Below are 56,010 nucleotides of genomic sequence, written 5' to 3' on the forward strand. Positions count from 1 at the left end.
CTATATTCATCAGGCTCGTGTCGTGCCCGTGGGATCGGTCCAGCCGCCCACCGGATGGCACAATCCCGGGCCGGCGGCTGGGCTTTCGTCCCAGGGCCGGCCCGGCAAAATTCCGTCAGGTTAAATCTTTGTCATGCGTGAAAGAGAAGTGGGCGCAACCCCGTTGTGTAGGTGATCGGGACATTGCAGCAAGTCCGGATCGAACTGCCCCCCATCGCTGCATTGGAAAGACCTTCGACATGCGTTTTCTCACCTCGTTCGCCGTCGCCGCGCTGATGCTCTCGGTTGCCGCCCCGCTCGCCGCCCAGGCTCAGACCGCCGATGCCGCCGCCCCGACGGCGGTCAAGACCCATCACTCGGTTCATCGGGTCAGCCACAAGGCCAAGAAGCACACCGCCAAGGTCCATAAGACCGCGCATCACACCCACCGCGCTGCCAAGACGCCGGTCAAGCAGTCCTGATCGACCGAGCCCTGGGGGCCGGCTCGCCCGGCCCTCATCGTCTTTGCCGCCCTTACGAAAGCGCCGCCCCGCATGATGGGCGCAACGATGGCCATGGCCTCGTGCTAAAGTCCGCCGCCGTTACTTCGAAAGCTGCGGGAGGCATTCCTCGATGTCGGGCTCGTCGCATACCCTCCGAACGTCTCTGTCGGTTCGCTCGACCGACAGCCGCCGGACCGAGGTGATCGAGGGCGAGCGGACCGATTGGCGGTTCCGGCCGCATTTCCATGCCGGCGACGAGATCGTGCGCGTCTTGGCCGGTCGCGCCCGGCTACACCTGCCCACGTCTTTCCAAGACGTCGAGGCCGGCGAGACGGTCATTGTCCCCGCCCGCACGATCCACCGCTTCGAACCATTGGACCAGGATGGTTGGGCGTTTTCGTCCGAATTCCAGTCGCCCCTCGCTTCCGTAGTGCCGCCGCCCCCTGCCGGAACCCGCGAAGCCCTGGGCGCCAGGGCGCGGAAACTGCTGGCCGGCCGGGAGTCCCTGCAAACCGACGTCGAGGCGATCGCCGAGGCCTGCGCCGTCTCCGCCGGCTATCTGTCGCGCGCGTTCCGCCGCGAGACCGGCACCAGCCTGCATAATTTCCACGTCCTGCTGGCGCTGCACAAGGCCAAGGACCTGCTCAAGGACCACGCCCCGGTCGTCGAGGCGGCACTCGACGCCGGCTTCTATGACCAGGCTCATCTGACGCGCGAATTCGTGCGGACGCTCGGCATGACGCCGGGCACGTTTCGCTCCGCCTGGGCGGCCGCATAGGTTCGATCCATCCAAGACCGCCGGCGCGCGATGGGGTCATCATTGCGGCATGTCGAACCCGACCCCTCGCTCTACTCCCGTCGCCGATCGCCGACCCTATCGGCTGGGCGGCTGCGGATCACCGCCGCGGCGGCGAGGCCGGGCCGTTCTGTCTGCCGGCGGGGCGCGCTGCGTTTCTCGCGGAACGGTAGCGAGACCGCCCTGGCGCCGGGGGATTTCCTCGATCTCGAGCGAGCTTGGCCCACGGCTTCGAAAACCCCAGATCGATACCGGCCGAAGCGCTGGCGCTCGAACGCTTCATCGAAGCGGCCGGCGAACCCGGCTCCGCCGAGGCTGCCGTCCGTTCCGTCTAGAATTTCGGCCATGAAGAGCGTCGCCGACGCCCATGGCATCACCTAAGCCGCAAGGAAGCGACCATGAAATCCAGGATCACCGAGGAAACCCTCGCCAATATGCGCGACTGGCGGCACACGTTGCACGCCATGCCGGAACTCGCTTATCACGAGACGAAGACTGCCGATTTCATCGCGGCCCGTCTGATCGAGATGGGCCTGCGCGTCGAGCGCGGCCTCGCCGGCACTGGCGTCGTCGGCATCCTGGAAGGAAAAGGCACCTCGGACCGGGCGATCGGCCTGCGCTGCGAACTCGACGCTCTGCCGATCGAGGAGGCGAACGGCTTCGGCCATGTGTCGCGCCACGACGGCCGGATGCATGCCTGTGGCCATGACGGCCATATGGCGATGGTCCTAGGTGCCGCCGACCACCTGTCCCGCAACCGCGACTTCACCGGCAAGGTCGTCTTCGTGTTCCAGCCCGCCGAGGAGAACGAGGGCGGCGGCCGCCGGATGGTCGACGCCGGCCTGTTCGAGCAATATCCCGTGCAGTCGATCTACGCGGTCCATAACTGGCCGGGCCTGGCCGAGGGGCGGATCGCGGTCCAGCCGGGTCCGATGATGGCGCGATTCGATACATTCGATTTCATCGTGCGCGGCCAGGGCGGCCACGCGGCCCTGCCCCACCACCTGCAGGACCCGACCGTCGCGGCCGGCCACCTGATTGCTGCGATCCAGACCGTGGTGGCCCGCAACATCGATCCGTTCGAGCAGGGCGTCGTGTCGGTCACCTTCATGAACGGCGGCCAGGTCCATAATGTCGTCCCGGACGTCATCACGGTCGGCGGCACGGTGCGCACCTTCGACGACGCGGTGCAGGACCGGATCGAGAGCCGGCTGAAGGCGATCGCATCCGGCCTGGGCGCCGCCCTCGACGTCTCGATCGAGCTGGTCTACGACCGGCGGATGCCGACCACGATCAACACGGTCCGCGAGGCCGAACTGGCCCAGCGCGCCGCCCAGGCCGCGTTCGGCGCCGGGACGGTCGACACGCAGTTCCGCCCGTCGATGGGATCGGAGGATTTCTCGGTGATGCTGCAGAACCGGCCGGGCGCCTATGCCTGGATCGGCGCCGGGCCGCTCGTCTCCGGGACCGGGCTGCACCAGGCGTCCTACGACTTCAACGATCGGATCCTCGGCATCGGCGCGGCCTACTACGACGCGATCGTGTCCGAAGAACTCGGCGGCTGAGGGCGGCGCATGATCGTCCTGACCGGCCGGCAAGGCGCCCGGACCGAGAGCGGCGAGCGCCGCCTGCTCATGTTCGGCTCGAACGACTATCTGGGCTTGGCCGGAGATCCCGCAGTCGTGCACGGTGGGATCGCGGCGCTGGAGCGATACGGCACCGGGCTGGCGATGAACCAGCCGTTCGCGACGACGCCGCTCCACGAGGCGCTGCGCGAACGGATCGCGGATTTCACCGGCACGGAGGCGGCATTGCTGTTCGGCTCCTGCACGACGGCGAACATCGCCTTGTTGACCACGCTCGCCGGCACCCTCGACGCCGTCGTCCTGTCCGACGCCGACAACCACGCCAGCATCATCGACGGCTGCCGCCTCGCCCGGGGGCGAACGATCGTCTATCGGACACGCGATCTGGTCGACCTGCGCGACCAGGTGGCCGCGACCCGGGCCAGCCCCAACCGGACCGTCGTTTCCGACGGCGTGTTCTCGGTCGAGGGCGATGTGGCGGACGGGGCCGAATTGGCCCGGATCGCCCGGCAAGCCGGCGCATCGCTCGTCCTCGACGATTCCCATGCCGCCGGTGTGATCGGCGCACGCGGACGGGGCACTGCCGAAGCCTGCGGCCTCGATGCGCGCACCGATGTCGCCGCCGTCACCGGCACCTTCGCCAAGGCCTTTGGGGCGGGCGGCGGCGGCTATGTCGCCGGCTCGGCAACATTCATGGCGGAGGTCAAGCGCGCCGCCCGCTTCTACATCTTCTCGACCGGCATGCATGTGGCCGCCGTCGGCGCCGCCCTGATCGGCGTCGACCGCGCCACGACGGACATCGAACGCCTGGAACGCCTGCGGGCGAACGTGCTGCGTCTGCGCACCCGATTGATCGCGAGCGGATTCACCTTGCTGGGCGGCGGTGCCTCGCCCATCACGCCGATCCTGATCGGTGACGAGGAACAGGCCCGGCGTCTGTCCCTGTGCCTTGCCCAACGCGGCCTCGTGGCCCCGGTCATGACTTTCCCGATCGTGCCGCAGGGCGCCGCCCGCCTGCGCCTGCAGCCATCAGCCTGCCATGACGAGGCGGACATCGACCTCGCCTGCGAAATCTTGGCGGAAGAGGCGACGGCGGTCGGGCTGTTCGCCTAGAGATCGAGCGCCATGTACATCGTGCCCGGGACCGGGTTTTCGTAATACGGCGCGATCTCGCGAAAGCCGAGCGCCGCATAGAGCTTCTGTGCCGACCGCATCGGGGCGAGCGTGTCGAGCAGCAGGCGGGCATATCCCGCGTCCCTGGCGGCGGAAATGATCGCCTGCGCCAGGCGTCGGCCCAGATCGTGGCCGCGGGCCGCGGGCCTGACGTAAAGGCGCTTCATCTCGCACTGGCCCGCTTGCGCGAGGGGCCGCAACGCCACGCAGGCGACCGGGTGCCGGGCCGCGTCCCTGGCAAGCAGGATCGTCCCGCCGGGTGCAGCGTATTTCCCGGGCAGCCCGGCGAGTTCGGCATTCACGTCCTGGAACGACAGGTCGATGCCCAGGCTCTCGACATATTCGGCGAAGAGGCCGCGCACCGCGTCCGCGTCGCCCGGAAAGCGGGCGGGGGCGATGCTCATGGTCGAGGGGCTGCTCATGGACCTGGTTCCATACGGGTGGTGTTCTGCCGAGCGACGATAGCGGACCGGGACGGCGCGCGCTTGGACAGTTCTGACCTGAGAACGCCGGTCAGGCGGGTACGCGCGCCACGATATGGTACAGCACCAGGGTCAGCATGCCCTGCCCGTCCTGGTTCGTGACGGCATAGCGGATCTGGACCGTGCCGCGGTCCGGCCGCCGTTCCGAGGGCGTGATGCTGACGATGGTCCAATCCAGACTGAGCACGTCGCCGGGCCGCACCGGCCGCAGCCATTTGACGTCGGTCATGCCGCTGCCGCCCAGGTTGCATCCGACCAGGATGCCGGTGCGCACCGACAGGCCGAAGATCGCCGATATCGTGTGGATGCCGCTCGCGACCAACTGGCCGAACATCGAACTTGCCGCCGCCTCATCGTCCAGATGGAACGGCTGCGGATCGAAATCCGTCGCGAAGCCGATGATGTCGGCCCGCTCGAGCACGACGCTGCCCAGTTCGAAGCGCTGGCCGACGGCGAGTTCCTCGAGGCCGGCGATCCGGGGTATCGGTTCCGGGGGTAGGGTGAAGATCATCGTTTATCGCCTCGCTACGTCGTTTCCGGGCGTTCGGGCCGCGCTTCGACCCGCCACAATCCCGTCAGATTGCCCCCCTAAGGTCCTGTTCCGCAACGGCGCAACCGCCGATGCCGCCCCATCCTGCTCCGGAGCCTTCGATCATGCCTCTGCGTTTTCTCCAGGTCGCCGCCCTGCTGGCGCTCGCCCTCGCCGGCTGCGATCAGACACCGCTGAACAGCAGAAGCGGCACCGGCAGCGCTCCACCCATGGCTGCGGCGGCCCCCGCGGCGATGAAACGGGCGGAGGTGCCGAACGGGCCGAAGCTCGCCTACCATCATTGGCTGGAATTCGAAATGCCGGCACCCGGCGTGGCCGCGCGCTACGAGCGGGCGCGCGACAAGTGCCTGGCCGAGGCGGCTCAAGGCTGCATCCTGGTCAATGCGTCGATCGATGCCGGCGACGTGCGCAACGGTCGCCCGCCCCATGCCAGCCTGGCGATGCGGGTGCCGCACGACGCCGTCGAGGCGGTCGAGCAAGGGATACTGCAACCGATCGCGGGCGAAGCGCCGGGGACGACCAAGCTGCGCGCCCGCAACACCACGGCCGACGACCTGACCGCCGCGATCCAGGACGTCGACCGCCGGTTGGCCCAACTGACCGACTATCGCGACCGGCTGACGGCGCTGGCCAAGCGCGCCGACGCCAAGGTCGAGGACCTGATCAAGGTCGAGCAGGAACTGTCGAACACGCAGAATGAGATCGAATCGATCACGGCCCAACAGAAGCACCTGAACGAGCAGGTCTCGACCGAGTTGCTGACCATCACCCTGTCGGCCGAGGCCGCGGTCGAAAGCATGACCGGCCCGATCGGCCAGGTCTGGCGCAACGCCGGCCTGCTGCTGGGCCAGAACACGGCCGCCGCCCTGCGCTTCGCCATCGGGGCCATACCCTGGCTGGTCGTGATTGCGATTGCCGTCCTGCTGCTGGCCCTGCTGCGCGTTCTGTTCCGGCGCAAGCGGCGGGCTTAGGGCCAATAACCGTCATCCCGCGCAGGCGAACGCGGCTTTAGCCGGGTTCCTGCCTGCGCGGGATGACGATGAGGTTACGGCGCCGTCGCGGTCACGATCCAGATCGCGGCGGGCAGCGGCACGCGGTTGCCGTCGACGTAGGGAGCCAGAGCCTCGCGCACCGAGCCGGCCGCGGCCGTGCGCAGGGCGCCGGAGGCGCCGTCGAGCGCGCGGCTGGTGGCACCGATGTCGAGCGTATAGGCGACCGCCGCGTCGAGCCCGCCGCCCGACGCCAGGTCGAGGTCGAGATCAATCGGCTCGAGCGCCACGCCGGTGAAGCCGGCGCCGGCCAGGATGCGCCTGACCCGCTCCGGATCGCCGAACGAAAACGGCCCCGGATCTTCCGGCCCCGGCTTCGGCAGGCGCGGCACATGCAGGTAGGCGGCCTGCAGCGGCACCATCATCCAGGAATTTTCGGAGGGCACGCGCCAGCAGGCGAACACGAGGCGGCCGCCCGGCTTCAGGCCTTGGCGCATGTTGGCGAAGGCCGCGGTCGGATCGCCGAAGAACATGACGCCGAAGCGCGAGAACAGCAGGTCGGCTGCGGTGGCTGTGAAGGGATGCCGGGCCGCGTCGGCGCAGACCAGCGAGACGCCCGCCCGGCCGGCCAACCGCTCGCGCGCCCGTCCCAACATCGGCTCGGACACGTCGGCGGCGAGGATGGTGCCGCCCGGCGCCACCTGGTCGGCGAGCACCAGGGTCGTGGCGCCGCAGCCGCAGCCGATGTCGATCACCCGCTCGCCCGGTTGGGCAGCCGCGCGGGCCAGCACGACCTCGGCCACGGGCGCAAGCACCCGGTCGGTCAATTCCTGGCGCTGGACCCAATGGTCGCCGCCGGCGCCATTCCAATAGGCGATCTGGTCGGAATGCAGGTCGGGAGCGGCCTCATTCATGCAAAGTCTCCTTCGGTTGCGCCAGCCCGCCGATCCCGAGCCGGCGATCGGCCTCGCCCTGGATCACTTCGAGCAGCTCCGGCCTGGACGCGGCGATCGCACGGAAATCGGCGATGTCGAGCACCAGCAGCCGGCATTGGGTGATGGTCACGACCGTGGCGGTGCGCGGCCCGCCGGTCAACAGCGCGATCTCGCCGAAGAACTGGCCCGGCCCCATCAGGTGCGGCTTGGGCTTCACCAGCGCCTCGACCTCGCCCTGCACGATGAAATACATGCAGTCGCCCGGCTGGCCGCGCCGGGCCAACACGGTCCGCGCCGGCACCTCGCGCGGACGCAGCATGTTGGCGAGATCGGCGATCGTGCCCGGCCCGACATCATGCAGGAACGGCACCTGGGCGACCAAATCCCAGTTGCGCAGAAAGTCGCGCCGGCGCAATTCGTTGGAAAAACCGGTTGCGAGAATGCCGGCGAGCAGCCCGAACACGGTGATGCCGCAGATCATGACGAAGCCCGCGAGCAGGCGGCCGAACGGGGTCGTGGGCACCGAGTCGCCATAGCCGGTCGTGGTCAGCGTCGTGACCGCCCACCACAGCGCCATGGACAGGCTGCCGAAGCGCTCCGGCTGGACCAGGCGTTCGGTATGATAGGCCAGCACCGCCGCCAGCAGCATGACCAGCACGAAGATCAGGAACACGCCCAGCACCGGTTGGCGTTCGCGCGCCAGCACGCGCCACAGCATGTCGAGGCCGGTGGTGTAGCGCGCGAAGCGCGAGATCCAGAACACGGCCAGCAGCGGCGCGCCGCTTGGCGTCCAGGCGGCGAAGACAAGGCCGACCGCCAGCGGCAGCACGCTGCCGAGGTCGATCACGCCGTTGCGCGATTGGATCCATTCGAGCCGGATCTGCCAGAGCGTGCGGTCCTTGAGATCGCGGTTGGCCGGCGCCACCCAGACCCGTGCCAGATAGTCGAGTACGAACCAGCCCCAGATCGCGGCGATGGCATAGAGGCAGCCCGCCGCCACGAACGGCGGCAAATCGGGCTGGGTCGCCGCCACGGCCGACCCGATCCCGACCAGCACCAGCAGCGCATCGAACACCCGGTAGACGAGCGTCGAGCGCGACAGCGCCTGCTCGTCGATCAATTGGCAGATCAGGGTTTCGAGGGCCTTCATCGATACTCCGAAGGTCGGGTGAGCAAATTCGAGGATGGCGCACCCGGCGCACCGGCGGCAAGGCCGGCCATTCCGGGACGGCGGCGAGGAAACCACAGTGTCCGGGATTCTCCTGTGACCAGCGTCATCGCAGATCGCACGCGGCGATGCGAGAGTATAGATGGTGGCGGGGGCGAACTTTTGCGGACGGGGAGTACGGGGGCGATGGGGCAGAAGGCATACGGCTGGGGCTGGCGCCTCGCGCTGGCCCTTTCGCTCGTCGTCGTGACGGTATTGACGGTCACGCCGGCCCGCGCCGACGAGGACGAGCCCGAATCGGTCGGCCCCTATCCCGGCACCGTGTCCCAGCAGACCGGCTATCCGTTGGGCGATGCGGTCCGCCGGCTGGAGAAGGCGGTCCGTTCGAACGGGCTAACCCTGGTTGCGACGGTCAATTCCGGCGGCCGCGGCGCTACCGGCGCCACCGTCATCCTGGTGTCGAGCAGCGACTATTGGGGCCGCATCCTGAAGGCCAACCAGTTGGCCGGCATGGAAATGCCGATCCGGCTCTATGTCGCCGACAACGGCAACAAGACCGCCGCCGTGATCTATCGCACGCCGAGCTCGATCTTCGCGCTTTACGACAGTCCCGAACTCGACCGCCTGTCCGGGGAGCTCGACCAGGTCTTCGCCAAGGTCGTCGACGACGCGATCGGCGAATAGCCGTCGTGAGCACGCCCGACCGCTACGACATCTGCGTCATCGGCAACGGCGCCGCCGGGCTGGCGGTCGCGACCGGCGCGGCCTTGCTGGGCGTGCACGTCGCCCTGGTCGCGACCAGCCATCCGGAAGACGACGGCGCGCTCGATCTCGTCACTGTGGCGCTGTCCGCCGCGGTCCGCGTGCCCGGCACGGAATTCGCCGCCGCCAAGCGCCATGTCGACACCGTTCTGGCAGCCGCGGCACCGGCCAACAGTCCCGAACGGCTGCAGGCGCTGGGTATCGCCCTGATCGACGGCCCCGCCCGCTTCACCGGGCCAGACCGGATCGCCGTCGGAACCAGGACCATCACCGCCCGGCGTTTCGTGATCGCCAACGCCGGCCGGATCCCGGTTCCGGCGATCCCGGGGCTAGACCGGGCACCGTTCCTGACGCGCCGGACACTGGCCGCCCTCGACCGGCAACCGGAACATCTGGCGATCGTCGGCGGCGGGGCCGAGGCGCTGGAACTGGCGCAGGCCTATCGTCGGCTCGGCAGCATGGTCACCCTGATCGGCGATGGCCCGGTACTGGACGGGGAAGATCCCGAACTGGTCGATCTCCTGCTGCTGCGCCTTCGGGCCGACGGCGTGCGGCTGCTGGACCGGATCGATGCCGTCACGGAGGATCATCGCCTCGCTGCCGGGGCAGAGATGATCCGGCCGACCCATCTCGTGCTCGCGACCGGGCGCCGGCCCGATCTGGATAATCTCGGGCTCGACGCGGCCGGCGTGAGGACGGGACCGGACGGCATCGCGGTAGACGACCGGCTGCGCACGCGCAACCGGCGCATCCATGCGTTGGGCGATGCCATCGCACCGCAGGACCATGCCCAAGGCGCCGGTGCCCAGGCCGGCGTGGTCTTGCGCAATATCCTGTTCCGGCAAGGTGCCCGCTGGGACGACGGCGCAGTGCCGCGCGTTGTCCAGACCGATCCGGGCCTGGCCCAGGTCGGCCTGACCGAACCGCAGGCGCGCGGCGCGCGTGTCCCGGTCACCATCCTGCGCTGGCCGTTTCATGACAATGACCGCGCTCGCGCCGAGGGCAAGCCGCACGGCCTGGTCAAGATCGTGACCGGCCCCCGAGGCCGGATCCTCGGCGCCGGCATCGTCGGACCGCACGCCGAAGAGCTGATCCAAACCTGGCAGCTGGCGATCGCGCAGAAGTTGAAGATCGGTACGATGACCGGATTGATCGCGTCCTATCCGTCCCTGGGCGACGCATCCAAGCGTGCGGCGGCCACGTTCTTTGCGCCGAAGCTGCTCGGCAGCAGCACCAGGCGACTGGTTCGCTGGCTGGCTCTCTTCGGCTGATCGATCGATTTCATTCGATTGCACTTGTTCTTAACAAGGCGGCCGGGGCGCTTTGACTCGTTTTTTGTTTACCGCTGTCGGACGCAATCCTTAGACTAATACGCGTAGCAATCGAGTATCCTGCCGATACGGCTACCAGATCGGGAAATAAGCCGTTGCGAGCGACCTGCTCACGGCTCGGGGACGGCGTCCAGCATGCGTGGCAATCCGAAAAGCCTGTTCCTGCCCTCGACCTTCGAAGAGCGCGGAACCGCTGCCCCGTTCACTACGCCCAGCCTGGTGCTGAGCCGGGTGCGGCCGGACGAGCGCCACGGTCTGGTGCTGCTGATGCCCAACCTGGGCGGCGCGGATGGTGCCTATGTCGTGCCCTGGGCCGCCGTCGGCGACGTCATCACCATGTCGGTGCACGACCGCGCGCTGCACGAGGAAGTACTCTCGACGCGCGCAGTGACGCCGGCCTCGATGCGTGTCGCCTCGCTCAAGATCGCCCGCACCGGCCTGGCCGGGCCGAAGGCGGCGCATTCGGCCGAACTGCTGCTCGAAGTCGAGGAAGGGCACTATGTCGAAACGCACTTCCTGCTGATCCTGTCCCTGCTGGGATCGCTGGGCATGAGTTCGCGCCAATTGCTGACGCTGAAGCCCGACACCGACGATTGGAAGGCCCTGGTGCGCTCCATGCTGCACCAAGCCGGCGAAAGCCTGCGGGTCGATACCAACCTGGTCTATGAACGGATCGGTGATCTGGGCCGCATCCTGTCGCCGATCGGCCTCGCCGTCTCGCGCCAGGGAGGCCGCCTGCGCCGGCTGCTGAGCGAACTATCGCGCTTTCGCGACACGCTGGCCGAGTGGAGCGCCAACGACCAGTCGGAGATGTCGCCCTATGCCGCATTCGCTGCCGAAGTGGCGGAATTGACGGCCGGTGTCGCCGCCACGACGTTCGTCAGCCTCGACCGGGCGGTCGGCGACATCTCGGTCGTGATCAGCCAGTGGGAAAAGCAGATGCCGCTTGCCGAGCGCGCCGCCGCCCGCCTGTCCTGGCTGCTCGACGGCTGGGACTATATCCTTGCCATGTGGTCGGCCGTCGAAGACGCCGGCCGACCGGAACAGCGCGAAGGCGTCTCGCAGATCATGCGTGTCCTGCCGCTCATCCCGCGCGGCGAGACCGAGTGGGACGAGAACGAGGTCGAACGGCGCCACGAATTGTTCCAGCGCAAGCGGATCCGCGCAATGATGGACTGGCGCACCGGCCAGTACGACGTCGAGATGGTCAACCGCTACGAGACGGTCAAGGTGCAGGTGACGGACGTTGCCGCCGGCCTCGCCCGGAAGACGCTCTGAACCGTCCCGCCGGAGCCTCGGCGTGTGCGAACGATGTGACCAGCGTCCCCGGAATCAAGTCTACTCACCGCATGTTGAATGCTTTTCCGAGCCATGTTAATTCCTGTTAAAAGCTTGTTGCTCCCCTGTACTCAAGCGAAAACGCCGAGGTCGGCCCTCCTCTCGAAGCGGGACTAAAGTCCATGCGACATTTGTTGGTGATCGAGGACGAAGACTTCTCTCGATCTTTGCTTGCGGCCTATCTCGAGACCGGGGGCTTCATCGTTTCTGGGGTTGGATCCGGCGAGCGGGGATTGGCGGCGATCGACAGCGGCAAGATCGACGTGGTCCTGCTCGACCTTGGCCTGCCCGACCTCGACGGCATCGAGGTGCTGAAACGCATTCGGGCACGAACTGCCATTCCCGTCCTGATCATTTCGAACCGGGAACGGGTCGAGGATCGGCTGGCGGCACTCGAGGCCGGTGCCGACGATTTCCTGGTGAAGCCCTTCGACCCGCGCGAGTTGACGGCCCGGCTCAAGGTCGTGCTACGCCGGTCGGGCAGCAGCACCCAGCGGTCCGAGGGCGACGGCGAAGCGTTGCGGGAACTGCGCTTCGAGGGCTGGACGCTGCGGTTCTCGACCCGCGACCTGATCTCGCCGGACCAGGTCGCCGTCCCGCTCACCCCGTCCGAGTTCAACCTGCTGGCCGCCCTCGCTTCGGCGCCGCTGCGCGTGCTGTCGCGCGAGAAGCTGCTGGACGCGATCGCCCGGAAAGAAGACGCGCCGATCGACCGGACGATCGACGTGCTGGTCAGCCGCCTTCGGCGCAAGCTCGAGGCCGACTCGCGCCGGCCGCAATTCATCGTGACCGTGCCGGGTTTCGGCTACCGCTTCGCGACGCCGGTCACCGAAGCGATGTCGGCGACCGGCGTCCGCTGAGACGTTAGGCGACGTCAGGACCGCGCCGCCGTGCGGCTGCCGCCGATGGCGAGGATGACGGCCCCGGACGCCAGCATCGCGCCATAGACGCAGACCGCGGTCCAGCCACCGAAGCGCCAGGCCGCCGTGGCACCGGCAGAGCCGAGGGCGCCGCCGATGAACATGATGGTCATGAAGATCGTGTTGAGCCGGCTACGCGCCTGCGGATGCAGCGCATAGATCAGGTGCTGGTTGGATACGAGCGCGCTTTGCATGCCGAGGTCGAACAGCACGACGCCCACGACGAGGCCGGCGAGCGCGCTCCACAGGCCGAACAACAGCCACGATGCGAGGGCCAGGCCGGCTGCCAGCAGGATGATCCGGTGCGGGCCACGGCGATCGGCCAGGCGGCCAGCGAGCGGCGCCGCGAACACGCCCACGGCGCCCACCACGCCGAACAGGCCCGCGACGTCGGCGCCCAGGTGGAACGCCGGTTCCTCCAGATGCAGCGCTAGGATGGTCCAGAAGGCGGTGAAGGACCCGAACAGCGCCGCCTGCATTACCGACGCGCGCCGCAACACCGGCTCCGTGCGCCAGAGATGAGCCAGGGAACGCAGGGCCGCGCCGTAGCGCAAATCGGTGTGCGGCACGCTGCGCGGCAGGGCGGCCGCCATCATGCCGGCGGCCGCGAGTGCCAGCGGCATCCCGACCCAGAAGGTCGTCCGCCACCCGAAATGGGTGCCGAGGAAACCTGCGAGCGTGCGGCTGAACAGGATGCCGCACAGCAGCCCGCTCATGACCGTGCCGATCGTGCTGCCGCGCGTTTCCGCTGTGGCAAGCGAGGCGGCGAAGGGGACGATCTGCTGGGCGACGGTGGCACTGCAACCGACGAGCAGCGACGCCAGGATGAGGATGCCGGCCGAAGGCGCCAGCGCCGCCACGACGAGCGCTGCCGCCAGCGCCAGGAACTGCAGGACGATCAACCGGCGACGATCCACGAGGTCGCCGATCGGCACCAGCAGGAACAGGCCGGTCGCATAGCCGAGTTGGGTCGCGGTCGGGATGAACCCGGTCAGATGCGATCCCGGAAAATCGCGCTCGATGATGCCGAGCAACGGCTGGTTGTAATAGATGTTCGCCACGGCGAGGCCGCAGGCGATCGCCATCGCAAAGGTCAGGCCGCGGCCCAGGACCGGGCCGGTGGCAGCGGGGAAAAGGACTTGGGCTTCGCTCATTCTTCGTGCCCTTTCGCACAGGAGAGCCGGAACGCCGACCGTATCTGGCCTCTTAGCGATAAATGCGGTAGTGATGGGTTTCGAGATTTCGGTATATCGAAAGTCGATATAATGGACACCAACGCCGTCGCCGTGCTGGTCAATGCCGCGAGTGCCGGCAGCCTGTCGGCCGCGGCCCGGCGGCTGGGGATCACGCCCATGATCGCGACCCGCCGCTTGGCGGCGCTCGAACGCGATCTGGGCGTGCGCCTGATGCACCGTACCACCCGCTCGGTCTCGCTGACGCCGGAGGGCGAGGCGTTCCTGCCGTTCGCCCAGGCGCTGGTCGAGGGCGAGGCGGCCGGCCGGGCGAACCTCAGGCCCGCGGCCACCGGAGTGTCCGGCCTGCTGCGCGTGACCGCCTCCGCCGCGTTCGGTCGCAAGATCGTGGCGCCGATCGTTCCGGGCCTGCTGCGTGACAATCCCGACCTGCGCATCGACCTGGAACTGACCGACAGCATCGTGGATATCGTGGCGAGCGGCGCCGACCTGGCGCTGCGTATCGGTCGCCTGCGCGACAGCAGCCTGATCGCGCGGCGACTGGCGCCCAACCCGCGCGTGCTGTGCGCCGCGCCCGCCTACCTCGCCGGACGGGGTGCGCCGACCACGATCGAGGAACTGGCCCGCCATGAATGCCTGGCCCTGACCGGCGCCACCCACTGGCCGTTCGAGATCGACGGCAAGGAGCGCCGGGTGCGCATCACCGGCCGCTTCACCGCCAGCAACATCGAGGGCCTGCGATCGGCCTGCCTGGGCGGCGCCGGGATCGGGCTGTTCGCTGCCTGGAACGTCCAGGACGAATTCCGGGCGGGAACGCTGGTGCCGGTACCGCTGGTCGGCGCCGCCCCCGAGGAGCATTCGATCTGGGCGGTCTATCCCACGGCCCGGCTCGTGCTGCCCAAGCTCAGGCTGTTCGTATCGACCCTGGAGACGGTGTTGGCCTGCCTGTAGCGCCAAACCGGGCGACGCGTCGGGTAATGCCTGACGCGTTAATCGGCCGCGCGCCGGTCCCGCGCGATCACCGCCAAGGTCTCGCCCAGCACAGCGTCGGCAGTGGCGATCGCCTGCGGCAGATGCGGGATCAGGGACGATAATTCCTGGTCGAGCCCATCGCGGGCGGCCGATTCCATCTTCTCGGCCAGCACGCACAAGGCATCGAGCCGGGCCGATGCGGCGAGACCGGCCAATCGATGCGCGGCGGCGGCGATCCGCGCTGCATCGCCCAGCGCGATCGCCGCCGCCAGGGCAGCGTCCGACTGGGCCAACGAGCCGCGCGCCGTTTCCAGAAGGCGCGCAGCGACGTCCGGCCCCAGATCCTCGACCAGCCGGGAGAGTCCGGTCGGCGGGGACTCCGGAAAGACCGTGTCGCCGACACCGAGCATGGGCACGAGCGCCTGGAGCAACTGCTCGATCACCACCGGCTTGATCACCACCCCGTCCATGCCGGCGTCGCGGCAGATGGCGAGATCTTCCGGTCGCGCATTGGCGGTGACGCCCAGGACCGGCACCCGGGGCCCGCAGCCACCCTGACTACGCAGACGACGCGTCGTCTCGATACCGTCGAGATCGGGCATCCGCACGTCCATGAGCACGGCATCGACGTCCATGCGGTTCAGGATGTCGAGCGCGCCTTCGCCCCCGGCGGCCTCGACCACGACCGCACCGCGGGCCCGCAACAGTTCGCCCAGCAGGAACCGATTGGCCGGTTCGTCGTCGACCACCAGGATGCGCCGTCCGGCGACATCGGCCATGGCGGTCGCCGATGGCGGCGACATCGCACGATCGAGCGCCACCGGCAGGGCAACCCAGAAGCAGCTGCCTTCGCCCAACCGGCTGGCGACCCCGACGTCGCCGCCCGACAGCCGGGCCAGACGGCGGCAGATCGCGAGCCCCAGGCCGGTGCCGCCGAAGCGCCGCCTGATCGACGGGTCGGCCTGGACGAAGGGCTCGAAGACGATCGCCTGCTGCTCCGGTCCGAGACCGATGCCGGTATCGACGATCTCGAGCCGCAGCATCGGCCCGGCCCCCGCTGTCGCCGGCCGCAGCCCGCCGCGCACGACGATGCCGCCGCGCTCGGTGAATTTCACAGCATTGCCGATCAGGTTGAGCAGGATCTGCCGCAGACGGCTTTCATCGCCGACCAGCGTGTCCGGCAGCGCACCATCGAGCATGGCGACCAGGTCGAGCGCCTTGGCGCCGGCGTCCGGCAGGACCAGCGCCACCACGTCCTCGACGATCTGGCGCGGCCGGAACCGGGTCACCGTCGGCTCGGCCTGGCCGGCATCGACGCCGGCGAAATCCAGGATGTCGTCGATCGTGACCTGCAACGTGCGGCCGGCGACGGCGATGATGTCGACACAGCGCCGCTGCATCCGGTCGAGCGCCGTGTCGGACAACAGGCGAATGGCACCGATGGTCGTATGGATCGGCGTGCGCAATTCGTGGCTGATGGTCGACAGGAAATCGGACTTGGCCCGGCTCGCCGCGTCCGCTTGCGCCAGCGCCGCGCGCAGATCGTCGGCCTGCCCCGCCAGGCGCGCGGCGAGCCCTTCGTTCTTGAGGCGCAACGCGAAGGCATGGGCATAGACCCGCCCGATATTGGCGCCTTGCACGGCCAACGCCAGGGCCAGCACCGCCGTCGTCACTGCCATGCCCGTCTGGAAGGCACCCCCGTCCATCGACAGTCGGATCGACAGCAGCGGCAGGCATGGCGCCAACGAACAGAAATAGGCGGTCGGGAAGGTCGAGAGCACGCCGGCACCCGCCGTGTTGAGCACGCAGATCGCCAGGATCAGTATCGCTTGCGGTTCGATCTCGCCCGGTACGAAGAACAGGAACGCGCTGAGTCCCCAGACCGCCCCGGTCGCGAACGAGCCCAGGACGGCGGCCGCTTTCCACGGGCGCGTCGCCGTCCCGAGGTCCCTGCGGTAAAAGCGCGAGGTCAGCAGCAGGCGGGCGCCGAGGATCACGAGTTGGATCGCCAGCCACGCCCAGACCGTCGTCCGGTCGAGCCGCCCGCCGATCGACCAGATCACCAGGAACGCGGCGATCAGATTTCCGCTGAGCACGGTCGGCAAGGCGGCGAAATAGGCCGTGAGCTGGGCCGCCACCAACGCCGCGGCGTCGACAGCCGCTTCATCCCTCCCGGCCGGTTCGGCAACCCGCGGCATCGTCTCTCCCCTGGTGTGGAACTCGCTGAATGATCGTACGATAGTATGGGGGATCCTCGGCAAACGAGCGATCGTTCCGGTGATGGTTCGGGAACGTTACTTTTACGTTTGGCCGTCATAGTGGCGAGTACAATGTTCAACAAGCCCGCCGCGCCGCGGGAAATCCGGTGCTTCCATTGATTGCGGCCTGATGCGACGCACGGGCAGAGAGGACAATTTGCGCATGCCGTTGGTTCGCCTGCCCCGGACAACCATCGCTCTTTGCGCCGTCGCTCTCGCCGCCCTGGCCGTCATCGTGCTGTCGGGCTGGTTCGCCGTCGAATCCCGCACCATCGCGCTCGCCAATGCCGGCATCGCCGAGCGCAACCTGGCCCGCGCGCTGACCCAGAACGCCGATCGCGCCATCGAGGGCACCAACATCGTGCTGCGCACGAGCGTCGACCTGGTGGAGCAGGCCGGCCTCAAGACCTTCAGCGAAGACACGCTCCATGCGTTCCTGCAGGAACGGTCGGACGGGCTGCTCGCGATCAAGTCGCTGATCGTCACCGACGCCGACGGCCATCTGCTGGCCGATTCGGAAGCCTACAACGTCACGGCCGTATCGGTCGCCGACCGCGACTTCTTCAGGGCGCACCGGGATACGGTCCTCAACGATTATTTCGTAGGTGCTCCGGCCCATTCCCGGCTCGACGGCCAATGGACCTTCGCCATCAGCCGCCGCATCAACAACCCCGACGGCAGTTTTGCGGGCATCGTCGTCGCCGACGTCGACCTCAGCTATTTCAAGCTGTTCTACGACACGATCGACGTCGGCACCGCCGGCCGCATCGCGCTCATGCGCGCCGACGGCACGATACTGACCGAAAAGCCCTACGAGGCCGGCGCGACCGGCTCGCACTATGTCGACGATCCGGACTATCAGGCCCATGTGGCCGCGGTCGAATTCAACACGTTCCGCGCGGCCGGGCCGGACGAGGTCGAGCGGCTGGTGACCTACCATCGGTCCGAGGATGGCCGTTTCGTCATCGCGGTGGCCCTGCCGGTGGCGAGCGTGCTGGCGGACTGGCAGCGCGACACTGCCCGCAACATGGAGATCGCCGGCACGGTCGGCCTGGTCATCCTGCTGCTGGGCATCGCGCTGTGGCGGCAGTATCGCCGATCGGAAGCGGCGACGCGCGAGGCGGCGGCCGCGGCGGCCGTGACTCTCGAAAAGAACGCCATCCTGACCACGATCCTGCAGAACCTGCCGGACGGCATCCGGGTGCTGGACCGCGACTTGAAGCTGGTTGCCTGGAACGACGTCGTGTTCGACGTGCTGGCGCTGGACCGCGACACGGTGCTGACGGCAGCGGATCCCAGCCGGACGATGCGGCGCCTGATCGCCCAGCGGGGCGCGGTCGAACCCATCGATGCCAACCGGGTGAACGAGCGGCTGATCCGCGAGGAAACCCGCATCCGGGCCGGCAAGCCGATCCGGTTCGAGCGCCAGCAGGTCGACGGCAGCTGGATCGAGGTGCGCGCCCATCCCATGCCGGACGGCGGTGAGGTCGCGATCGTGCGCGACATCAGCGAGCGCAAGCAGCGCGAGATGGAGGTCGAGGAGGCACGGCGGCGGCTCGAACGGCAAGCGATGGATTTGATCGCGGCATCCGGCGAGCTGACCATCGCGCGCGCCGAGGCCGAAGCCGCGCGCGCCCATGCCGAGGCCGCGAACCAGGCGAAGTCCGAGTTCCTCGCCAACATGAGCCACGAGATCCGCACGCCGATGAACGGCGTGCTGGGCATGGCGAGCCTGCTGCTGTCGAGCGGCCTCGACCTCGAGCAGCAATCTTTCGCCGAGGCGATCCAGGCATCGGGTGAGAACCTGCTGGCCATCATCAACGACATTCTCGACATCTCGAAGCTGGAAGCCGGCCGGGTCGAGCTCGACGCCATCGACTTCAATCTGGAAGCGCTGGTCGAAGGCGTGGTCGAGATCGTGGCGCCCAGGGCGACCGAAAAGCGATTGCAGCTGGGCGCGCTGGTCCATCCAACGGCCAAGGGCGATTTCCGCGGCGACCCGAACCGGCTGCGCCAGGTGCTGACCAACCTGGTCGGCAACGCGGTCAAATTCACCGAGGCCGGCAGTGTCACGATCGAGGTCGCGACCGTCGCGGTCGACGACGACGCCTGCATCATCCGCCTGGAAGTGAGCGACACCGGCATCGGGATTTCCGAGGACGCGCGCGCCCACCTGTTCCAGAAATTCAGCCAGGCCGACACGTCGATCACCCGCCGGTTCGGCGGCACCGGCCTTGGCCTCGCAATCTCCCAGCAACTGGTCGAGCTGATGGGCGGCTCGATCGATATGACGAGCGGGCCGAACGGCTCGACCTTCTGGTTTACCGTCCGGCTCGATCGCGCCCAGGCGCCGGTCGAACAGCGCACGGCGCCGACCGTGCCGCTCGACGGCAAGCGCGTGCTCGTGGTCGACGACCTGGCGCTCAACCGACGCATCTTCCGCGGCCAGCTCGAAGGCTGGGGCCTGACCGTGATGGAAGCGGAGGACGGATTTGCGGCGCTCGCGATGATCGAGCGTGCCGGTGCCGCCCGCATCTCGTTCGATTTCGTCGTGGCCGACCAGCATATGCCCGGCATGCTCGGCGAGGAGTTGGCCGAACGGATCCGCGCCCGGCCCGACCTGTTCCATGGCCATATCGTGCTCGCATCCTCCATCGGCCTGAAGCCCAGAACCCACGGCGATCGGCTGCTCGCCGACGTGGCGCTGGTGAAGCCGATCAAGGCACGCGCGCTCCAGGACTGCCTGATGGACTTGGCCGCCGGCAAGGTGCCGACCGCCGGCGTCAACCGAGACATCGACCTGCCCGCACCGGCACCGCCGGGCGCCGAGACCGGAAGGCGCATCCTGCTGGTCGAGGATAATGCCATCAACCAGAAGGTCGCCCGCGCGCTGCTGGAGCGGGCGGGCTACCGGGTCGATGTGGCGATCCAGGGCGCCGACGCCCTCGCCCGTATCGAGGCGGAGCGCTACGACATCGTGCTGATGGACATCCAGATGCCGGTGATGGACGGGATCGAGACGACCCGGCACATCCGCGCCCGCGCCGACGACAAGGCGAACCTGCCGATCGTCGCCATGACCGCCAACGCCATGGAGGGCGCCCGCGAGGAATATCTCGCCGCCGGCATGGACGACTATATCTCGAAACCGATCGACTCCCGGCTGATGCTCGAGCTGATCGACCGGCTGGCGGGCAACGGTCGTCCGCCCATGATCGACGCTCCGTCGACGACCAGGCGGCGCAAGGCGAAGGCCAAGTCCGCCGACCTGCCGGTACTCGACGAGGCGCACCTGGAGTCGATCCGGCAAGTCCTGGCGCCCCGCGAATTCCTCGACCTGATCGGCGCTTTCGTCGCCGGCGCCGCCGAGCGGGTCGCCCAGATCGAACGACTGGTGGACGCCGGCGATTTCCCCGCGATCTTCCGCGAGGCGCACGACATGGTCTCGACCGCCGGCAATTTCGGCGCCCGGCGGGTCGAACGCGCCGCCCGACACCTCGAGGCCGCTGCCCGGAACCAGGATCGCGCTGCCCTGGAGAGCATCGCCATCGAACTCCAGCACGAAGCCGCCGTCGCCCTGGGCGCCCTGCGCGAACAGGTGATGGGCGTGCCGGCCTGATGCCGTTCCCATCTCTATTCGTTACTACCCCATTGCATCCGACGCCGGTCTGGGGATGATGCTTTCCTAAGACCAAAGACGGGGATGGGGGGCGACGTGAAGCGCATACCGGCTTGCCGGACTGGATCGGCATGAGCGGCGTGCCCCTGGCTGAGGTGCGGACGGTCGCTGCGACCGTGCCGGCCGCCCTGGCGTTCGAGCGCGTCACCTGCCGCTTCGCGAACCGGCAGCGCAAGGGCGAGAGCTATGTGGCGCTCGATGGCATCGGGCTGACCGTCGGCGAGGGCGAGTTCGTCTCCGTCGTGGGCCCGACAGGCTGCGGCAAGTCGACCCTGCTCAATCTGGCTGCCGGCCTGCTGCGGCCGAGCGAGGGCAAGGTCACCGCATTCGGCGCCCCGATCGACGGTCCGAACCGCCGCGCCGGCTACCTGTTCCAGTCGGATGCCCTGTTTCCTTGGTCTTCCGCCCTCGACAACGTGACGGCCGGCCTGTGTTTTCGCGGCACCGACCCGGCCGAGGCGCGAGCCAAGGGCGAGGATTGGCTGGTCCGGACCGGCCTCAAGGGTTTCGGCGGCTACTACCCGCACCAGATGTCCGGCGGCATGCGCAAGCGCGTGGCGCTGGCGCAGACCCTGATCCTCGACCCGGACATCGTGCTGATGGACGAGCCGTTCTCGGCACTCGACGTCCAGACCCGGCAGATGATGGAGAACGAACTGCTGGACCTGTGGGCCGCCAGGCGCAGTTCGGTGCTGTTCATCACCCACGACCTGGAAGAAGCGATCTCGATGAGCGACCGGGTGCTGCTGCTGTCCGCCGGACCCGCCTCGCGCATCATCGGCGAATACCCGATCGACCTGCCCCGGCCACGCGACGTGTCCGAGATCCGCCTGACCCCCGACTTCCTGGATCTGCACCGGCGCATCTGGAACGACCTCAAGGCCGAAGTGATGAAGTCCTACGAGCAGGCCCGCCGTGGCTGACGCCGCCTGGAAAGGATCGGGCACGATCGGCCGCGCGCCGTTGTTCGGCCTGCGCGCCGCGGTGCTGATCGCCGTGCTGGGCTTCTGGCACCTGGGCGGCAGGCTGGGGTTCCTCGACCCGTTCTTCTTCGCGACGCCGATCGACGTGATCGCGCGGACCTGGACCGACCTCGGTACGGTCGACATCTACCGGCACCTGTGGATCACCACGATCGAAACGCTGCTCGCCTTTGCGATCGGCACGATCGGCGGCATCGCCGTGGGTTTCTGGCTGGGGTTGGCCCCGCTCGCCTCGCTCGTGTTCGATCCCTACATCAAGGCGGCGAACGCCCTGCCCCGCGTCGTGCTCGCGCCGATCTTCGCGCTATGGCTCGGGCTCGGCATCTGGTCCAAGGTGGCGCTGGGTGTCAGTCTGGTGTTCTTCATCGTGTTCTTCAACGTCTACCAGGGCATCAAGGAGGTGAGCCCCGTCGTGCTCGCCAACGCCCGCATGCTGGGCGCCTCGCGCCGGCAGCTGCTACGCGCTGTCTACCTGCCCTCGGCCCTATCCTGGGTATTCTCAAGCCTGCATACCGCGGTCGGTTTCGCGCTCGTCGGCGCGGTGGTCGGCGAATACCTGGGATCCGCCGCGGGCCTGGGCTATCGCATCCACCAGGCCGAGGGCGTGTTCGACACGGTCGGCGTGTTTTCCGGCATGCTGATCCTGACCATCTTCGTGATCCTGGTCGATGCCGGGGTCAGCTTCGTCGAAAACCGGTTCCTGGTCTGGCGCCCCGATGCGGGCGGACGACCGGACGCGGCATGAACCAAGAGACTTTTCTGGGGAGGAAAGCGATGAACATCAAGACGGGCGTGGCCCTGGGGCTGCTGGCGCTGATCGCGGGCGGCGCCGCCCGGGCGGCCGACGTGGAAAAGCCGGACCTGAAGCTGTCGGTCGGCGGCAAGGCGCTGCTGTATTACCTGCCGCTGACCGTCGTCGAGCGGCTGGGCTACTTCAAGGATGCCGGCCTCAACGTCGAGATCTCGGACTTCGCCGGCGGCTCCCAGAGCCTGCAGGCGCAGATCGGCGGCAGCGTCGACATCACGACCGGCTCCTACGAGCACACCATCCAGATGCAGGCCCAGGGCAAGCCGCTGGTCGCCGTCGTCGACCTCGGCCGCTATCCGGGCATCGCCCTCGGCATCGCAAAGTCCCGGGTCGCCGAATACAAGTCGTTCAAGGATCTGAAGGGCATGAAGATCGGCGTGACCGCGCCGGGCTCCTCGACCAATTTCATGGTCAGCTACCTGATGATCAAGGCCGGCTTGAAGCCCGAGGACGCGAGCTTCATCGGCGTCGGCGGCGGTGCCTCGGCGGTGGCCGCGATGCGCCATGGCCAGCTCGACGCGATCTCGAACACCGACCCGGTCATGAGCGAGCTGGAGACCGCCGGCGACGTGCAGATCGTCGCCGACAGCCGGACCGCCGCCGGCTCGAACACGGTATATGGCGGGGCCTCGCCGGCGGCCGTGCTCTACATGAAGCCCGAGTTCATCAAGGCCAATCCCAAGACGACCCAGGCGCTGGTCGATGCCTTCGTGCGCGGGCTGCACTGGATGCAGGTCCATTCGCCGGAAGAGATCGCCGCCCTGATGCCGCCGAACTACCAGGGCGATAACAAGGCGCTCTATGTGACTGCGATCAAGAAATCGATGGCGATCTATTCGCCCGACGGCCGGTTCGATCCAGCAGCGACCGCCAATACCCTGAAGGTGCTGCAGGTGTTCGACGACAAGGTCAAGGCCGCGACGATCGATCTTTCCAAGACCTACGACGAGACTTTCGTCGACCAGGCCGCCAAGGATGTGAAGCAATGACCGACAAGATGATTTCGCGCCGCCTGTTCAACGGCGGCGTGGCGGCCCTGGGTGCGCTCGGCACGATGAAGCTCGCGGCGCCTGCGATCGTCCGGGCCGAGGCGGCCAAGCTCAAGGTCGGCGTGCTGCTGCCGCGCTCGGGCCTGCTGGCCCAGGCCGGCCAGGCCTGCCAGCGCGGCGCCGACATCGCGCCCAAGCTGCTGGCCGACATGGGCGTCCAGATCGAGATCCTGAGCGCCGACACGGAATCGAGCGTCGACGTCGCCCGCGCGCGGACCGAGAAGCTGATCCAGGACGGCGCCAACGTGATCGTCGGCGCGTTCGACAGCGGCCAGACCATCGCGGCCCTGCAGGTGTGCGAGCAGCATGGCGTGCCGCTGGTCATCAATGTGGCATCCGCCCCGCCGATCACCGAGCAGGGCTACAAGACCGTGTTCCGCAACTTCCCGACCTCGGGCGCGCTCGTGAAGAACGGCCTGGCATTGATGAAGGACCTGTTCCAGGCGAGCGGTACCACGCCCAAGACCGCCGTGTTCCTCTATGCCAACGACACGTTCGGCCAGGCCAACAAGGCGGCGATCGACGCGATCCTGCCCGGGCTCGACATGCCGTTCAAACTGGTCGAGAGCATCTCGTACGACCCCAACGCCCAGGACCTGGCGGTCGAAGTGTCGAAGGCCAAGGCGACCGGCGCTGACGTGGCGCTCGTGACCACGCGCTCCAAGGACGCGATCATGATGGTGCGCGAGATGGTCAAGCAGCGCTGGGAGCCGATGGGCCTGATCAGCCCGGGCAGCCCGGGCATGTATGACGAGCAGTTCTACAAGACGCTGGGCAAATACGCCGACTACGCCATCACCATGGTGCCCTGGTACGATCCCAAGAGCGAGATGGCGCACCAGGTCGAGGCTGCGTTCAAAGCGCAATTCCCGAACGACCGGTTCGAAGGCTACGCCTTCAACGTGGGTTTCACCTTCGAGGCGATCCTGGTCGCGGCCGATGCGTTCAAGCGCGCGGGCTCGGCCGATCCGGCGGCTTTGCTGGCGGCACTGCGGACCACTCACATCGAAAAGCACATGATGGTGGGCGATCCGATCAGCTTCGACGCCAAGGGCCAGAACAATGGCGTGGGTTCGGCCGCGATCCAGAACCGCGGCCAGAAACCGGTCGTGATCCTGCCCGCATCGGCGGCCCAGGAAAAACCCACCTTCCCGGTGCCGGCCTGGTCGAAACGGACGTAACTTTCAGGGCCGACCGAGCGCGCGCAGCGTCCAGCGGCCGGCGTTGTGGCGCAGGTCGGCGATCGACAGGGGCTCGACGTCGATCCGCCAGAACGCCGACGGCGGGGCGCCCAGGGCATGGACGACGGCGGCGCGGATCACGGCGGGGTGGGTGACCCCGACCGTGTGGCCGGTCTCCGGACCGGCGTCGAGCCAGGCGCCGACCCGTCGCAGCAAGTCGAGGATCGATTCGCCGCCATGGGGAGCCACGGCCGGATCGGCGATCCACGCCGCCGCGCCCTCGGGATCGGCGGCACCAATGTCCCCGAGGCTGCGGCCCCGCCAGGTGCCGTAGTCGCAGTCGCGCAGGGCCGGCTCGACGATCGCGGGTCCCACGGCCTCGGCCGTCTGCCGCGCCCTGAGTTCGGGCGCGCTCAGCAGCCGGTCGAGACGGCCTGGCACGGGAAGCGACGTAAGCCCGACCGGATCGATCGGCTCGTCGGCCGGAAACGCAATCTCGCCCCCACGCGCCAGGGCCGCATGGCACAGCAGGGTCAATCTCATAGACATGTCAGACCGGTCCTTTCGCCGACGGCGGTATTCCAATTTGAATTTCCGGGATGGGGTGGATTCTGGCGCTTCCGCTTGGCGCTACACTCAGCGAACCCTCGGCGTGGCTTCGTGCGCCAGAACAGACTGTCAACCGCAACCTGAGGAAATAGCGAATGCCGAATGATGATCGCCCCAAGATCATTTACAGGAGGACGCCGGAATCAGCAGCCATGCTGGCAAACGTCAAGCGAGCGATGGCGATCACCGCCACACTCAACCGTTTGACGTTCAACGATGCGGACGAAATTCGGGCCTTATTCAGTGAACTTGTCGGTAAAATGGTCGACGAGAGCTTTCTGCTGATCCCCCCGTTTTATACTGCTGGTGGAGACGAAATCCGCGTCGGACATAATGTCTTCATCAATCAGAACTGCACTTTCTATGACCTTGGCGGCCTCGACATCGCGGACGATGTGATGATCGGGCCGAACGTGAGCATCATCACCTCGGGCCATCCTCTTGAACCCTCGCAGCGACGTGCCGCCACAATCGGAAAGCCCATCGTGATCGAGAAAGGCGTATGGATCGCGGCCGGCGCGACCATCATCGGTGGCGTAACAGTAGGCGAGAATTCGGTCGTCGCGGCGGGCGCGGTAGTCACCAAGGACGTTCCCGCCAACACCCTTGTCGCAGGAAATCCGGCCCGGGTCATTCGCTCGGTCGGCGAAGACTGAAGGGACGGACGATCGCAAGGCTGGTTCCGGAAATTCAGACTGGGAAATCACCATCGGCCATGGTCAACGCGTAAGCCACGGGATTTGGCCGTCTTCGCCGGAGGCCCATGCGGGACTTCGCGAGGGACGGCGCGCAGGGCTGGTGGCCGTTGTGATCGTGGCGGTGCTGATCGTCGCCTTCGGCTTGGCTGCCATTCGATGTCAACTGAGGCATTACCCGGCCGACCAGTTGATTGACACTCTCGTCCGTCACCCTCTACCATCGGGATCGGAAATTCCGAAGTGAGGAAGCCGGTGCAAGCCCGGCACGGTCGCGCCACTGTGATCGGCAGCCCGCCGAAAGTCAGACCTTCCTTCGCCCTTCTCATTCGAACGGGACGCGTCATCCCCGGAGGCACCATGGCCCATATCACCGTCGAACCGGTCTCGATCCCCGTCATTCCCGTCCGCGAACTGCTGCCTTGGGCGATCCTGGGCGGGTTGCTGATGCTGCTGGCGATCTATTTCGTGGGCTCGGAACAGGGCGCCACGTCGCTGATCAAGGGCATGTACGTGCACGAATTCGTCCATGACGGCCGCCACCTGCTGGGCTTTCCCTGCCACTGAGGCAACCCCCACAATCCTCTGGGCCGGACCTGATCCGGCCATCCACGCGGGGAAGCAACGATCTCCTGCTCCCGGCGACATTCAGGCGGAACCGCGTGGATCCCCGGGTCGAGTCCGGGGATGACGGAAAATATAACGGTGTCCTGCCGCCTTCCGCGAGGAAGATGGGCAACAAGGAAAGCCTGATCTCATGGTTGGATCGCTCATCCTGCGGGGACTGCTCGTCGGGCTCGTCGCCGGCCTGCTGGCGTTCGGCTGCGCCAAATTCATCGGCGAGCCTCAGGTCGACCGGGCCATCGCCTTCGAAGCCCAGTTGGATGCGGCCAAGGGCGAGGCGCCCGATCCGGAGATCGTCAGCCGCGAAGTGCAGAGCACGGTCGGCCTGCTGACCGGCGTGCTGGTCTATGGCACCGCGATCGGCGGGTTGTTCGCCCTGGTTTTCGCCTTCGCCTCAGGCCGGGTCGGCCGGATCGGTCCGCGCGGCCTGTCGGCGCTGCTGTCGCTGGCGGGCTTCCTCGCGATCATTCTCGTGCCGCAGATCAAGTACCCGGCAAATCCGCCGTCGGTCGGCGATCCCGAGACGATCGGCCATCGCACCGCCTTGTTCTTCATCATGATCTCGATCTCGATCGCCAGCATGGTCGCCGCGATCAATCTGGGCCTGCGCCTCAAGGCTCGCTTGGGCGGCTGGAACGCCAGCCTGGCGGCGGCGGCCGCCTTCGTTCTCGTCATCGCCCTGGTGCAGTCGTTGCTGCCGGACATCAGCGAGGTGCCAGAGGATTTCCCCGCCATCGTCCTCTGGCGCTTCCGCGAAGCCTCGCTCGCCATTCATATCGTGCTGTGGGGCGGCATCGGGCTGGGCTTCGGCTGGCTGACCGAGCGCAGCGCCGGCCGGCGGTTCCAATTCCGGCCAGCCCGGGCGCATTGAAAAAAGCCACCTGAACCCGCGAATTATCGCGTTGGATTCGTCGGGATCTTCGCCAGGATCCCCCGCCTGAACGGCTCCGGCCGCTCGCTGCGCGGCAGGTCGCCGGTTTCGCTCGCGGCATATTGGGCGGCGAGGTCGAGCGCCGCCGCCGCGGTCTCCATAGTCGGCTGTTTGTCGCCGAACAGGTAGCTGGGCTTGCCCGGCGCGGACAGCGCCACGGTACATGCCCGGTCGCAGCCGCTCATGCATTCGACCGGATGCAGCGCCACATCGGCCCGGCCGTCCCAGCGGCGATAGAGCGTCTCGACCGCCGCGAACAGCTTGGCGCCGTCGCGCGGTGCGGCCGGGTCCGTGCCCGGCGGCCGGCAGGTCGTGCAGACATGCAGGACGTGCCGGACCGCGCTCATGCCGACTGGCGCGCCCGATCGAACATCGACCAGACGCCGTCCGCGCCGTCCCAGCTGCCCTTGCTGGCGCCCTTGGAATATTCGGTTGCGCGTTGCTCGAAGAAATTGGCGTGCTCGACCCCGTTCAGGATCTCGACCAGCCACGGCAGCGGATGCGGCTGGATCTGGCGGTAGCCGCTTTCCTCGACCGCGAAATAGCCGAACACCGGACGCAGCTTGAGCTGGGTCAGACGCCAGTCCGCGATGTAGCGGACATAGGCCTTGATGTCCTCCGGCGTCATGCCGTCGATATGGCCCAGGCTGAACGCCAGCTCGACGAAGCGTTCTTCCAGCCCGACCATGGTCTTGGCGACGTCGATGATGTCGTCGCGCACGGCGGCCGTCACCGCCCCCGTCTCGCGGTGCCATTCGTGGAACAGGCGGATGATGCCTTCGCAATGCAGGCTCTCGTCACGCACCGACCAGCTGACGATCTGGCCCATGCCGTTCATCTTGTTGTGGCGCGGGAAGTTCAGCAGCATCGCGAAGCTGGCGAACAGCGACATGCCTTCGGTGAAGGCGCCGAACATGGCCAGCGTGCGCGCCACGTCGCCGACCGTGCCCACGCCGAACGTGTGCATGTAGTCGGCCTTGGCCTTCATCTCGTCATAGTCGCGGAAGGCCTCGAACTCCGCCTGCGGCATGCCGAGCGTCTTCAACAGCAGCGCATAGGCGTCGATATGCACCGTCTCCATGTTGGTGAAGGCGGCCATCATCATCTGCACTTCCAGCGGCTGGAAGATCGGGATGTAGCGCTTCAGGTAATTGTCGCCGACCTCGACGTCCGACTGGGTGAAGAAGCGGAAGATCTGGGTCAGCAGGTTACGCTCGGCCCCGGTCACCCGGTCCGAGGCCCAGTCGCGGATGTCGGACCCGAGCGGCACTTCCTCACCCATCCAATGGGTCTGCTGCTGGCGCTTCCAGAATTCATAGGCCCAGGGATAGCGGTTGACGTCGTAGGTGCCGGTCGCGGTCAGGAGGCCGACCTTGCCGGTGCCGATGAGCGTGCGCGGGTCGAGCTGGATCAGGCTGCTCATTGACATGCCAGGCACTCCTCGTAGTCGCGTCGTTCGACCGGCGCCTCGATGCGCTCGGCCTTGTCCTGGGCACCGGCGAAACCGGCGCGGCTCAACGACTTGGAGCGGCAATAATACAGGCTCTTCACGCCACGCTTCCAGGCCGACCAATGCAGCATGTGCAGGTCCCATTTATCGATGTCGGCCGGCAGGTAGAGGTTGACCGACTGGCTCTGGCAGATGAATGGCGCGCGGTCGGCGGCGAACTCGATGATCCAGCGCGGGTCGATCTCGAACGCGGTGCGGAAGATCGATTTCTCATCGTCGCTGAGGAATTCCAGATGCTGGACCGAGCCTTCCTGCTCGACGATCGACTGCCAGGTCTCCGGCGTGTCGGCGCCCTTGTCGGCCAAGAGCTTGGTCAGGTACGGGTTGCGCACGACGAAGGCGCCGCTGAGCGTCTTGTGGTTGTAGACGTTGGCCGGGATCGGCTCGATGCAGGCGCTGGTGCCGCCGCAGATGATGCTGATCGACGCGGTCGGCGCGATTGCCAGCTTATGGCTGAACCGCGCCTGCATGCCGCGCTCGGCGGCATCCGGACAGGCGCCGCGTTCAGCCGCCAGCTCGACCGAGGCCGCATCGGCCTCGCGCCGGATCTTCTTGAAGATGCGCAGGTTCCACGACTTGGCGAGCGCACTTTCGAACGGAATGCCGCGCTGCTGCAGCAGGGAATGGAAGCCCATGACGCCAAGGCCGACCGACCGTTCGCGCATCGCCGAATAGCGGGCGTGCGCCATGCTATCGGGGGCGACGGTGATGAAATGGGTCAGCACATTGTCGAGGAAGCGCATCACGTCCTCGATCAGGCCCGGCTCCTCGGCCCACTCGTCCCAGGTCTCGACGTTCATCGAGGCCAGGCAGCAAACGGCCGTGCGTTCCTCATCGCGATGATCCATGCCGGTCGCGAGCGTGATCTCGCTGCACAGGTTCGAGGTCGTGACCTTGAGGCCCAGTTCGCGCTGGTGCTTCGGCAGGGCGCGATTGACCGAATCGATGAACAGCAGGTACGGCTCGCCGGTCTGCAGCCGGGTCTCGAGCACGCGCTGCCACAGCTGACGGGCATCGACCTCGCGCATGGTCTCGCCCGACTTCGGGCTGCGCAGGGCGAACGACTTGCCGTCGCGCACCGCATCCATGAACTCGTCGGTGACGTTGATCCCGTGGTGCAGGTTGAGGCCCTTGCGGTTGAAATCGCCGGACGCCTTGCGGATCTCCAGGAATTCCTCGATCTCCGGGTGATGGATGTCGAGATAGACCGCGGCCGAGCCGCGGCGCAGCGAGCCCTGGCTGATGGCGAGCGTCAGCCCGTCCATGACATGGATGAACGGGATGATGCCCGACGTCTCGCCCGCGCCCTTGACCGCTTCGCCGATGGAGCGGACCTGGCCCCAATAGGTGCCGATGCCACCGCCGTTCGAGGCCAATGCGACGTTCTCGTTCCAGGTATTGACGATGCCGTCGAGCGAATCGGGAACGGAATTGAGGAAGCAGGAAATCGGCAGGCCGCGCGTCGTGCCGCCGTTCGACAGGATCGGCGTCGCCGGCATGAACCACAGGCGCGAGATCGCGTCGTACAGCCGCTGGGCGTGGCGCACGTTGTCGGCGAAGGCACAGGCGACGCGGGCGAACATGTCCTGGTAGCTCTCGCCCGGCAGCAGGTAGCGATCACGCAGGGTCGCCTTGCCGAACGCGGTCAGCAGGTCGTCGCGGGCCCGGTCGAGCGTGAGGTCGGCGGGCTTCGGCTGCTGGAACAAGGGGCCGCCCATCGGCGCGTGGCGCACCGGCTCGGCCGGGACCGGTGCCGGCTCGGCCGGTTGCGGGCGCTTCGGTTCAGGCTGCTGCGATCCGGCAAGTTCAACGAGATTTCCGTCGCGGTCGAAATCGAAAGCAAGCGCTGACATCGGGTTCCCCATGCTTGAAACGAACGGGGTTCGAATCGGACGCCTTGCCCTGAGCGGCCCGACGGATGCCGGGACGGGGAGCATGCGACCGCCGGGACACCCCGCCCGCGGACGTATTCTTCAGCCACGGCAGGTTTCCTGGCTCGCGGGTCGCTGCGACTGTCTGGCCTTCCCGGCACCCGCTGGCGCCAGTGACGCGTATCGACAACCGCTCACCGCTTACAGTTGCGGGGGCAGCGCCGGCCTTGTCGCCCAGCGACGCACCGGCTTCCCTCAACCCCAGATCTTGCGATCCGAAGCACCGTGACTGTCTAGATTTAGCGCCAAACCGATGACTCGCGTCAAGGAATGTTTCGTCGGATCAGCACCCTGCCGACGCGCCTTGACGGCAGCGATACCCGTCCGGGTCAAACCCTGGTCGGGCCGAAATAGCGACTGGGCGTCGACCCGAGCGTGCGGCGGAACATAGCGGTGAAGGCGCTGGGGCTGTCGTAGCCCAGGTCCTGGGCGACCAGGGTTACCGACTGGCCCTCGGCCAGGCGCGCCAGCGCCTCGATCAGGCGAACCTGCTGGCGCCAGGTGCCGAAACTCATGCCGGTCTCGGCGCGGAACAGACGGGCGAGCGTGCGGGCCGACGCGCCGACCGAGCCCGCCCATACTTCCAGCACCTCGTCGCGCGCCGGGTCGTCGATCAGCGCCCGGCAGATCGCGAGCAGCCGCGGGTCGCGCGGCAGCGGCGCGTGCAGCGGCACGACCGGCACGGAACGCAGCTCGACCAGCACCAGGGCCGCGATCAGCGCCGCGCGTCCCGTCGGGTCCAGGCTATCGGGCGCGTAATCGGTCGCCGCCAGGATCAACTCGCGCAGCAGCGGCGCCACCTCGATCACGCCGCAGCGGGTCGGCAAGCTCGCCGACGCGTCTTTGGCGATATAGAGCGTGCGCATGGCGACCGGGCCGGACATGCGGATCTCGTGCGGCTCGCCAGAGGGCACCCAGACCGCCCGGTGGGTCGGCACGACCCAGGTGCCGTCGCGCGTGGTCACCCGCATCACGCCCGAGACCGCATAGACCAGCTGTGCCCGCTCGTGCGCATGCTCGCCGATCGAATGACCCGGCGGAAAATCCTTGGCCATGGCGACGACCTTGACCGGCGCGCGCTGATAGTCGTTGGGGTCGGTGCTGTGGGGCATGTCTCAGGCTCGGCCAGTATCGGGGCGACTGCAAGAGCGATCGATACCGGGATCCGCTTCGCCAATTGCGGGAGCGCACTGCACAAGGCCCGCGGCGGTTTTGAGCGAAACGGCCGGTCTCATTCCGGATCGGCGCGACGGCCCGACGGATCAAAGAGGCCCGCAGGGACCGAGACCTCTCCAACCCTCGCACGATCTGCTAGAAGAGTCCGGAGGCTTCCCGGGAGAGTACCGATGACCAACTCCGACACGGCGCTCAGCCAGAACCTGGAATTCTATCGCGCGATCGGCGCGCGCGACCTGTCGGCCATGGATCGGCTGTGGGCGCGCGACGTGCCGGTCAGCTGCATCCACCCCGGCTGGCCCGTGGTCCATGGCCGCGCCCTGGTGCTGCAGAGCTGGCGCGCCATCCTGACCGGGCCGAAACCGCCGCAGATCCTGTGCTACGAAGAGGACGCGACGATCTACGACGGGCTGGCGGTGGTGACCTGCGAGGAGGAGCTGGACGGCGGCAGTCTGGCCGCGAGCAACCTGTTCGTGCTGGAGAATGGGTTATGGCGGCTGGTCCATCACCAGGCGACGCCGATCATGACCCGGCAGGAGCAGCCCCATCCGCGCGGCTCCATCCATTGACGCCGGCTCCGGTCAGTCTTCCATCATGGAATTGATCTTGAGCGCCACGCCCATCGAGCCGCTGATCTTGAGCGAGCCGGTCATGTAGGCGAGCGTCGCGTTCATGCCGCCGTCGAGCATCTTCTGCAGCGACACGGCCGACAGCTTGAGCGTCGTCTCAGCCTCGGCCCGCTCGTTCGAGATGACCGCCGGGTTCTGCGTCCCATCCCAGAAGATCACCCCGTCGGTGCCCAGGTCGAACAGCACGGTATGGCCGAGCGACACGTTCTGAGTGGCCTTTTCCTTGACCGTTCTGGTCAATGCGTCCAACGACATGATCGACACTCCACCGCACCCAGAAGACATGAACGAACACGCTAACAAATCGCCGGCCTCCCGGGAAACCCCCCGTAGAAAAACGACTGGCATGTGTGGTTTTCCTGCCCGGCCCGCCTGGCGGCCGAGTGGCGTTTCACCATGAGCCTCGCCGCACTCCGCACCGGCGCCTGGGCGACGGCATCGCGGATCCGACGCCTGGGCATCGCTCTCTTCCTGTTGGAATCGCTCGTTCTTCTGGTGATCGCGCTTGCCACCTATGGCGTGTTTGGCCCGATGAACCCGCCGGGATCGACCGATTTCATCAGCTTCTACGCCGCCGGCGACCTGGCCAATCGCGGCATGGCGCCGCTGGTCTATGACCAGGACCTGCACCAGTCGGCCGTGCGCGAGATCTTCGGCGATCCGCGGCTACCCTACTATTACTTCTTCTACCCGCCGGTTTTTCTGCTGCTGTGCCAAATGTTCGCGCTGCTGCCGTACCTGGTGTCATTCGCGCTCTGGGTCGCCGGCACGGCCGCGCTGTGCCTGGCGGCGATCCGGCGCATCCTGCCGGCGGGCGGACCCTGGCTGCTGTTCGCGACATTCCCCTGCCTGTTCTGGACCGTCGGCCTGGGCCAGAACGCGCTGCTGACCGCTGGCCTGCTGGGCTTCGCCACCCTGCTGATGGACCGGCGCCCGCTCACGGCCGGCGCCCTGCTGGCATTGATCGCCTACAAGCCGCATTTCCTGCTGCTGGTGCCGGTGGCATTGCTGTCCGGCCGCCGATGGCCGGCGCTCGGTGGCTTCGTGCTGACCTTGGCGCTGCTGGCCGCGCTCACGACGCTGGTCTACGGGCCTGGGATCTGGACGCTCTATGGGTCGCATACCGATGAAATCCGGCACATCTTCGAATTCGGTCGCATCCCGTTCACCGGCCCGGTCACCAGCTTTGCCGCGGCGCGGGTGCTGGGCGCCTCGCTCGGCACGGCTTACGCGGCGCAGGCCATCGCCGCGCTCGCCGCCGCCATTGCCGTGGGTTGGCTCTGGGCACACGACAGGCCGCCAACACTCCGCTTCGCCGCCCTTGCCGCCGCCATGCCGCTCGCCGCACCGGTCGTGCTGTTCTACGACCTGATGCCCCTCGCCATCGCCATCGCCTGGCTCGCCGTCGAGATCCGGCGCACGGGGACCCGGCCCTGGGAAATGACGATCCTCGCGGCGGTCTGGCTGCTCTGCGGCGTCGCCATGCCGGTGTCGTACCTGTTCCACCTCCCGCTGGGACCGCTCGCCCCGGCTCTGGTGCTGGGCGTCGTCGTGGCGCGAGGAGGACGAGTGATTAGAGTGCTTTCAATACCCGCCTGACATTCGCCAGCGTCACGGTCGAGACCCGCGCGTTCGACTCGACCGTGACGCCGGAGACGTGGGGCGTCAGCCACAGGTTCGGGACGCCGACCAGGTTGGAGCCGGCCTTGAGCGGTTCGTCCTCGAACACGTCGAGTACCGCCGCGGCGAGCCGGCCAGAGGTGAGCGCCGCGACCAGCGCCGCCTCGTCAACCATGCCGCCCCGCGCGCTGTTGATCAGCACTGCGCCGGGCTTCATGGCGGCAAGCGCGCCCGCATCGATCAGGCGATAGGTTTCAGGCATCGACGGGGCGTGGATGCTGACCACGTCGCTGGTCGCCAGCAGGGTCGTGCCGTCGACCAGGGTAACCCCGGTGCCCGCGAAGCTGGCGGGATCGGTACCGGGCCGGTCGGTCGCGACCACCTCCATGCCGAGGGCCAGGGCGCGGCGTGCCACCTCGCGCCCGATCGAACCGAAACCGATCAGGCCCAGGCGCTTGCCCTGGACCTCGTTGAACATCAGCTGGTTACGCGGCCATTGGCCGGCCAGCACGGCATCGGCCGACTGCCAGATGTTGCGCAAGGTGATGAGGCAGGCAGCTACGACATATTCCGCGACCGACGCGGCATTGGCGCCGACCGCCGGACAGACCTCGATGCCCATCGCCTCGGCCACGGCCACGTCGATGTTGTCGAGCCCGACACCCAGGCGGCCGATCACCTTCAGCCGGTCGAACGCGGCCAGCACAGCCCCGCGCACCTGGGTCCGGTTGCGCACGATCAGCGCCGGCACACCCGGCGCCAGGGCGGCGATCTCGTCCGGCCGCTCGCACAGGCCGGGATCGTAATGCACGGCATAGTCGGCCTGGAGTGCCGCGACCGACTCCTCGTCGAGAAATTCGGTGATCAGAACGTCGGTCATCGGGGCTCCAGCGGACGAGAGGAACGAAGGTGCCCTACTCTGCCCGGCCCGCCGCCGCCTCTTCAAGCGCGATCGGCCGTGGCGATGCGTCTCATCCTTCCCTATGGTCGCTCCCATGACCACCGCCGATCTCGACAAACTGACCGCTCGCATCCAGGCGCTGCGCGCCAAGACCATCGACAATGGCTGCACCGAGGAAGAGGCGCTGTCTGCCGCCGCCAAGGTCGCGGAACTGCTCGACCGCCACGACCTGTCGCTGAGCGACGTCGAGCTGCGGGCCGAGCCGTGCCAGCAACTGGCGTTCGAGACCGGCCGCAAGAAGCGCATCCCGCTCGACGGCTGCGTGAGCGCGGTCGCCGAATTCTGCGACTGCAAGATCTGGCGTGAGAAGAACGGCGCCGGCGCGTTCCGCTATGTATTCTTCGGCCTGCGTGCCGACGTGACCGTCGCCCACTACCTGACCGACCTGATCGACAGCGCGGTGCGTACCGAGCTCGGCAATTTCAAGAACTCGCGGGACTATCAGCGCTTCCCGCACAAGGAACGGCATCTGGCCAACAGCTCCTTCGCGCTCGGCATGGTGGCCTCGATCGCCGACAAGCTGCATACCCTGAAATGCGCGCGTGACGACGCCAACCGCAGCACCGGGCGCGACCTGGTTCTGGTCAAGAACTCGGTCGTGGAGGCGGAGCTGGCGAAGCTCGACCTGAAGCTCCGCACGGTGCGCTCCAGCCGTCGGTTCATCTCGCCCGAGGCCTACGACGCCGGCGGCGCGGCGGGCGAGGCACTGGCGATCAATCCGGGGATCGGGCGGAAGGGCTAGGTTTAGGCCCGCGGGAAACGCGCCAGCACCGCGGCGCACGCCATCTTCACCAGGGCGCAGACCGCCGGCTTCGATCGGCCGGGCAGCAATAGCTCGTACATCGCGTAGCTGGTCAGGGCGAACAACAGGTCGCCGGCCTCGCGCGCAGCACCCGGTACGATCCGTTCGACCAGCGTGCCCATCAGCTGGCGCCGCCGTTCGTAGCGCGCGGCGACGGCCTGGGCGAACTCGGCGTCGAGCGCGATGGCGCCATGGAGCCGGCCGATTGCCGGATCGTCGCCCCAGAAATCGCAGAAGATCTCGATCACCCGGTCGAGCGCCGCCTGCGGGTCGGCCAGTGCCAACGCGTCGGCGAGCCGGCCCAATCCCTGCTGGCGCGCCCGCTCGTCGAACACCACTTCGAGCAACCCCCGACGCGAGCCGAACTGGTTGTATACCGTGAGCCGCGTCACGCCGGCCGCCTTGGCGACGGCGTCAAGCGAGAAGGCGGTGACATCCGCCGGCTCGCTCAGCAACCGGCCGGCCGCCTCGACGACGCGGGCTCGCTTCTCCGCAGCGGCGGCGGTCCGCTTCGGGCTGTCATAGGAACGCGTCGCCATGATTGTCCTGGTAATTTAGATAGACGATATGTATATCCAATTTATTATCCTGGGAGTTTCCTCATGCCCTTCATGCTCATCATAGCGCTATCGCTCCATGTTCTCGCAGCCATGTTCTGGGCCGGATCGAGCTTCACCCTCGCCCGCACCGATGGCCTCGGCGGCGAACGGCTGTTCCGGCCGCAGATGGGTGCGGCGGTGGTTGCGGTCCTGTCCGGCGGCTACCTATGGGGCCAATTGCATCACGGGGTGTTCGGAACGGGGGAACAGATCCTGGCGGCCGGCGCGCTGTGCGCGGTCATCGCCGCCGGCGTGCAGGGCGCCATCGTCGGGCGTGCAGTCCGGATGCTCAAGACCGGCGCCGACGAGGCGTCATCGCGCGGCCGCATCGCCGGCGCCCAGCGGATCGCCTCCGGACTGCTGGCGGTGACCGTCGTCTGCATGATCGCGGCGCGCTTCTACTGACGGCAGGCGCTCGAACATTTTCCGATAGACCAGGAAACCCGACTTGTCGGCCACCTGGTCGTAGAGTTTCATCGCGGTGTGGTTGGTCTCGTGCGTCTGCCAATAGACGCGGCCGGCCCCTGCCGCCGCGGCCTGGGCATAGACGCCCTCGATCAGCGCCCGTCCGACGCCGCGACCCCGCGCCGGTTCGCTGGTGAACAGGTCCTGCAGGTAGCAGCTCGGCTCGGTCGTGATCGTGCTGCGATGAAACAGGTAGTGCGTCAGCCCGAGCAATTGCCCATCCACGTCGGCGACCAGCGCATGCACCGGCTCGTAGGCATCGAAGAAGCGCGCCCACGTCGTCGCCACGATCTCTGCCGGCAAGGCGGTGGCCCCGGCCCGTCCGTAGAAGGCGTTGTACCCGAGCCACAGCGGCAGCCACTGGTCGTAGTCCTGGCGCGCGATCGGTCGTATCGAATAGCTGTCCGGCATCTGTCATTCCATGGGGTAGACCCGTCACGCCGGATGGCGGAACGGCAGCAGCAGCAGCGCGCTGACGACATTCAGCAGCGCGATGCCCAACAGGGCGACCAGGCTTGCGGCGGGACTGAAATGCTCGAGCAGCCACGCGCCGGCGGAGGGTGCCGCAGCCTGGGCCAGCAGGGTCGGCACGGCCAGCTTGCCCATCAGGGTGGCGTAGCCCTCGCGGCCGAACAGGGCGAGCGGCAGGGTGCCGCGCACGATCGAGCGGATGCCGCTGCCCACGCCCAGGATGACGATGCCGATCGCGATCAGCGTCGTGTCCCCGAACAGCAGGGCGAGGCCGATCGCGACCAGCACCGTGCTCGCGATCATGCTGAACACCGGGTGCAGGTTGCGGCCGATCGACATTTCGAGCGCGCGGCCCCCGACCTGCAACGGCCCCAGCAGCGTGCCGAGCGTGACGGCGACCACGGCACCCACCCCGAACAACCGCAGCAAGGTCAGCAGATGCACCGAGATGATCGCCATCGCGACCGATGCCAGCGTCAGGGAGGTGGCGAGCAAGTAGAATTTCAGGCGAGACCGCGCCGGAATCGGGATCGGCACGGCACTGGCCGAGGGTTCGGAAATGCAGACGGCACGCGTCTCGCGCGGCAGGCCGACGAGATATAGCGGCAGCAGAAGCACCAGGTCGACGGCCGCGAAGACCAGGCAGGTCTGCCGCCAGCCGACGTGCGCGACCAGATAGGTGCCGGCCGGCCAGCTGACCGAGCTGGCGAAGCCGCCGAACAGGGTGACCTGCGAGATGGCGCTGCGGGCGCCGTCGCCGTAGAGCCGGCCCAGGGCGGAGAACACCGCGTCGTAGAGCCCTGCCCCCATGCCGAGGCCGATCACGATCCATCCGGCGATGAAGGTCTGGAGATTGGGTGCCGCCGCCAGCACGGCGAGGCCGGCGGCGATCAGCACGGCGCTGACGGCCAGCACCGGCCGGCCGCCATGGCGCTCGATCAGCCGTCCGACGATCGGCGACACCAGGCCGGAGATCAGCAGGCCGATCGACAGCGCGCCCACGGTCCAGGTCGGTGCCCAGCCGGTATCCTCGGCCACCGGCAAGGGCAGCACCGCGGTCAGATAATAGGACGAACTCCAGGCCAGGATCTGGCCGATGCCGAGCGACGAGACGACCGCCCGTTTCGACCGGCCGGCCGGAACCGCGTCGACGGCTTCTCCGCGACCAAGGCGGAGGGATGGAAGCTCGCTGACAGGGGGCATGCAACGTCCGGGCGGTTGACCAGGGGAACCGCCGCGGACTCTGGTCTATCGCGGCCCGGTCCAGTAGCACCGCTCTGCGCGGGGCGACCGGACCAGTGGGCGCTATTGCAGCAGATCCTTCGCCTTGTCGAGGCCGGCCTGGACGCAGGGTTCGTCGTTGTTGTTGGGCGAGCCGGACACGCCGGCACCACCCACGACCTCCTCGCCGGACTTGATCGGCAGGCCGCCGGCGATCGCGATGACGCTGGGCAATGTCACCTGCTGGCGCACCAGCGGCTCGTTGTCGGCGAAGCGCTTGGCATAAGACGTCGTGTCGGTCTTGAACGAATTGGCCGTGTAGGCCTTGCGCCGGGCGTTCTCGACCGTGTGCGGCCCCGCCCCGTCGCCGCGCAGCAAGGCCACCGTCTCGCCGTCGCGATCGACCACGACCGCCGAGACATGAAAGCCCTTGGTCAGGCAGGCCTCGACCGCCGTCGAGGCGATCAGCTTCGCCGCCTCGTAGGACAGCACTTTCTGGGTCCGGAGCTGCGCCGAGGCCGCCGTCGGCCAAAGTCCGGCCATGGCTGCGGCCAGGATCAGGGAACCGAGACGCGAGGCATTGCTGGACATGACGGGTTGCTCCGCGGGATCTGCCGGTCGGCAGATTGGCCTACGCGCCAAACGGGTCCCCGTCCAGCCCGAGCCACCGTCATCACGCGGAGTTGACCGACCGGCCCTACGCCTTGCGGATCATCAGCAGATAGGCGTAGCCGTCGAACAGGTCCTGGTCGAGCGCCAGCCCGTGCTGGCCGGCGGCGAGCGTGCGCAGGTCACGCTCGATCTCGGGGCGCGGATGGACGTCGAACAGGCGCAGCCAGCCGAGCAGCAGGCGGCGGCGCCATTTCGGCGCTTGCAGCTGATCGCCGAAATCGACCACCGCCAGAATGCCGCCCGGCGCCAACTGGGCCAGCGCGCGATCGACTACGGGGCGCCAATCCGGAATCATCGACAAGACATAACTGAAATAGATTACGTCGAACCGGGCGAGACCAAATGTCGTTTCGGGGTCGAAACCCTGGCCTCCGGCCTGGGCCAGACGCACGCGCTTGGCGAGCCCTGCCCGATCGAGCGCGCGCGCCGCCGTGTCGATCATGACGCCGGCGACGTCGACGCCATGAAGCCGCGCGTCCGGCGCCAGATGGCCGAGCTTGACCAGGTTGCGGCCGGTGCCGCAGCCCATTTCCAGCACCGCCGCACCCGGCTTGATCGGCAGCGACGCCAGCAATCGGTCTCGGCCGATCAGGTAGAATTTCCGGGTCAGGTCGTAGATGTGCCGTTGATGGCGATACATCGCATCCATGCGCCGTGCGGCTTCCGCCACCGTGTCGCCCAAGCCCGCCGCCGCCAGGTCCGTCATGTCAGGCGACACGGGAATAGAGGTGGAACCCGCCATAGATCGCCGAACGGTCCTGGGCCAGCCACTGCTTCGATTCCGCCTCGTGATAGTGCCAGCCCGAGAACAGGGCGGCGAACCGGGCCGGATCGAGCTTTTCGGCGAAGGGCGAGTGGGATCCGGCGGTGCGGAAGATCACCCGCGCGCCCGGCCGCGCCGTGCGGCGGATCTGCGCCCAGAGATCGGCCAGCATGGTCGCATCCATCCAATCGACGCTGTCGAGCAGGACGTAGCGATCCTTGCTCTCGGCATCCTGGGCGCCCAGGTAGTCGGTCATGGATTGCAGCCGGGTCTCGACCCGGTCCAGCCGGTCGCGGATCGTCGCGTAGTGTTCCGCCTTGAGATAGGGCGGCGTGGCACGCCGGTCCTTCACGTCATAGTGCCGGCCGAACGCCTGCCAGGCGAAGTAGTTTTCCGACAGGTCGAAATCGCAGGCAAGCCGGCGGATGCGGTGGCGGATCAGCTCCGCCAGGTCGCCGCTCGAATCCTGGCGCATCGCGTCGAACTGGTTGGCCGGGATGCCCAGGCTGTAGAGCACGATCGGCTGGCGGGCCAAGAGGCGCACCAACTTCAACTCGAACAGCGGACCGATCTCACGATCGTAGATCTCGCGCTGCTCGCCCAAGGTGCGGGCATCGAGGATGCGCTCGGGATGGCGGTCGGCGATGCGGGCGAAGCCGTGCAGGAAACCGATGAACTTGCCGAGCAGCGCCTTGCGATAGAGGCCCTTGGCGAAGAACTCGATGCGCTCACGCCCCAGCAGCGAGCGATGCTCCCAGAACGCGCGCGTGCCCTCGTCGAGCCGGTCGGCCAGATGGGTGCGATAGAGATCGACGTTGTCCTTGTTCTTGGCGATGCCGAAGAACTGGAAGAACGCCTCATGGTCGGGCAGATGGCGCAGCGCCGCGAGCTTCAGGCGGGTCAGCGCGATGTGGGCCGGGTTGAGGTCGAGCGCGGTGATCTGGGCCGGATCGGCGACCAGGTAGTTGAGGATGTTGCAGCCGCCCGACGCGATGGTGACGACCCGGCTGTCGGGCCGCAGGTCCAGCGCCTCGAGGTCGACGACCGGGTCTTCCCAGATCTGGTTATAGACGAAGCGCGCGAACCACAGCGCGAACAGCCGGTCGAGCAACGCCTGCTTTTTGCCGGGAGCCTGCCGATAGACCGCTTTCTTGATCGCCGCGGTCTTGCTGCGCGCCAATGCCACCATCGGGGAACCCATCCGTCGTTCTCGGCCCTGCGGCAGGCGTGCCCATGGACCGGCATAACGAGCGCAATAGGAGCAAAGACGAAACCGGTCCACTAGATTTAGAGGTCCGGAAAATCATTTCACCGACCCTCCATAAAACCGTCTCAGAACCGTCATTTTACTTGATAGCGACTCGGGCGCGACAGTAAAGGCGTATCAGGCGGCGGCGATCGCCTCGATCTCGACCAGCCAAGCCTCGTCGAAGATGCCGGTGATAACGACGGTGAGCGCCGGTGCCAGGGCGCCGAGCACATCTGCCCGCACCTCGCGATTCTCCAGCGCGTATTTCCGGTCGGACAGGAACGTCGTCACCTTGACCAGGTTGTCGAGGGTCATGTCGGCCGCCCGCAACTGGGCTTCGATATTCGTCCAGGCCATCCGGCATTGGTCGGCGAACGTCCGCGGCAGCACCCCGTCCGCGCCGACCGGGATCTGTCCGCTGATGAACAGCAGGCGAGAGGCGCCCGCGACCGCGACCGCCTGAGAATAGCCGCCTGCCGCCGCAGGTCCGTCGGGGGCGTTGATCGGGTTGCGGATCATGAGCGGTATCCTTGCTATCGGGCGAGGGCCAGCACCAGGGCACCGACGATCCAGCAATAGATCGCGAACGGCCGCATGGCATTGACCTCATGCTTGCGGAACCAGACCATCAGCGCCCAAACGCTGAAGAAGGCAACGATGCCCGAGACCACGCCGCCGATGGCGGCATTGCCCATGGTGCCGGCCGGCGCGTGCGCGAGCTTCGGCAGTTCGAGGATGCTGGCACCCAGGATGATCGGGGCGGCCAGCAGGAACGAAAAGCGCGCGGAGGCCTCGTGGCTCAAGCCAGCCCAGAATCCGGCGACCATGCTGGCACCGGAGCGCGAGAATCCTGGAATGAGCGCCAGGGACTGGGCGAGGCCGATCAGCAGCGCCTGGACATAGCTCAACTCCTCGACCCGCTTGGCGCCACGCTTCTGCAGCTTCTCGCCGGCATAGAGCAGCACGCCGTTCAGGATCAGGAAGAACGCGGCGGAGGTGACGTTGGAGAAGATGCCCTTCAGCAGTTTCTCGAATACCAGGCCGATGATCGCGGCCGGGATGGTACCGACGATCAGCAGGAACAGGGTGCGTCGTGCCGCGACGGCGCGGCCGTCGAACAGGCTCAGCACGAAGTCGAGCCAGTCGCGCCAGAAGAAGCCCAGGAGCGCCACCGCCGTGCCCAGATGCAGCATGACGACGAACGGCAGGAAATGTTCCTTGAGGAATTCCGGGCTCAGGTCCCAGCCGAACGCGAACGGCGTCAGTACCGCATGGGCGACGGAGGAAATCGGGAAAAGCTCGGTGATGCCCTGGATGACGGAAATGATCAGGGTCTGAAGGAGATCCATGTCGCCTCGGCTGGATGGGAAGGAAGGCAGGTCCGCCTATAGCAACTCCCAGCCGGTCCGCCCAGCGGAAAAGCCCGAGGGATCTGCATCGGCCTCCGCTCATCGGTCCTGACGGCGACGATCAAGTCAGAACGATGCACCCCTCTTCTCCGCGATGAAGCGTTCGAACGCGGCGAGCGTCGGCTCGCTCACGTGGTGCTCCATGCCCTCGGCATCGGCCCGGGCAGTTTCCGGATCGATGCCGAGCGCTTCCAGGAAGCGCAGAACGATCTGGTGCCGACGCCGGCATTCGAGCGCCAGGGCACGGCCGGTCTCGGTCAGGAAGATCGAGCGATAGGGCTGCTGCAGCACGTAGCCGTCGCGCTGCAGCCGCCCGATGGTGTTGACCACGGTCGCGTGCGCCACGCCCAGCCGGCGCGAGATGTCGACCGCCCGCGCCTCGCCCTGGGCATCGATCAGGTCGGCGATCAGCTCGCAATAATCCTGCGCCATCATGCTGTCGCGCTGGCGGCGCTGCTGCCCGAAGGCGCGCGCCTGGCTTTCGGGCTCATCGACCACGCAGCCCAGCAAGCCGATGACCGGCGGTTCCGTCTCCTCGCTCATACCCGAACGTTCCCTGACCTTTCGCGCTTTGGATCCTAACAAGCGGACGCGTTTTTTGTAAGACGAGGATCTTGCCGACAATATAGCATGTGCTATATTCTATTCTCAGAGCTTCACCCGAACCGGGCGACGATCCATGGCGCCGAGCGATGTCAGTCTAGCCGAGCCTTTGCCGCGGGACCTCGCCCCGCGCTCGGCCTCGCTCGGCCCGATCGACCGGCTGGTCAAGATCCCGGTCGGCGCCGGCTGGTTCCGCAAGCTGCTGGCGTTCGGCGGGCCGGGCTATCTCATTTCCGTTGGCTACATGGACCCGGGCAACTGGGCGACCGACCTCGCCGGTGGCTCGGCCTATGGCTATGGACTGCTGTCGGTCGTCGTCGCGTCCAGCCTGATGGCGATGCTGTTGCAGGCGCTCAGCCTGCGTCTCGGCATCGCGACCGGTCGCGATCTCGCTCAATTGAGCCGCGAACGGTTCGGCCCAAGCACGGCGTTCGTGCTGTGGATCCTGGCCGAGATCGGCATCGTCGCCTGCGACCTGGCGGAGGTGCTGGGTACGGCGATCGCGCTCGAACTGCTGTTCGGCCTGCCGCTGTTCTGGGGCGTGCTACTGACCGCGTTCGACACGTTGCTGGTGCTGGGACTGCAGCGCTGGGGCTTCCGTGGCATCGAGGCGCTGGTCATCGGCCTGATCGCGCTGATCACGCTGTGTTTCGTCTACGAACTGGTCGTGTCCTCGCCCGACATGGCGGCGATCCTGGGCGGGCTGGTGCCGCGCGCCCAGATCGCCCGCGATCCGGGCATGCTGTATCTGGCGATCGGCATCATCGGCGCGACCGTCATGCCGCATAACCTCTACCTGCATTCGGCGCTGGTGCAGACCCGCGGCTATGACGAGAGCGAACGCGGCAAGCGTGAGGCGATCCGCTTCGCCACGATCGATTCCAACCTCGCCCTGGGTTTCGCCCTCGTGATCAATGCCGCGATCCTGATCCTGGCCGCGGCGACGTTCCATACCTCCGGTCATGCCGACGTGGCCGAACTGCAGGATGCCTATGGCCTGATCTCGCCGCTGTTGGGCGCCCCATTGGCCGCGACGGCCTTCGCGCTTGCCCTGCTGTTCGCCGGTCAGAACTCGACCCTGACCGGCACGCTCGCCGGCCAGATCGTCATGGAAGGCTTCGTCCGCCTGCGCCTCCGGCCCTGGCTGCGCCGGCTCGTCACCCGCGCGCTGGCCGTCCTGCCGGCCGCCGCCGTGGTGGGCCTGCTGGGCGAGCGCGCGAGCGGCAGCATGCTGATCGGCAGCCAGGTCGTGCTCAGCCTGCAACTGCCCTTCGCCATGATCCCGCTCGTCTGGCTGACCTGCGACAAACGGCTGATGGGCGCCTTCGCCAATTCGCGCCGTCTGTCGATCGCCGCCTGGGCGGTCTCGCTGCTGATCCTGGCGCTGAACCTGAAGCTGGCGGCGGATATCCTGTTTTAGAAAACTCCGCCGTGCCGGCAGGTGATACCGCCCGGCCGCTCTGCTATAGAGGCCGCCATGATGTTTCCCTGGCGCAACACCGCCCCGTTCCTCGCCCTCGCCGCCCTGTGCAGCGCCCAGCCGGCCGCAGCCCATCCGCATATCTTCATCGAGGAGCATGTCGAGGTCCTGTTCGATCAGAACAACGTGACCGGCGTGCGCATGACCTGGAGCTTCGACGAGCTCTACAGCTCGATGCTGCGGTCGGACTATACCGCCACGAAGACGGGTCCGATCACGGCCAAGGATGTGAAGAGCCTGCATGACAAGGCCTTCACCAACCTCGCCTCGGTGCATTATTTCACGACCATGAGCCTGGACGGCCAGCCGGTGACGCTCGGCACGCCCACGGATTTCACCGCGAGCTTCAATGGCGACGACAAGGCGATCTACAGCTTCGTCATCCCGCTCACCCTGCCCAAGCCCGGCCCGAAGAGCCTGCTGGAGATCGCCGTGTTCGATCCGGAATATTACGTGGACTTCGAACTGGCCGCCGACGATCCGGTCAAGGCGACGGGCGGGGCGGCCCTCAAGGCCGACTGCGAACCCGGCACGGTCCAGCGCGATACCCAGGGCTGGGGCCAGGTCGACGCCGACATCGTGTCCTGCCGCTACCAGGGCGGCGCCTGATGCGCCGGCTGCTGCTGATCCTCCTGCTGCTGACGGCGGGGCTGGTCGGTCCGGCCGGCGCCAAGGCCGATCCCTTCACCGGTGGCGGCGGCACGCCGCTGTCGGAAAAGCCGATCGGCCAGCCGGACGCGCCGACGGCCGTACCCGTCCAGCGGCCGGGCGACGTGGCGCTGCCCGGCACCGGGATCTTCAACGGCGCACTGCAAAAGCTGGCACATCAGCAGATGCTGCTGAACGAGCGGATCTCGCACCAGTTCAAGGCGGTGCGCGACACCGGATCGAGCACCGCTTTCGTCACCATCCTGGCGCTCGCGTTCCTCTACGGCGTGCTTCATGCCGCCGGTCCCGGCCACGGCAAATCGATCGTCGCGGCCTATTTCGTAGCAAACGAGGCGCGCTGGACCAGCGGCGTGGTGATGGGCGGCGTCATCTCGCTGCTGCAGGGCGTGACTGCGATCATCGTCGTGTTCCTGCTGTCGCTCGTGCTCAAGACCAGCCAGATGGCGGTCGAGAACAATGGCGCGATGATCGAATTCATCAGCTATGGCCTGGTCGTGGCGATCGGGCTGGTGCTGTTCTACCGGGCCGTCACGGGCAAGGGGCACAATCACCAACACGGCCCGGTGTCGTTCAGCCACGAACCTCACGACCATCATGGGCACGACCATCACGATTGTGGCCACGATCATGGGCATGACCACCATCACCCTGCGCCGGCGCCTGCCGGCACGTCGTTCCGCCGCATTCTGACCCTCGCGGCCGGGGTGGCGCCCTGTGCCAGCGCCATCATCATCATGCTGTTCGCGCTCGCCAACGGCGCCATGCTGGTCGGCACGATCGCGGTCCTGTCGCTGTCGCTCGGCATGGGCCTGACCGTGTCCGCGATCGGCGTGCTGTCGATCCTGGCCCGCGGCCTGATGAAACGCTTCGCCGGCGGCGAGACCGCGACCGGCGAGCGCCTGGAACGCGGGCTCGCCATCGGCGGCTCGGTCCTGGTCGTGGGCTTCGCCGGCGCCTTGATGCTGGGGGCGTGGGTGCGGCTGTAGGGTCGTTGTTGCGACGATGTGGCCTCGCCGCTTGTCCCGACTAAAATGTAACGTTATATCCTAATCTTTCGATCACACCGGACGGTTGGCATGGCGACGAATGCGGGACACGGGCATGGCCACGCACATGGCCATGGGCATCATCGCCCGGCAATGCCGGTCGGCCCGAGCCCGCTCGCGCGCGGCCTGGGGTTTCGCCTGGGTTGGGCCGGCGGCCTGTCGGCGCTGCTGTGGCTCGCCGTCGCCTGGGCGCTGCAATGAGCCGCCAGGGTGCTGCCGTCACGGTCGAGGACCTGACCGTCGCCTATGAACGGCATCCGGCGATCCACCACATCCGCGGCCAGTTCGCGGCCGGATCGCTGACCGCGATCGTCGGCCCCAACGGCGCCGGCAAAAGCACCCTGGTCAAGACCATCGCCGGCACGATCCGCGCGGTCAGCGGCCGCGTGCGGCGCGACCCGGCCGGGCCCGCCAGCCTCGCCTACCTGCCGCAGCAGTCGGAGATCGAGCGCGGCTTTCCCATTACCGTGCTCGATACCGTGCTGCTGGGCGCCTGGCGCCGCATCGGCTGGCACCGCGCCGCCGGACGGCCGGAGATGGACGCGGCGCTTGCCGCGCTCGACGCGGTCGGCCTCGCCCATTTCGAGCAGCGCGGCGTCTCGACCCTGTCGGCCGGGCAGTTCCAGCGCGTGTTGTTCGCCCGCCTGATGGTGCAGGACGCACCGCTGATCCTGCTCGACGAGCCGTTCACGGCCCTCGACAGCAAGACGACGCGGGACCTCCTGGCCCTGGTCGAGCGCTGGCACGGCGAAGGCCGTACCATCATCGCCGTGCTGCACGACTTCGACCAGGTCCGCGCCCATTTCCCCGACAGCCTGCTGCTCGCCCGCGAACTGGTCGCCTGGGGCCGGACCGAGAGCGTGCTGACGCCGGAGAACCAGGCGGCCGCCCGCCGCATCTCCGAAGCCTGGGACGAGAATGCCGGCGCCTGTCACGAGGCCGCGGAAGATGCGCTGAGGGTCGGCACCTGATGCTGTACGACTATCTGGCTGGCCCGTTCGTCGAATTCCCGTTCCTGCGCCGCGCGCTCGTCGGCGCGATCGCACTTGCGCTGGGCTGCGGCCCGATCGGCACCCTGCTGGTGCTGCGCCGGATGAGCCTGATGGGCGATGCCATGAGCCATGCGGTGCTGCCGGGTGCCGCGATCGGCTTCATGTTCGCCGGATTGTCCCTGCCGGCCATGAGCCTGGGCGGCCTCGGCGCCGGATTGCTGGTGGCCCTGCTCGCCGGCATCGTCACCCGCCTGACGCCGCTGCGCGAGGATGCGAGCTTCGCCGCCTTCTACCTGATGTCACTGGCCCTGGGCGTGCTGATCGTATCGACCCACGGCAGCAGCATCGATCTGCTTCATGTGCTGTTCGGCACCATCCTGGCGGTCGACGATACCGCGCTGATCCTGGTCGCCGGCATCGCGACCGTGACCCTGGTGGCCTTGGCCCTGCTCTATCGGCCGCTGGTGCTGGACGCGTTCGACCCGGGCTTCCTGCGCTCCGTCGGCGTACCGGGCAGCACGATCCACGGCCTGTTCCTGACCCTGGTCGTGCTCAACCTGGTCGCGGGCTTCCAGGCGCTGGGTACTCTGATGGCGGTCGGGCTGATGATGCTGCCGGCCGCCGCGGCGCGCTTCTGGGCACGCGAGATCTGGTCCTTGGCCGCCGTATCGAGCGCACTCGCGGCCCTGTCGGGCTACCTGGGCCTGCTCGTCTCATACCATGCCGACCTGCCGTCGGGCCCTGCCATCATCCTGGTCGCCGGATTGCTCTACCTGATCTCGGTCGGGCTCGGCCGGCGCGATTCGATCCGCACCCGCTATTTCGTGAAGTCGCACCTGGCCGCCTGACGGCGGCTATTTGGCCGTTTGCGCGTCGTGCGGCATCGCTTGGCCACAATGAGGACAGGGGCCGCCGGCGAGCGCCTGGTCGACCATCGCCTCGGCATCCCGACGCGGCACACCGAGGTTGGTGCCGAGCTTTTCCATCGCCTGCGCGTCGCGCTGATGCATCTGGCCGCTCGCCATGCCGGTGCGCAACAGCGAGCGGTATTGTTCCCGCCGCATGCGCAGCTGGTCCATGAAACTGACGGTCAGCAAGCCGGAGAACAGCGCCAGGGTACAGACGCCGACGATGGCGACGAGGCCGCCGAACAGTTTGCCCCAGACCGTGACCGGCACCATGTCGCCATAGCCGACCGTGGTCAACGTCACGAGCGCCCACCAGATCGCAGCCGGGATCGAGGAAAACACTTCGGGCTGCGCATCGCCCTCCAGCATGTACATGATGCTGCCGCTCATGATCAGCGTGATCACCAGGATGAACAGCACGGCGCCGATCGATTGCGCCTCCTCGCGGAACACGTCCCACACCATGGTGAAGGCGGTCGAATGGCGCGTCAGCTTCAGCATGCGCAGCAGCCGGAGCAACCGCAGCACGCGCAGGTCGTCGGCGCCGAGCATGCCCAGGATCGCGGGCAGGATCGCGATGAGATCGACCAGAGCGAACGGCCGGCTGGCATAGCGCAGGCGGCCGGCGAGCGGCGCACGGAACCGGCCCGACACGCGGTCGGGTGCGCTCCAGACCCGCAGCAGATATTCGATGGCGAACACGGCGGTCGAGACCTGCTCTATCCACCAGAAGGTCTCGAAATGCTTGACCCGCAGGCTCTCGACCGATTCGAGCACGACCGAGAACACGTTGACGATGATCAGCAGTCCGACGAAACCGCTGATCAGCCGCCCGCCCAGGTTCGACGGCAGATCGTGATCGAACAGCGCGTTGACCTGTTGGCGTAATGTCGTCATCGAGCGTGCGACGCCTTCCCGAAGGGATCATTCCCTACCGACGAGTCTAGCGCAGGCCGGTGCCGCTGCCCAATCATTCGAATGGCGTTTGCTCCATGAATTCTTAATCGAGCAAGCGCTTAACTACAGATCCACCCACTCTGGATATTTCCATGAACGGCACGCCCCCGGCCTTCAGCGCCCTCGTCATCGACGACGACGCCTTCACGCGAACCACGACGGTCCGGGCGCTGAAAGCGATCGGCGCCGAGGTGACGTACCAGGCGGCCAATGGCGCCGAAGCCCTGTCGCTGCTGGGGTGGCAGACGACGATCGACGTCATCATCTGCGATCTGAACATGCCGGAGGTCGACGGGCTCGAAACCCTGCGCCGCCTGGCCGAACACAATCGCCACAGCCGGATCATTCTCGCGAGCGGCGCCGATTCCCGCGTGCTGCGGGCCGCGCGCGAAGCCGCCCTGGCGTTCGGCCTGCCCACCGTGCAGACCATGGCGAAGCCGGTCACCGTCGCCAAGCTGCGCGAAGCCATTGTCGAACCGCGTCCCGAACGCTCCCTGTTCCATGTCGGACCCACCGTCGCGATCACGATCGAAGAGCTGGAGCGCGGGCTGGCGGCACCCGAACTCATCGCCTATTACCAACCGAAGGTCAGTTTCCAGACCCGACAGCTCACGGGAACCGAGGCGCTGGTGCGTTGGAAGCATCCGACCCACGGGTTGCTGTCGCCGGCCGCTTTCCTGCCGCTGGTCCAGGCCGCGGACAAGCTGGAGGCATTGACCGAGCTGGTCCTGGTCACCGCGATCGCGCAATGCGCTGCCTGGCGCCGCTGCGGCGTCACCACTGTGGTCAGCGTCAACCTGCCGATCGTCAGCCTGCTGTCACGCGCGCTGCCGGCGCGGATCGATGCGATCCTGGCGGAGCACGCCGTCGAGCCCAGCCAGCTCACGCTGGAGGTCACGGAAGACGGCTGGCTGCAGCAACAATCCGTCGCCCGCGAAGTCGGCACCCGCTTGCGCGTGCGCGGATTCGGTCTGTCGATAGACGATTTCGGCACCGGCTACTCGACGCATCAGCAGTTGCTGAGCGCGCCGTTCAACGAATTGAAACTGGACCAGTCGTTCGTCAGCAAGGCGGTCGTGGACGCGGAAAGCCGCATCGTGCTGGCATCGAGCATCGCAATGGCCCACAAGCTCGACCTCGAGGTCGTGGCCGAGGGGGTCGAAACCCAGGCGCAATGGGATCTGCTGGCGGAGCTCGGGTGCGACGTGGCGCAAGGCTACCTCGTGGCCCGTCCGATGCCCGGCGACCAGCTCGTCGCCTGGAAAGCCGCTTGGGACGCCGCGATTTAGTTCAGGCCACCCGTGCCGTCCTGCCGGCGATGAAGCGCCCGATTTCGTCCCGCGTGACATCGAGTATGGCCGCGACCTGCTCCCTCCGTTCCCGTAACTCATCCGGTGTCGCCGTCATCGCCAAGTGCTCCAGCGCGCGTGCCAGCAGGCCGAGCCGCAGAGCGCCGACCGTGAGCGAGCTGCCGACCAGCCGGTGGGCCGTGTCCCGGACCGCCGCACGATCGCCTGACAGAATGTCACTGCCCAAACGGTCGATCATTCCGGTAGCTGCGGCAAGATAGCCCGCCACCCATTCCTCGCCCTCGGCCTCATCTCCGGCGAAAAGGTCGAGATAATTACTGCCGTCGAACAGCCTATCGGCGTCGAGGCCCGATTTCGCCGGCGCCTCGGCTGGCCCGTCCTGGCGCGCCATGATTTGCCGCAACACCGCTTCCAAGCGGCGCAGGTCGATCGGCTTGGCGGCGATCTCGTCCATTCCGGCGGCAAGGCACCGGTCCCGCATCTCGGCAGTGACGTCAGCCGTCAGGCCAAGGATCGGCAGGCGGGCCGAACCCTTAGCGGCTTCGAGCGCGCGGATGCCTTGCGCAAGTTCGACACCATCCATGTTGGGCATATGGCAGTCGGTCACCAGCAGGTCGAACGTTCCTTCGGCCAAGGCGGCGAAGGCCTTGCGGCCGTCTTCGACGACCTCGACCGGAACGCCTATGCGCGCGAACTGGCGCTTCACGAGCCAGCGGTTGGTCTCCTGGTCCTCGGCCACCAGCACGCGGAGATTTTGCAGGGAGGAGCCGGAAATCGGAACGAAGGCGCCTTGCTCGGTCTTGTTCGTGGGCTGGGCCGGCACGAGCGGGATCGTCAAAGTGAAGATGCTACCCTGACCGGGTTTGCTCGTCACGGTGATGTCTCCGCCGAGGATCCGCGCAAGCCGGCGGGAGATCGACAGGCCGAGGCCGGTGCCCCCATAGTTCTTCGTGGTCGAGGCATCGGCTTGCGAGAACGGCTGGAACAGCCGCGTCAGCACCTCGGGCGCCATGCCGATTCCCGTATCGCGAACCTCGAACACCAGCCCCGGAGCGCCGGATGGCAACGGCCGGCACGAGACGACGAGCGCGACGGTCCCGCCGGCAGCGGTGAACTTGATGGCGTTGCCCAGCAGATTGCCCAGGATCTGGCGCAGCCGCAGCGGATCGACCGCGATCCAATCCGGCGCCGCTGCCTCCAACTCGTTCTGCAGATCCAGATCCTTGCGCGCGGCGGAGAGGCCGAACGGCTTGATCAGCGTCCGCATGAATTCGTGGATCGCGATCGGCTCCGGCGCCAGGGCGACGGCCCCAGCCTCGATCTTGGAGAGATCGAGGATGTCATTGACGATTCCAAGGAGCGTCGCGGTCGATTCCTCTGCCAGCTCCACCATGTGCGCCTGCTCGGTCTCGAGCTTCGTGTCGCCCAGCAGCTCGATGATGCCGAGCAGGCCGTTCATGGGCGAACGGATCTCATGGCTCATCATCGCCAAGAACTCGGATTTGGCGCGCGCGGCCCGGTCGGCCTCGTCGCGCGCCATGCGCAGAACCCGCTCCGTTTCCTTCCGCTGCGTGACATCGGTATAGGTCCGCACCATGCCGCCGTCCTGCATCGGCGAGCTGCGGAATTCCAGCACGACACCGTTCTTGCGGGTACGTTCGTAAGTGTGCGGCTGGTCGGAAATACCGCCGGTCAGCACGAAATCGCGTAGCCAGGCATCGACGTCGGCGCCCTCGGTCTCGAACTCGCCCTGCTCCCATTGCCACCGCAACACCTCGTCGAACAAGGGATGGGTCGCCATGAGATCGGGCGGCAAGCCCAGCTTTTCGACGGCGCGACGATTGCAGACTTGGACGCGCCGATCGGCATCGATCATCATGATGCCCTGGCTCATGTTCTCCAGCGTCGCTTCGAGCAGCCTCGATTTCTGGGCATAGCGCGCTTCGCTCGCGCGCAGCTTCTCGCGGGTGTTCAGCAGGCCGGCCTCACGTCGCACGATGATCGCCATCACGATCAGCAGCAGGATCGTGAGCAGCGTCCCCATGACGAAATAGAGGCGCCGATCGGCGACGTAGCCGGCCATCACTTCCTGTTCCGCGATGCCTACGCTGACGATCAACGGATAGGCGCGCACACCGCGATAGGAATAGACCCGGTCGATGCCGTCGATCGCGCTCACGGCCTGGTAGGTTCCCGCCGGTGCCACGGCATAGGCTTTCAACAGGCTGGCGCCGAGGATCGCCTGTCCGATGCCGGCGCCACCGGCGGCGGCACGGGCACGCACGATGCCGTCGGTACCGACCAGTGCCACGGCACCTTTTGACCCGATGTCGACGGAATCATAGAAACGCGAAAGGTACTGGGGATCGAGTGAGATGACGAACACCCCGTCGAACGACCCGTCCGGTGCGATGATCTTGCGCGTCATCTGGATCGACCATTTGCTGCTGACCCGACCGAGCACCGGTTTGCTGATGAACAGTTCGTCGCCGAGGCGGTCGCGCTGCACCCGGAAATGCTCACGATCGCTGAGATCGACCCGTTCGGTGGCGGGCGCGAGGTTCGAACCGCGAAAGATCCCGTCCTTGTCGATCAGCGAGACCTGGAAGGTCAGGTCGGTCAGGAACTGGATATTCTTGGCCCAGGCCGCGATATCGAACTCACTCGGCGCCTTCGCGTAGCTGTCGCGGGCGTAGAGCAGCGTCTGGTCGATCGCCTTGATCGAGCGGACGATGTGTTCCTCGAAGGCGCGCGACAGGTTGGAAGTGTTCTGCGCCGCGCCGAACAGCGCCTGCTCGCGTTCCACCTGGAGCGAATGGAAGATGCCGATCCACAGCCCGACGATCGCGCAGAAGCCGAGCAGCGCGCCGCCCAGCGGAGGAACGCCGCGCGGCGCCGACGCAAGCAGGTGCCGCAGGGCGGGAAACCGCCTCGGGGAATGAGCTGGTGACAAGGAGCAGCGCGCCTTCGATGCCGGAAAGATGATTGCTCATCTTCCGCGTGCACCGTGAGGAAACGATTAAGCCTCAGCCGTCTGCCTGGTTATCGAGTCGTCGGCTGAGGCTCGCGTTTCTCCCGGCTTTCGTCTTTTGGATCATGGCCGCCGGGCGACTATCGACCGTCCGTGAGGCACGGGTTACCGCGGGCGAGGTCCCGCACGGTAGGTGGAAGATCATCCAGGTCGATCGGCGTCGGCTTGGGTCCACCCAGCGCCGGCAACAGGTGCGGCGCGGCGATCGGGCCGGCAAAGCGTACCGGCACGTCGAGCGCGAACAGGCTCGTCGTCGCGGATTCGGAGGCGAAGGTCAGGTCGATCGTGTCGCGGCGCAGATCGAGCGTACCGGCACCGGCGATCGTCCCGTCGGGCGTCCGCAGACGCAGCGGCATGATGTGCCCGCCCCCGTCGTGCAGGTCGAGCACGCCCAGCAGGCATTCGATCCGGCCGGTACCCTCGGCCTTGCGGAACAGCGCGCGCACGTCGGTCGAGGCCTGCTCGACGATGCTGCGGGCGATCGAACCATCCCGCATCGACACCGCCAAGCCACCATGCACCGTGCGCCCGGCATCCCGTATCGTCGTTCCCGTCGCGCCCATGAACAGCCGAATGTCGACGGCGCCGGTGATCGGCAAGGATCCCGGCGCCAGCAGGGTCGCCAGCCGGCCCGCATCGGCACCGCCAAGCGTGCCGTCGACCTGGATCGCGGCGCCGGCATCGGCGTTCTTCAGCGATCCGCCGATCCCGACCGTCCCGCCGGCGAAGCGGGCCGCGAACCGGTCGATCGTCAGGGCACCCGGCGCCAGCCTGGCTTTCAGATCGAGATCGTCGGCCTTGAGATCGCCATAGGCGATCTGCTTGGCGGCGATATGGGCGTCGAGCAGGGTCCCGGGTTCCGCATCGATGCGCAGCGACGCCTCGCCGGACCCGGCCTGCCCGCTGAGCGGCGTGAGGTCGAGCAGCGCGAAGCCGGCGTCGAGCGTGAAATCGTCCGGCGCATGGCGGGCACCTTCCTTCAGCTGCGTGGCGAGCTTGAACGAATGACCGCCGAGCGTGCCGTCCCCATCGGTCAGCCGCCACAGATCGCCGTCGCGGTCGAAGCCGGCGCCCAGCGAAATCGGCGCCGCGAAATGCCCGGGGGTGCCGGTGATCGCCAGTAGCCGGTCCAGGCTCGGCGCCGTCAGCACCAGCTTGCCGGCGACGCCGTCGGCGTCGATCGGCTTGGTGAGCGTGCCGTCGAAATCGAGCAGCGTGTCGTCGCTGGCCAGGCGGACCTTGGCGCCGAAGGGCACCGTCGCATCGTGCAGCCGGTCGAAGGATTGCAGTGCCGCCGTCAGTTGCACCGGCGACGCGTTGTAGGTGCCGCGCGCGGTCAATGTCGCCGGCTGGTCGGACCCGGCGGCCGCGAGCGCGGTCTCGTCCAGATGGATCCGGATCAGGTTGCCGCCCGAGGTATGCATGACGACATCGCCGTCGCCGAGGTGCGCATCGAGCAAGGTCGGGAATTTCGTACGCCCATTGCCGTCGGCCGCGGGCTCGGCATCCTTGAACCGCCAGTTGGGCCGCCCGTCCGCCGCCCGGCCCAGCACCAGATGGATGCCGTCGGCAGACAGATGGCGGACGGTCGGCGGCCGCCCGAGGATCAGCCAGCCCAGCAGGGAACCCGGCGCGATCTCGGTATCGAGCTGGTCCAGCCGCAGGAACGGATCGGCGCCTGCACCCGGCAGGTTGTCGATGACCAGGCCGCGCAGCTTGACCGTGACCGGCGAACCGATCCGGACTTGCAGGCCCGCGATGGCGACCGGGCGGCCCAGGCTCTTCGCGGCGCGGCGTGCCGCGGCCGACGCCAGCTCGAACGGCCCGTGGGTCACCAGCACGGTTCCGGCCACCAGCACCAGCAGACAGATCAGGCCGAAGCCATATGCGACGATGCGGCGGAGGGTCAGCGTCCGGATCCCCGCGATGGCATGGGGCTAGCCATGGACCAGTTGATGGATGAAGCCCAGCTTGCCCACGACCTGGGGCGTCAGCACGAACGGGTACAGATCGGGCTGGCCCATCGACCGGTTCAGGCTGTT

General features: G+C 67.4%; 55 protein-coding genes and 1 riboswitch (1 of these 56 only partly in view). Of the genes, 29 read left to right on the plus strand and 26 right to left on the minus strand.

Translation table 11 applies throughout. The features are described from left to right. Nucleotides 1-239: 239 nt before the first annotated feature. From VGV37_RS27505 to VGV37_RS27520, 4 genes are all read left to right on the plus strand, one after another. Nucleotides 240-461 (plus strand): hypothetical protein, encoded by a 222-nt coding sequence (locus tag VGV37_RS27505; protein ID WP_326883011.1) that lies wholly within the window; start codon nt 240-242, stop codon nt 459-461. Nucleotides 462-612: 151 nt separating this feature from the next. Next, the gene (locus VGV37_RS27510; RefSeq protein ID WP_326883012.1) at nt 613-1,260 is read left to right on the plus strand and encodes a helix-turn-helix transcriptional regulator; all 648 of its coding nucleotides are present in this window, start codon (nt 613-615) and stop codon (nt 1,258-1,260) included. Between the two features lie 416 nt (nt 1,261-1,676). Beyond that, entirely contained in the window at nt 1,677-2,843 is a 1,167-nt protein-coding gene (locus tag VGV37_RS27515) for a M20 aminoacylase family protein (RefSeq protein WP_326883013.1), read from the plus strand. A gap of 9 nt (nt 2,844-2,852) precedes the next feature. Continuing rightward, nucleotides 2,853-3,977, plus strand: a complete 1,125-nt coding sequence (locus tag VGV37_RS27520) for a pyridoxal phosphate-dependent aminotransferase family protein (protein ID WP_326883014.1) — start codon at nt 2,853-2,855, stop codon at nt 3,975-3,977. Here VGV37_RS27520 and VGV37_RS27525 read toward each other — a convergent pair. Both VGV37_RS27525 and VGV37_RS27530 read right to left on the minus strand, forming a co-directional pair. After that, a complete protein-coding gene (locus VGV37_RS27525) occupies nt 3,974-4,459 on the minus strand; it encodes a GNAT family N-acetyltransferase (protein WP_326883015.1) in 486 nt (161 codons plus the stop codon). The two genes, VGV37_RS27520 and VGV37_RS27525, sit on opposite strands and share 4 nt — an antisense overlap. A gap of 91 nt (nt 4,460-4,550) precedes the next feature. Continuing rightward, nucleotides 4,551-5,030, minus strand: coding sequence for a MaoC family dehydratase (locus tag VGV37_RS27530; RefSeq protein ID WP_326883016.1), 480 nt, complete (start codon nt 5,028-5,030; stop codon nt 4,551-4,553). 143 nt (nt 5,031-5,173) lie between these two features. On the opposite strand from VGV37_RS27530, the gene VGV37_RS27535 reads away from it, so the two are divergent. Further along, nucleotides 5,174-6,040 (plus strand): DUF4349 domain-containing protein, encoded by an 867-nt coding sequence (locus VGV37_RS27535; protein WP_326883017.1) that lies wholly within the window; start codon nt 5,174-5,176, stop codon nt 6,038-6,040. A 74-nt stretch (nt 6,041-6,114) separates the two neighbouring features. Here VGV37_RS27535 and VGV37_RS27540 read toward each other — a convergent pair whose 3' ends face one another. Further along, nucleotides 6,115-6,972, minus strand: coding sequence for a class I SAM-dependent methyltransferase (locus tag VGV37_RS27540; protein WP_326883018.1), 858 nt, complete (start codon nt 6,970-6,972; stop codon nt 6,115-6,117). Then, the gene (locus VGV37_RS27545) at nt 6,965-8,143 is read right to left on the minus strand and encodes a cyclic nucleotide-gated ion channel (protein WP_326883019.1); all 1,179 of its coding nucleotides are present in this window, start codon (nt 8,141-8,143) and stop codon (nt 6,965-6,967) included. The genes VGV37_RS27540 and VGV37_RS27545 overlap by 8 nt, the downstream gene beginning before the upstream one ends. Nucleotides 8,144-8,347: 204 nt before the next feature. Between VGV37_RS27545 and VGV37_RS27550 the strand changes: the two genes are divergently transcribed. From VGV37_RS27550 to VGV37_RS27565, 4 genes are all read left to right on the plus strand, one after another. Beyond that, nucleotides 8,348-8,845 carry a DUF302 domain-containing protein gene (locus VGV37_RS27550; RefSeq protein WP_326883020.1) on the plus strand — a complete coding sequence of 166 codons (498 nt, stop codon included), beginning with the start codon at nt 8,348-8,350 and terminating at the stop codon, nt 8,843-8,845. Nucleotides 8,846-8,850: 5 nt separating this feature from the next. Beyond that, nucleotides 8,851-10,194: a dihydrolipoyl dehydrogenase family protein gene (locus VGV37_RS27555; RefSeq protein ID WP_326883021.1), complete on the plus strand. Its 1,344-nt coding sequence runs from the start codon at nt 8,851-8,853 to the stop codon at nt 10,192-10,194. A gap of 195 nt (nt 10,195-10,389) precedes the next feature. Next, nucleotides 10,390-11,532, plus strand: coding sequence for a hypothetical protein (locus VGV37_RS27560; RefSeq protein ID WP_326883022.1), 1,143 nt, complete (start codon nt 10,390-10,392; stop codon nt 11,530-11,532). Between the two features lie 182 nt (nt 11,533-11,714). Beyond that, the gene (locus tag VGV37_RS27565; protein WP_326883023.1) at nt 11,715-12,452 is read left to right on the plus strand and encodes a response regulator transcription factor; all 738 of its coding nucleotides are present in this window, start codon (nt 11,715-11,717) and stop codon (nt 12,450-12,452) included. A 14-nt stretch (nt 12,453-12,466) separates the two neighbouring features. On the opposite strand, the gene VGV37_RS27570 is transcribed toward VGV37_RS27565, so the two are convergent. Further along, a complete protein-coding gene (locus tag VGV37_RS27570) occupies nt 12,467-13,666 on the minus strand; it encodes an MFS transporter (protein ID WP_326883024.1) in 1,200 nt (399 codons plus the stop codon). 111 nt (nt 13,667-13,777) lie between these two features. Between VGV37_RS27570 and VGV37_RS27575 the strand changes: the two genes are divergently transcribed. Beyond that, complete coding sequence (locus VGV37_RS27575) at nt 13,778-14,656, plus strand: LysR family transcriptional regulator (RefSeq protein ID WP_326883025.1); 879 nt, start codon at nt 13,778-13,780, stop codon at nt 14,654-14,656. A 38-nt stretch (nt 14,657-14,694) separates the two neighbouring features. Here the strand turns inward: VGV37_RS27575 and VGV37_RS27580 are convergent, their stop codons facing one another. Beyond that, on the minus strand, nt 14,695-16,875 hold the full coding sequence (locus VGV37_RS27580) for a response regulator (protein ID WP_326883026.1): 2,181 nt from the start codon (nt 16,873-16,875) through the stop codon (nt 14,695-14,697). A gap of 223 nt (nt 16,876-17,098) precedes the next feature. On the opposite strand from VGV37_RS27580, the gene VGV37_RS27585 reads away from it, so the two are divergent. The 5 genes from VGV37_RS27585 to VGV37_RS27605 all read left to right on the plus strand — a co-directional run bounded on the left by VGV37_RS27585 (nt 17,099) and on the right by VGV37_RS27605 (nt 24,635). Then, entirely contained in the window at nt 17,099-20,554 is a 3,456-nt protein-coding gene (locus VGV37_RS27585) for a response regulator (protein WP_326883027.1), read from the plus strand. Nucleotides 20,555-20,685: 131 nt separating this feature from the next. Continuing rightward, entirely contained in the window at nt 20,686-21,537 is an 852-nt protein-coding gene (locus tag VGV37_RS27590) for an ABC transporter ATP-binding protein (RefSeq protein ID WP_326883028.1), read from the plus strand. Then, nucleotides 21,530-22,342, plus strand: a complete 813-nt coding sequence (locus tag VGV37_RS27595) for an ABC transporter permease (protein WP_326883029.1) — start codon at nt 21,530-21,532, stop codon at nt 22,340-22,342. Before VGV37_RS27590 ends, VGV37_RS27595 begins: the two co-directional genes overlap by 8 nt. Before the next feature lie 29 nt (nt 22,343-22,371). Further along, nucleotides 22,372-23,394 (plus strand): ABC transporter substrate-binding protein, encoded by a 1,023-nt coding sequence (locus tag VGV37_RS27600; RefSeq protein WP_326883030.1) that lies wholly within the window; start codon nt 22,372-22,374, stop codon nt 23,392-23,394. After that, nucleotides 23,391-24,635: an ABC transporter substrate-binding protein gene (locus tag VGV37_RS27605; RefSeq protein WP_326883031.1), complete on the plus strand. Its 1,245-nt coding sequence runs from the start codon at nt 23,391-23,393 to the stop codon at nt 24,633-24,635. Before VGV37_RS27600 ends, VGV37_RS27605 begins: the two co-directional genes overlap by 4 nt. Nucleotides 24,636-24,638: 3 nt before the next feature. Here VGV37_RS27605 and VGV37_RS27610 read toward each other — a convergent pair whose 3' ends face one another. Continuing rightward, nucleotides 24,639-25,184, minus strand: a complete 546-nt coding sequence (locus VGV37_RS27610; RefSeq protein ID WP_326883032.1) for a histidine phosphatase family protein — start codon at nt 25,182-25,184, stop codon at nt 24,639-24,641. A gap of 155 nt (nt 25,185-25,339) precedes the next feature. On the opposite strand from VGV37_RS27610, the gene VGV37_RS27615 reads away from it, so the two are divergent. From VGV37_RS27615 to VGV37_RS27625, 3 genes are all read left to right on the plus strand, one after another. Then, nucleotides 25,340-25,900: a sugar O-acetyltransferase gene (locus VGV37_RS27615; protein ID WP_326883033.1), complete on the plus strand. Its 561-nt coding sequence runs from the start codon at nt 25,340-25,342 to the stop codon at nt 25,898-25,900. Between the two features lie 399 nt (nt 25,901-26,299). Further along, nucleotides 26,300-26,506: a CbtB domain-containing protein gene (locus VGV37_RS27620; protein WP_326883034.1), complete on the plus strand. Its 207-nt coding sequence runs from the start codon at nt 26,300-26,302 to the stop codon at nt 26,504-26,506. 190 nt (nt 26,507-26,696) lie between these two features. Then, nucleotides 26,697-27,434, plus strand: coding sequence for a CbtA family protein (locus tag VGV37_RS27625; protein ID WP_326883035.1), 738 nt, complete (start codon nt 26,697-26,699; stop codon nt 27,432-27,434). A 23-nt stretch (nt 27,435-27,457) separates the two neighbouring features. Here the strand turns inward: VGV37_RS27625 and VGV37_RS27630 are convergent, their stop codons facing one another. From VGV37_RS27630 to VGV37_RS27645, 4 genes are all read right to left on the minus strand, one after another. Beyond that, nucleotides 27,458-27,841: a DUF1636 domain-containing protein gene (locus tag VGV37_RS27630; RefSeq protein ID WP_326883036.1), complete on the minus strand. Its 384-nt coding sequence runs from the start codon at nt 27,839-27,841 to the stop codon at nt 27,458-27,460. Beyond that, nucleotides 27,838-28,917, minus strand: a complete 1,080-nt coding sequence (locus tag VGV37_RS27635) for a ribonucleotide-diphosphate reductase subunit beta (RefSeq protein WP_414638120.1) — start codon at nt 28,915-28,917, stop codon at nt 27,838-27,840. Before VGV37_RS27635 ends, VGV37_RS27630 begins: the two co-directional genes overlap by 4 nt. Continuing rightward, the gene (locus tag VGV37_RS27640; RefSeq protein WP_326883066.1) at nt 28,914-30,722 is read right to left on the minus strand and encodes a ribonucleoside-diphosphate reductase subunit alpha; all 1,809 of its coding nucleotides are present in this window, start codon (nt 30,720-30,722) and stop codon (nt 28,914-28,916) included. The genes VGV37_RS27635 and VGV37_RS27640 overlap by 4 nt, the downstream gene beginning before the upstream one ends. Before the next feature lie 246 nt (nt 30,723-30,968). Continuing rightward, nucleotides 30,969-31,178: riboswitch (cobalamin riboswitch) on the minus strand. An 86-nt stretch (nt 31,179-31,264) separates the two neighbouring features. Then, nucleotides 31,265-32,047, minus strand: a complete 783-nt coding sequence (locus VGV37_RS27645; protein ID WP_326883038.1) for a helix-turn-helix transcriptional regulator — start codon at nt 32,045-32,047, stop codon at nt 31,265-31,267. Nucleotides 32,048-32,281: 234 nt separating this feature from the next. On the opposite strand from VGV37_RS27645, the gene VGV37_RS27650 reads away from it, so the two are divergent. Beyond that, nucleotides 32,282-32,680 (plus strand): nuclear transport factor 2 family protein, encoded by a 399-nt coding sequence (locus tag VGV37_RS27650; protein WP_326883039.1) that lies wholly within the window; start codon nt 32,282-32,284, stop codon nt 32,678-32,680. A 12-nt stretch (nt 32,681-32,692) separates the two neighbouring features. Here VGV37_RS27650 and VGV37_RS27655 read toward each other — a convergent pair whose 3' ends face one another. Continuing rightward, a complete protein-coding gene (locus VGV37_RS27655) occupies nt 32,693-32,995 on the minus strand; it encodes an SCP2 sterol-binding domain-containing protein (protein ID WP_326883040.1) in 303 nt (100 codons plus the stop codon). A 93-nt stretch (nt 32,996-33,088) separates the two neighbouring features. Here VGV37_RS27655 and VGV37_RS27660 point away from each other — a divergent pair, with 93 nt between their 5' ends. Next, a complete protein-coding gene (locus VGV37_RS27660; protein WP_326883041.1) occupies nt 33,089-34,339 on the plus strand; it encodes a glycosyltransferase family 87 protein in 1,251 nt (416 codons plus the stop codon). On the opposite strand, the gene VGV37_RS27665 is transcribed toward VGV37_RS27660, so the two are convergent. Next, a complete protein-coding gene (locus VGV37_RS27665; RefSeq protein WP_326883042.1) occupies nt 34,314-35,240 on the minus strand; it encodes a hydroxyacid dehydrogenase in 927 nt (308 codons plus the stop codon). The genes VGV37_RS27660 and VGV37_RS27665 overlap by 26 nt on opposite strands. 115 nt (nt 35,241-35,355) lie before the next feature. On the opposite strand from VGV37_RS27665, the gene VGV37_RS27670 reads away from it, so the two are divergent. Further along, on the plus strand, nt 35,356-36,063 hold the full coding sequence (locus tag VGV37_RS27670; RefSeq protein ID WP_326883043.1) for a DUF7168 domain-containing protein: 708 nt from the start codon (nt 35,356-35,358) through the stop codon (nt 36,061-36,063). A 2-nt stretch (nt 36,064-36,065) separates the two neighbouring features. Here the strand turns inward: VGV37_RS27670 and VGV37_RS27675 are convergent, their stop codons facing one another. Beyond that, on the minus strand, nt 36,066-36,662 hold the full coding sequence (locus VGV37_RS27675; protein WP_326883044.1) for a TetR/AcrR family transcriptional regulator: 597 nt from the start codon (nt 36,660-36,662) through the stop codon (nt 36,066-36,068). Nucleotides 36,663-36,725: 63 nt separating this feature from the next. On the opposite strand from VGV37_RS27675, the gene VGV37_RS27680 reads away from it, so the two are divergent. Further along, entirely contained in the window at nt 36,726-37,127 is a 402-nt protein-coding gene (locus VGV37_RS27680) for a hypothetical protein (RefSeq protein ID WP_326883045.1), read from the plus strand. On the opposite strand, the gene VGV37_RS27685 is transcribed toward VGV37_RS27680, so the two are convergent. The 8 genes from VGV37_RS27685 to mntR form a co-directional block, all read right to left on the minus strand. Continuing rightward, the gene (locus VGV37_RS27685) at nt 37,035-37,598 is read right to left on the minus strand and encodes a GNAT family N-acetyltransferase (protein ID WP_326883046.1); all 564 of its coding nucleotides are present in this window, start codon (nt 37,596-37,598) and stop codon (nt 37,035-37,037) included. The genes VGV37_RS27680 and VGV37_RS27685 overlap by 93 nt on opposite strands. A gap of 24 nt (nt 37,599-37,622) precedes the next feature. Next, entirely contained in the window at nt 37,623-38,861 is a 1,239-nt protein-coding gene (locus VGV37_RS27690) for an MFS transporter (protein WP_326883047.1), read from the minus strand. A 102-nt stretch (nt 38,862-38,963) separates the two neighbouring features. Beyond that, nucleotides 38,964-39,470: a heme-binding protein gene (locus VGV37_RS27695; RefSeq protein WP_326883048.1), complete on the minus strand. Its 507-nt coding sequence runs from the start codon at nt 39,468-39,470 to the stop codon at nt 38,964-38,966. A gap of 106 nt (nt 39,471-39,576) precedes the next feature. Continuing rightward, a complete protein-coding gene (locus VGV37_RS27700; RefSeq protein ID WP_326883049.1) occupies nt 39,577-40,257 on the minus strand; it encodes a class I SAM-dependent methyltransferase in 681 nt (226 codons plus the stop codon). A 1-nt stretch (nt 40,258) separates the two neighbouring features. Further along, complete coding sequence (locus VGV37_RS27705) at nt 40,259-41,515, minus strand: BtaA family protein (protein WP_326883050.1); 1,257 nt, start codon at nt 41,513-41,515, stop codon at nt 40,259-40,261. 183 nt (nt 41,516-41,698) lie between these two features. Next, nucleotides 41,699-42,082 carry a RidA family protein gene (locus VGV37_RS27710; protein ID WP_326883051.1) on the minus strand — a complete coding sequence of 128 codons (384 nt, stop codon included), beginning with the start codon at nt 42,080-42,082 and terminating at the stop codon, nt 41,699-41,701. Nucleotides 42,083-42,096: 14 nt separating this feature from the next. Then, complete coding sequence (locus tag VGV37_RS27715) at nt 42,097-42,912, minus strand: undecaprenyl-diphosphate phosphatase (protein WP_326883052.1); 816 nt, start codon at nt 42,910-42,912, stop codon at nt 42,097-42,099. 126 nt (nt 42,913-43,038) lie between these two features. Continuing rightward, nucleotides 43,039-43,515 (minus strand): manganese-binding transcriptional regulator MntR, encoded by a 477-nt coding sequence (gene mntR / locus VGV37_RS27720; protein ID WP_326883053.1) that lies wholly within the window; start codon nt 43,513-43,515, stop codon nt 43,039-43,041. Between the two features lie 136 nt (nt 43,516-43,651). Here mntR and VGV37_RS27725 point away from each other — a divergent pair, with 136 nt between their 5' ends. The 6 genes from VGV37_RS27725 to VGV37_RS27750 all read left to right on the plus strand — a co-directional run bounded on the left by VGV37_RS27725 (nt 43,652) and on the right by VGV37_RS27750 (nt 48,610). After that, nucleotides 43,652-44,995, plus strand: coding sequence for an Nramp family divalent metal transporter (locus tag VGV37_RS27725; RefSeq protein WP_326883054.1), 1,344 nt, complete (start codon nt 43,652-43,654; stop codon nt 44,993-44,995). Between the two features lie 57 nt (nt 44,996-45,052). Next, nucleotides 45,053-45,664 (plus strand): DUF1007 family protein, encoded by a 612-nt coding sequence (locus tag VGV37_RS27730; protein ID WP_326883055.1) that lies wholly within the window; start codon nt 45,053-45,055, stop codon nt 45,662-45,664. After that, nucleotides 45,664-46,710: a hypothetical protein gene (locus VGV37_RS27735; RefSeq protein ID WP_326883056.1), complete on the plus strand. Its 1,047-nt coding sequence runs from the start codon at nt 45,664-45,666 to the stop codon at nt 46,708-46,710. Before VGV37_RS27730 ends, VGV37_RS27735 begins: the two co-directional genes overlap by 1 nt. A gap of 90 nt (nt 46,711-46,800) precedes the next feature. After that, nucleotides 46,801-46,971, plus strand: a complete 171-nt coding sequence (locus VGV37_RS27740; protein WP_326883057.1) for a hypothetical protein — start codon at nt 46,801-46,803, stop codon at nt 46,969-46,971. Continuing rightward, nucleotides 46,968-47,741 carry an ABC transporter ATP-binding protein gene (locus VGV37_RS27745; protein ID WP_326883058.1) on the plus strand — a complete coding sequence of 258 codons (774 nt, stop codon included), beginning with the start codon at nt 46,968-46,970 and terminating at the stop codon, nt 47,739-47,741. The genes VGV37_RS27740 and VGV37_RS27745 overlap by 4 nt, the downstream gene beginning before the upstream one ends. Then, nucleotides 47,741-48,610: a metal ABC transporter permease gene (locus tag VGV37_RS27750; protein ID WP_326883059.1), complete on the plus strand. Its 870-nt coding sequence runs from the start codon at nt 47,741-47,743 to the stop codon at nt 48,608-48,610. Before VGV37_RS27745 ends, VGV37_RS27750 begins: the two co-directional genes overlap by 1 nt. Before the next feature lie 6 nt (nt 48,611-48,616). On the opposite strand, the gene VGV37_RS27755 is transcribed toward VGV37_RS27750, so the two are convergent. Next, the gene (locus VGV37_RS27755; RefSeq protein WP_326883060.1) at nt 48,617-49,567 is read right to left on the minus strand and encodes an ion transporter; all 951 of its coding nucleotides are present in this window, start codon (nt 49,565-49,567) and stop codon (nt 48,617-48,619) included. A 152-nt stretch (nt 49,568-49,719) separates the two neighbouring features. Between VGV37_RS27755 and VGV37_RS27760 the strand changes: the two genes are divergently transcribed. After that, nucleotides 49,720-50,916 (plus strand): EAL domain-containing response regulator, encoded by a 1,197-nt coding sequence (locus VGV37_RS27760; RefSeq protein ID WP_326883061.1) that lies wholly within the window; start codon nt 49,720-49,722, stop codon nt 50,914-50,916. Between the two features lies 1 nt (nt 50,917). On the opposite strand, the gene VGV37_RS27765 is transcribed toward VGV37_RS27760, so the two are convergent. The 3 genes from VGV37_RS27765 to VGV37_RS27775 form a co-directional block, all read right to left on the minus strand. Beyond that, entirely contained in the window at nt 50,918-53,890 is a 2,973-nt protein-coding gene (locus VGV37_RS27765; protein ID WP_326883062.1) for an ATP-binding protein, read from the minus strand. Nucleotides 53,891-54,048: 158 nt separating this feature from the next. Next, the gene (locus VGV37_RS27770; protein ID WP_326883063.1) at nt 54,049-55,827 is read right to left on the minus strand and encodes an AsmA family protein; all 1,779 of its coding nucleotides are present in this window, start codon (nt 55,825-55,827) and stop codon (nt 54,049-54,051) included. Nucleotides 55,828-55,905: 78 nt separating this feature from the next. Further along, on the minus strand, nt 55,906-56,010 hold the 3' end of the coding sequence (locus VGV37_RS27775) for a putative zinc-binding peptidase (protein WP_326883064.1). The gene runs 945 nt beyond the window's last position; the window shows 105 of its 1,050 coding nt (coding positions 946-1,050); its start codon lies off the right edge, out of view; the stop codon is at nt 55,906-55,908.

Source organism: Aliidongia sp. (assembly GCF_035943795.1).
Lineage (GTDB): Bacteria > Pseudomonadota > Alphaproteobacteria > ATCC43930 > CGMCC-115725 > Aliidongia.

Coding starts and splice junctions, on each gene's coding strand:
- VGV37_RS27545 (WP_326883019.1), bottom strand. CDS start 8,143: ATGAAGGCCCTCGAAACCCTGATCTGCCAATTGATCGACGAGCAGGCG.
- VGV37_RS27705 (WP_326883050.1), bottom strand. CDS start 41,515: ATGGGTTCCCCGATGGTGGCATTGGCGCGCAGCAAGACCGCGGCGATC.
- mntR (WP_326883053.1), bottom strand. CDS start 43,515: ATGAGCGAGGAGACGGAACCGCCGGTCATCGGCTTGCTGGGCTGCGTG.
- VGV37_RS27650 (WP_326883039.1), top strand. CDS start 32,282: ATGACCAACTCCGACACGGCGCTCAGCCAGAACCTGGAATTCTATCGC.
- VGV37_RS27530 (WP_326883016.1), bottom strand. CDS start 5,030: ATGATCTTCACCCTACCCCCGGAACCGATACCCCGGATCGCCGGCCTC.
- VGV37_RS27525 (WP_326883015.1), bottom strand. CDS start 4,459: ATGAGCAGCCCCTCGACCATGAGCATCGCCCCCGCCCGCTTTCCGGGC.
- VGV37_RS27605 (WP_326883031.1), top strand. CDS start 23,391: ATGACCGACAAGATGATTTCGCGCCGCCTGTTCAACGGCGGCGTGGCG.
- VGV37_RS27700 (WP_326883049.1), bottom strand. CDS start 40,257: ATGACGGACCTGGCGGCGGCGGGCTTGGGCGACACGGTGGCGGAAGCC.
- VGV37_RS27575 (WP_326883025.1), top strand. CDS start 13,778: ATGGACACCAACGCCGTCGCCGTGCTGGTCAATGCCGCGAGTGCCGGC.
- VGV37_RS27640 (WP_326883066.1), bottom strand. CDS start 30,722: ATGGGCGGCCCCTTGTTCCAGCAGCCGAAGCCCGCCGACCTCACGCTC.
- VGV37_RS27505 (WP_326883011.1), top strand. CDS start 240: ATGCGTTTTCTCACCTCGTTCGCCGTCGCCGCGCTGATGCTCTCGGTT.
- VGV37_RS27750 (WP_326883059.1), top strand. CDS start 47,741: ATGCTGTACGACTATCTGGCTGGCCCGTTCGTCGAATTCCCGTTCCTG.
- VGV37_RS27730 (WP_326883055.1), top strand. CDS start 45,053: ATGATGTTTCCCTGGCGCAACACCGCCCCGTTCCTCGCCCTCGCCGCC.
- VGV37_RS27620 (WP_326883034.1), top strand. CDS start 26,300: ATGGCCCATATCACCGTCGAACCGGTCTCGATCCCCGTCATTCCCGTC.
- VGV37_RS27535 (WP_326883017.1), top strand. CDS start 5,174: ATGCCTCTGCGTTTTCTCCAGGTCGCCGCCCTGCTGGCGCTCGCCCTC.
- VGV37_RS27740 (WP_326883057.1), top strand. CDS start 46,801: ATGGCGACGAATGCGGGACACGGGCATGGCCACGCACATGGCCATGGG.
- VGV37_RS27695 (WP_326883048.1), bottom strand. CDS start 39,470: ATGTCCAGCAATGCCTCGCGTCTCGGTTCCCTGATCCTGGCCGCAGCC.
- VGV37_RS27655 (WP_326883040.1), bottom strand. CDS start 32,995: ATGTCGTTGGACGCATTGACCAGAACGGTCAAGGAAAAGGCCACTCAG.
- VGV37_RS27565 (WP_326883023.1), top strand. CDS start 11,715: ATGCGACATTTGTTGGTGATCGAGGACGAAGACTTCTCTCGATCTTTG.
- VGV37_RS27590 (WP_326883028.1), top strand. CDS start 20,686: ATGAGCGGCGTGCCCCTGGCTGAGGTGCGGACGGTCGCTGCGACCGTG.
- VGV37_RS27570 (WP_326883024.1), bottom strand. CDS start 13,666: ATGAGCGAAGCCCAAGTCCTTTTCCCCGCTGCCACCGGCCCGGTCCTG.
- VGV37_RS27755 (WP_326883060.1), bottom strand. CDS start 49,567: ATGACGACATTACGCCAACAGGTCAACGCGCTGTTCGATCACGATCTG.
- VGV37_RS27610 (WP_326883032.1), bottom strand. CDS start 25,184: ATGTCTATGAGATTGACCCTGCTGTGCCATGCGGCCCTGGCGCGTGGG.
- VGV37_RS27600 (WP_326883030.1), top strand. CDS start 22,372: ATGAACATCAAGACGGGCGTGGCCCTGGGGCTGCTGGCGCTGATCGCG.
- VGV37_RS27715 (WP_326883052.1), bottom strand. CDS start 42,912: ATGGATCTCCTTCAGACCCTGATCATTTCCGTCATCCAGGGCATCACC.
- VGV37_RS27625 (WP_326883035.1), top strand. CDS start 26,697: ATGGTTGGATCGCTCATCCTGCGGGGACTGCTCGTCGGGCTCGTCGCC.
- VGV37_RS27540 (WP_326883018.1), bottom strand. CDS start 6,972: ATGAATGAGGCCGCTCCCGACCTGCATTCCGACCAGATCGCCTATTGG.
- VGV37_RS27760 (WP_326883061.1), top strand. CDS start 49,720: ATGAACGGCACGCCCCCGGCCTTCAGCGCCCTCGTCATCGACGACGAC.
- VGV37_RS27685 (WP_326883046.1), bottom strand. CDS start 37,598: ATGCCGGACAGCTATTCGATACGACCGATCGCGCGCCAGGACTACGAC.
- VGV37_RS27735 (WP_326883056.1), top strand. CDS start 45,664: ATGCGCCGGCTGCTGCTGATCCTCCTGCTGCTGACGGCGGGGCTGGTC.
- VGV37_RS27745 (WP_326883058.1), top strand. CDS start 46,968: ATGAGCCGCCAGGGTGCTGCCGTCACGGTCGAGGACCTGACCGTCGCC.
- VGV37_RS27645 (WP_326883038.1), bottom strand. CDS start 32,047: ATGCCCCACAGCACCGACCCCAACGACTATCAGCGCGCGCCGGTCAAG.
- VGV37_RS27670 (WP_326883043.1), top strand. CDS start 35,356: ATGACCACCGCCGATCTCGACAAACTGACCGCTCGCATCCAGGCGCTG.
- VGV37_RS27585 (WP_326883027.1), top strand. CDS start 17,099: ATGCCGTTGGTTCGCCTGCCCCGGACAACCATCGCTCTTTGCGCCGTC.
- VGV37_RS27680 (WP_326883045.1), top strand. CDS start 36,726: ATGCCCTTCATGCTCATCATAGCGCTATCGCTCCATGTTCTCGCAGCC.
- VGV37_RS27580 (WP_326883026.1), bottom strand. CDS start 16,875: ATGCCGCGGGTTGCCGAACCGGCCGGGAGGGATGAAGCGGCTGTCGAC.
- VGV37_RS27630 (WP_326883036.1), bottom strand. CDS start 27,841: ATGAGCGCGGTCCGGCACGTCCTGCATGTCTGCACGACCTGCCGGCCG.
- VGV37_RS27690 (WP_326883047.1), bottom strand. CDS start 38,861: ATGCCCCCTGTCAGCGAGCTTCCATCCCTCCGCCTTGGTCGCGGAGAA.
- VGV37_RS27635 (WP_414638120.1), bottom strand. CDS start 28,917: ATGAGCAGCCTGATCCAGCTCGACCCGCGCACGCTCATCGGCACCGGC.
- VGV37_RS27515 (WP_326883013.1), top strand. CDS start 1,677: ATGAAATCCAGGATCACCGAGGAAACCCTCGCCAATATGCGCGACTGG.
- VGV37_RS27520 (WP_326883014.1), top strand. CDS start 2,853: ATGATCGTCCTGACCGGCCGGCAAGGCGCCCGGACCGAGAGCGGCGAG.
- VGV37_RS27560 (WP_326883022.1), top strand. CDS start 10,390: ATGCGTGGCAATCCGAAAAGCCTGTTCCTGCCCTCGACCTTCGAAGAG.
- VGV37_RS27510 (WP_326883012.1), top strand. CDS start 613: ATGTCGGGCTCGTCGCATACCCTCCGAACGTCTCTGTCGGTTCGCTCG.
- VGV37_RS27615 (WP_326883033.1), top strand. CDS start 25,340: ATGCCGAATGATGATCGCCCCAAGATCATTTACAGGAGGACGCCGGAA.
- VGV37_RS27665 (WP_326883042.1), bottom strand. CDS start 35,240: ATGACCGACGTTCTGATCACCGAATTTCTCGACGAGGAGTCGGTCGCG.
- VGV37_RS27675 (WP_326883044.1), bottom strand. CDS start 36,662: ATGGCGACGCGTTCCTATGACAGCCCGAAGCGGACCGCCGCCGCTGCG.
- VGV37_RS27710 (WP_326883051.1), bottom strand. CDS start 42,082: ATGATCCGCAACCCGATCAACGCCCCCGACGGACCTGCGGCGGCAGGC.
- VGV37_RS27550 (WP_326883020.1), top strand. CDS start 8,348: ATGGGGCAGAAGGCATACGGCTGGGGCTGGCGCCTCGCGCTGGCCCTT.
- VGV37_RS27725 (WP_326883054.1), top strand. CDS start 43,652: ATGGCGCCGAGCGATGTCAGTCTAGCCGAGCCTTTGCCGCGGGACCTC.